Source organism: Streptomyces sp. NPDC040545 (assembly GCF_055595065.1).
In genome coordinates, this window is sequence record NZ_JBVIWA010000030.1 from 19224 (window position 1) to 76389 (window position 57166).

The window sequence follows — 57166 nt, forward strand, 5'->3', positions numbered from 1 at the left end:
TCCCCTCCCCCCCCCCCTCCCCCCCACCCCCCCCCCCCCCCCCCCCCCCCCCCCCCCCCCCCCCCCCCCCCCCCCCCCCCCGGGCCCGCGAGAGGCCCCCGGTCGTCGGCGGGGGCTCCGGTTTCCCGCCCCCTCACCGACCCTCCGGCGCCCACTCTGCCAAGCGCCGGAGCGCCGCGCATTGGCCTGGCGTGCACAGTGTCTTGACGGAGAGTCGCCCCGCCGCCCGTGCCCCGGGGCCGGCTCTTGTTGCGCGGGCCGCCACGGCCGGTGTAAACCCGTGATCATGCTGCCCGAGAGAACGTTCCGCAGCGCGGAACTGGCGCCCGCCGACCGTTTCGAGAGCTGGCGGGCGCTGATGTCGGAGACGCATGCGCCCATGGAGATGCGCAGTGAGCACGCCGCCGACTTCTGGGTGAACCAGCGCGTCATCTCGCTCGGCGGGATCACGGTCTATCCGATGGAATGCAATCCCCTGACCTTCCAGCGCACACCGAAGCTGATAGCGAGGTCGGACCCCGAGGCGTTCCACCTCTCGCTGATCAAACGCGGGGCGGGAGCGGTAACGCTGGGCAAGGACACCGTGGTGCACGGTGTGTTCGACATCCACACCAGTGACACGTCACGGCCGTTCGAGATCAGTTCCGGCCCGCATTCCGTCGAGATCATCGGGGTCGAGGTGCCCAAGGCGCTGCTGCCGCTGCCCCCGCACACCGCTGGCCGGGTCATCGGCAAGCGCATCTCGGCCCGGGAGGGAATGGGGGCCCTGCTGGCCACCTTCCTCGGCCAGGTGACCAAGGACAGCCGGTCCTACCGGCCGGCCGAGGGCCCGCGCCTGAGCGGCGTACTGGCCGATCTCGTCGCCTCGCTCTTTGCCGGCGTCCTCGAAGCGGACCGGTCCTTGACCCCGGAGACGCACCGGCGCGCCCTGGCGCTCCGCGTGATGGCCTTCATCCGGGACAACGCCGACGATCCGCTGCTGGACGTCCCCGCGATCGCCGCCGCCCACCACATCTCCGTCAGCTATCTCCACCGGGTGTTCCAGCAGGAGGGGGACGGGACGACCGTCGCGGCCTTCCTTCAGGGCCAGCGGCTCGCGCGGGCACGCCAGGACCTGGCTGACCCGCTGCACCAGGAGGTGCCCGTGCACGTCATCGGCGCCCGGCGGGGCTTCCGGCACGCGTCCGCGTTCAGCCGGGCGTTCCGCGAGGCCTACGGCCTGCCGCCCGCGGCCTTCCGCGGGCAGGCCCGGGCGGAAGAGACGGCCTAGCCCCGACGGGGTCGGGTGGGTGCCGGGGTGTCCCCGCAGGGTGCCGAACGCAACGACACCGCACGGCGCGCCACCCCGCCACGTTCGGCGACCGAGGAGGCACCCCGGCGCGCGGCCGGCCCCGTCGGCCCCCGGCCGACCGGCCCCGCCCGCAGGCCGCCTACCGCCCCGCCCCGGAGGGGCGACACGCAGCGACACGCCCGGCCCCGCCCGAACGGCACCGGTAGGGTCCGGCGCGTGCCGAACCACGCCTCGCGCCGGAACCTGCTCGCCGCAGCCGCCATGGTCGCCGTCACGGCCGCCGGGGCGGCTTCCGCCGTGGGGGGCTCCCGCCACACCCCCGACGACTCACGGCCGCCGGGCCGCCGCCCCGGCCGGGCGCGGCTGCGCGCCCTCGTGGGCCGGATGAGCCTCGACGAGAAGGTCGGGCAGCTCTTCGTCTCACGGGCCTACGGGCATTCGGCGACCGACCCCGACCCGGCGGACGCCGAGCAGAACCTGGCGGCGTTCGGGGTGCGCACCGCCGCCGAGCTGGTCGCCCGCTACCACCTCGGCGGGATCATCTACTTCGCCTGGGCCCACAACACCCGCGCCCCGCAGCAGATCGCCGCGCTCTCGGTCGGCCTCCAGCAGTCCGCCCTCACCACCGGTGCCCGGATCCCCCTGCTGCTCTCCACCGACCAGGAGCACGGCGCCGTCGCCCGGATCGGCAAGCCCGCGACCCTGCTCCCGGGGGCGATGGCGCTCGGTGCGGCCGGCTCCACCGCCCACGCCCTGCGGGCGGCGCGCGTCGCGGGCTCCGAGCTGGCCGCCATGGGCATCCGGCAGGACTACGCGCCGGTGGCCGACGTGAACGTCAACCCGGCCAATCCGGTGATCGGCGTACGGTCCTTCGGCTCCGACCCGCACGCCGTGGCGGAGCTGGTCGCCGCCCAGGTCCGCGGCTACCAGGGGGCCGGGGTCGCCGCCACCGCCAAGCACTTCCCGGGCCACGGGGACACCGAGACCGACAGTCATGTCGGGCTGCCGGTGATGCGGCACACCCGGGCCGTGTGGGAGGAGCTGGACGAGCCGCCCTTCCGGGCCGCGGTGGAGGCGGGCGTGGACGCCATCATGACGGCGCACATCGTCTTCCCCGCGCTCGATCCCTCGGGGGACCCGGCGACCCTCTCCCGGCCGATCGTCACCGGTCTGCTGCGCGAACGCCTCGGCTTCGAGGGGGCGGTGGTCACCGACGCACTGGACATGGCCGGGGTCCGCCAGAAGTACGGGAACGACCGCGTCCCGGTCCTGGCCCTGCTGGCGGGCTGCGACCAGCTGCTGAACCCGCCGGACCTGGCCCTCGCGCACCGCAGCGTGAAGGCCGCCGTGGAGTCGGGCGAGCTGACGGAGGCGCGCGTCGAGGAATCGGTCCTGCGGATCCTGGAACTGAAGGCCCGCCGGGGGCTGTTCGACGAGGCCTACACCACGGGCCGCGAGGTGGACGCCGCCGTGGGCGTGCAGCGGCATCTCGACGCCGCCGACGCGATCGCGGCCGCCACGACGACCCTGCTGGCCGATCCCGGCGGGCTGGTGCCGTTCGATGCGACGGCCGGACCACGCCTGCTGGTCACCGGGGCGGACCCGGTCTCCCCCACGGGTACGACCGGACCCCCTACGGCCGTACTGGCCCGGGAGCTGACCGCCCTGGGCTGCCGGGCCACGGCGGTGCCGCCGGCCCGCGCCGTGGCCGCCGCGGCCGGTCACGCGGCGGTGCTGGTGTGCACGTACAACGTCCCGGAGGGCGAGAGTCCGCAGCGCACGCTGGTGGCGGACCTGATCGCCACCGGGGTCCCGGTCGTCTCGCTGGCGGTCCGCAACCCGTACGACCCGGCCCGGTTGCCGGCCTGCGCGGTGGAGCTGGCGACGTACTCCTGGACGGACGTGGAGATGCGGGCGGCGGCCCGGGTGCTCACCGGGGCGCTGCGGCCCGCCGGCCGCCTCCCCGTCCCGGTCCCGGGCCGCTACCCGCTGGGCCACGGGCTGACGCGCTGATCGCTCAGGCGCCGGCCCGCGGCCCGCGTGTCCGGGCTCCCGGTCGGGGCTCCCGGTCAGGGCTTCCGGTCGGGGCTCCCGGCTACGGCCGCAGCTGCGGCTCACGCTCCAGGTCACGCTGGTCGAGCTGGGCGTCGGGCGCCGCCAGCGGCGCCGCCTTCCCCGCGTCGGCGAGCGCGGCGGCCGGGGCCACCCCGGCCCACTGCAGGATCTTCGAGGTGGCGAGCGCCTTCTCGCCGTCCATCAGCTTGGCGACGTTCGCCCCGTGGTTGGCCCCCGGCGCGATCATCACGTAGCTGTCGCGCACGTTGTAGCCGAGGTGGAACGGCTCGGCGCCCCACGGGTCGTTCTGCCCGTAGACGAAGAGCATCTGGTGGGCGTTGTCGCGCACCCAGCGGTCCACGTCCGCCATCACCCCCGGCTGGAAGGTCATGGGGATGTCGCGGGGCACGAAGTTGCGCGGCGGCTGGTAGCCGTAGCGGCTCAGGCCCCTCAGGTGCGGCTGCTTGATGTCCGGGGAGCCGAGCTGCGTACCCGCCTGGTAGTAGTACGGCGTGTACGTCTCCAGTCCCTGGTCGGCGTAGGCCGAGAAGCCGGAGATCGCGTCGATGCTGTCCCAGATCTCCTGGTCGCTCGCGGTGGCGGCGGCCGGGACGGAGGCGCAGTCGGCGAGCAGGCTGTACTGCCAGAAGGCCCACACGTAGTCGAGCACGACGGCCTCGTAGGCCTTGTCGAGGTCGCCGACGGTGGTGAAGGTCCAGCCGTTCTCGGCGGCGGCGACCGCGTACTTGGCCTCCAGCGGCACGCGGCGCACCAGGGCCTCGCGCTGGACGGCGTTCAGCTTGTCGCGGCACTCCTTGGTGCCGACCTTGGCGAAGAACCGGTCGTAGGCCGAGTCCTCGTTGTTGACGACGTCGTTGGGCGCGACGTACGCGACGACACCGTCCATGTCGCGCGGGTAGAAGCGCTCGTAGTACGTCGCCGTCATGCCGCCCTTGCTGGCGCCCGTGGCCAGCCAGTTCTTCTTGTAGATCTTCTTCAGGGCGGTGAAGAGGCGGTGCTGGTCACTGGCGGCCTGCCAGATGTCCAGGTTGGACCAGTTGGCCGGGTCGGGCCGGGAGGGGGTGAAGAATCGATACTCCAGGGACACCTGGTTGCCGTCGACGATGGCCGTCGGCTCACTGCGGCGCGGGCTGGTGTTGACGTTGTAGCCGGAGGTGAAGAACACCGACGGCCGCGACACGTCCTTGTGCAGCAGGGTCAGGCGCTGCTTGAAGGTGCCCTTCCACGGCTGCCGGTGGTCCACCGGCTGCTCGTAGTTCAGTACGAAGAAGCGGTAGCCGGGGTACGGCTTCTCCTCGATCAGGCTCATCCCGGGAATGCCGAGGATCTGGTCCTTGATGTCCGTGGCGGCCGCGGGCTGCGCGGCTGTGGCCGCTTGAGCCGTGGAGCCCGCCGCGCCCATGGTGCCGATGAGCACCACGAGCGACAGCAGCCATCCGAGCGTCTTGCGCATTCACCCTCCCCTTGAGTTCACTTCGGTCGCCGTGAACCTAGCCGGGCCAACGCACTACTGACCAGACCTAGTTGGGCCTGTCCGTCAGCACAGGATCCAGCCGGAATCCGCGGATCCGGCCCCCACGCTCCCCTTTACATACACGCAGCGGTTGATCGCGCCCACGGTGACAGGTCCGGCATATCTGGTGAATCGCCCGGCATCGCGCACCGGGGCGCCGCCGCGCGGCTGAATGCTCACCGCCATCCGGCGCCGCTCGCCGGAGACCCGCGCCACGGTCATCGCGCAGGCCTGGTTGCGGCTCTTGTAGACGCGCACCTCGCCCGTCTCGAACGCCACCGTCCGGGCCAGCCGGCCCCCGCAGCCCTCGGTCGCCGCCTGCGCCGCCGGCGGCGTGCACAGCCCGCCCACCGAGAGCCACAGCGCCGCCGTGAACACCCCCGGGGAAACGGCCCTGCGGCCGCGCCTCCTCCACCCCTGCAACACCCTGTCCCCCGATCGGTTGCACGTACTGCGCGCGCACGCACGTACGACGCCCGAACCCCCCGGATGGTTGCCACGCGCAAGGGCCCGGCCCGCCGGAACCGGCCACCCTCCCTCGTACGGGTGCATCCGCCACCCCCCGGCGCAGCAGCGGGAGTTCGCACACAGGGCGGCAATTACGCTAGGTGATCCACGCCCCGCTCGCCGTGACCACAGCCGTGGCTGCAGCCGTGAAAGGCCATGAGATGACGAACGACCTGCTCGACCGCAAGCTGGCGCGCGCGTTCACACACCTGGACGCCGACAGGAGCGGCGTGATCGACGCCGACGACATCATTGCGCTCGGCTCCCGGCTGCTGACGGCCCTCGCGGAGCCGGCCGGCTCGCCCAGGGCGGAGCTGGTGATGGGCGGGCTGGCCGACTTCTGGCAGGACCTGTTCACCGAGCTGGACATCGACCGGGACGGCAAGGTCACGCCCGAGGAGTACAAGCAGGGCATGACCCGCCTGTACGCGCAGGGCGGTCCCGCCTACGACCGCTCGTTCCGCCCGATGATGAGCGCGATCCTGACGATCGTCGACACCGACGGCGACGGGCTCATCAGCCCGCAGGAGTTCCACCGGGCGCAGGAGGCCTTCGACACGCGGCTGAGCCCCGCCGACAGCGAGGCACTCTTCCGCCGCATCGACACCAACGGGGACGGCTGCCTCAGCGTCGACGAACTGCTCGCCGCGGTACGCGAGTACTACACCGGCACCGACGAGGACGCCCCGGGGAACCTGCTCTTCGGCGAGTTCTGATCCCGGGGCGTCCCCTGACAGGCGGTCCGCTCAGGCCGCGGCGCGCTCGTCCTCGCCGACGAAGGTGCGCCACAGTTCGGCGTACCGGCCGCCGCGCGCCAGGAGTTCGGTGTGGGTGCCGTCCTCCACGACCCGGCCGCGGTCCATGACCACGACCCGGTCGGCGCGCGCCGCGGTGGTCAGCCGGTGCGCGACCACCAGGGTGGTGCGCTTGCCCGCGAGCCGGTCCGTCGCCTGGTTGACCTGGGCCTCGGTGGCCAGGTCGAGGGCGGCGGTGGCCTCGTCGAGGAGCAGCACGTCCGGGTCGACGAGTTCGGCCCGGGCCAGTGCGATCAGCTGGCGCTGGCCCGCGGAGAGGTTGCGGCCGCGCTCGGCGACGGTGTGCAGATAGCCGCCGTCGAGGGTGGCGACCATGTCGTGGGCGCCGACCGCGCGGGCGGCGGCCTCCACCTCGGCATCGCTCGCGCCCGGCCGTCCGTAGGCGATGGCGTCGCGGACGGTCCCCGGGAAGAGGTAGGCCTCCTGGGGAACGACGCCCAGACGGTGGCGGTACGCCGTCAGGTCCAGATCGCGCAGGTCGGCGCCGTCGGCGGTGACCCGGCCGGAGGTCGGATCGTAGAACCGGGCCACCATCTTGACCAGCGTGGACTTCCCGGCTCCGGTCTCGCCGACGAAGGCGACGGTCTGCCCGGCGGGTATCCGCAGGCTGATCCCGGCCAGGGCCTCGCCCTTCTCACCCCGCTCCTCGGCCGTCCCGTACTGGAAGCGGACGTCCTCGAAGGCGATCTCCCCGCCCAGCGATTCCAGTGCGCGCGGCCGCTCGGGCAGCGGCGTGGTGGTGGGCTCGCGCAGCAGCCCCTGGATGCGGCCGAGGGCGACCGTGGCCTGCTGGTAGCCGTCGAAGACCTGGGAGAGCTGCTGGACGGGCGCGAAGAACAGGTCGATGTAGAGCAGGTACGCGACCAGCGCGCCGGTGGTGAGCGTCCCCGCCTCCACCCGGCCCGCGCCGACGATCAGCACGGCGGCCGAGGCGCCCGAGGACAGCAGCTGCACGAAGGGGAAGTAGACGGATATCAGCCACTGGCCGCGGACCCGGGCCTCGCGGTACGAGTGGCTGCGCTCGGCGAAGCGCTTGGCGCCCGAGCCCTCGCGGCGGAAGGCCTGGACGATGCGCAGGCCCGAGACGGACTCCTGGAGGTCGGCGTTGACCAGGCTGACCCGGTCGCGGGCGAGCTCGTAGGCGGCGACCGACCTGCGGCGGAACACGATCGTGCCGACGACCAGGACGGGCAGCGTCGCGAAGACGATCAGCGCGAGCTCGACGTCCAGGACGAGCAGCGCGATCAGGATGCCGAAGAAGGTGAAGACGGAGACCACGGCGGTGACGAGCCCGGTCTGCAGGAAGGAGCTCAGCGAGTCCACGTCGGTGGTCATCCGGGTCATGATCTTGCCGGTCAGCTCGCGCTCGTAGTAGTCGAGGCCGAGTCGCTGGAGCTGGGCGAAGATCTTGACGCGCAGGGCGTACAGCACGCGCTCGCCGGTACGGCCCGTCATGCGGGTCTCGGCGAACTGCGCGGCCCACTGGGCGACGACGACCGCGAGCGCGAGCCCGGCGGCCACCCAGACGGCGCCGAGCACGGCCTGCTCCACGCCCTGGTCGATGCCGTGCCGGATCAGGATCGGCAGCAGCAGTCCGGCCCCGGCGTCCGCGGCGACGAGGCCGAGGCTGATGGCGAGCGGCGCCCAGAACCCGCGGAGCAGGCGGCGCAGGCCGTAGCTCTCCTCGGCGGACGCGGCGCGCCTCTCGTCCACCTCGGGCAGATCGTCGGCCGGCGGCAGCGCGGCCACCTGCGCGAGCAGTTCGGGGGTGGCGGGCATGCCGGAGACGGACCCGGCCATGGAATGCCCGGCTCCGGGCGCGCCCCCAGCGGCGGCGGGGGCGGCGCCGGGAGCGGCGGCGGCCGTGCCCCCGGGCTCGTCCTGGCGGCGCCAGAGCTCGGGGGTGACCCCGCCCGCGACCCGGCGCTTGGCGTTGACGGGCTCCGAGTCGATCTCGGCCTCGAGCTCGATGCCGCGTTCGAGGTCCTGGTCGAGCTCGCGCTCGAACTCGGTCATCACCCGGGCGTCCGGGGTCCGCGGCGAGGCGGCGCCGAGCGCGTCCGGGTCGGTGAGCAGCCTGCGGTAGAGCGCGGACCGGCTCTCCAGCTGCTCGTGCGTCCCGATGTCGGCGAGCCGCCCGCGGTCGAGTACGGCGATCCGGTCGGCCAGCGCGAGCGTGGAGCGGCGGTGGGCGATCAGCAGGGTGGTCCGGCCCGCCATGACGGAGCGCAGGGCCTCGTGGATCTCGTGCTCGACGCGGGCGTCCACGGCGGAGGTGGCGTCGTCGAGGAGCAGCAGCCGGGGGTCGGTGAGGATGGCGCGGGCGAGGGCGATGCGCTGGCGCTGGCCGCCGGAGAGGGTGAGCCCCTGCTCGCCGACCTTGGTGTCGTACCCGGCGGGCAGCGCCTGGATGAACCCCTCGGCCTGGGCGGCGCGGGCGGCGGCCTCGATCTGTTCCCCGGTGGCGCCGGGGTGCCCGTAGGCGATGTTGGCGCGGATGGTGTCGGAGAAGAGGAAGGAGTCCTCGGGGACCAGGCCGATCGCGCCGCGCAGGGAGTCGTACGTCAGCTCGCGTACGTCGTGGCCGCCGACGCGGACGGCGCCGCCGTCGGCGTCGTAGAACCGGGGCAGCAGGAGCGCGACGGTGGACTTGCCGCTGCCCGAGGACCCGACGACGGCGACGGTCTCGCCCTGCGCCACGGAGAGCGAGAACCCGTCGAGGACGGGCCGCTCGGGGTCGTAGCCGAAGCGGACGTCGTCGAACTCGACGGTGGCGGGCGCGTCGGCGGGCAGCTCGTGGGTGCCCTCGTGGATCTCGGGCTCGGTGTCGATGAGCTCGAACACGCGCTCCACGCCGGCCCGGGCCTGCTGTCCGACGGTGAGGACCATGGCGAGCATGCGGACGGGTCCGACGAGCTGGGCGAGGTAGGTGGAGAAGGCGACGAAGGTGCCGAGGGTGACCTGGCCGTTGGTGGCCATCCAGCCGCCGAGGGCCAGCATGGCGACCTGGGCGAGCGCGGGGACGGCCTGGAGGGCCGGGGTGTAACGCGAGTTGAGCCGGATGGTCCGCATCCGCCCGGCGAACAGCCGGCGGCCGGCTTCGCGCAGCTTGCCGGTCTCCTGCTCCTCCTGGCCGAAGCCCTTGACGACGCGGACGCCGGTCACCGCCCCGTCGACGACGGTCGCCACGGCGGCGGCCTGGCCCTGGGCCCACCAGGTGGCGGGGAAGAGCTTCTTGCGGCTGCGCTTGGCTATGAACCACAGGGCGGGGGCCATGAGCAGGGCGACGAGGGTCAGCAGCGGCGAGAGCCAGAGCATGATCCCGAGGGACATCCCGAAGAGCAGGAAGTTCCCGATCGTCATGGGCAGCATGAAGAGCAGGCCCTGGATCAGCTGGAGGTCGCTGGTGGCGCGGCCGACGACCTGACCGGTGTTCAGCTCGTCCTGGCGCCGTCCGTCGAGGCGGGCGATCGTGTCGTACATGTCGGTGCGCAGGTCGTGCTGCACGTCGAGGGCGAGCCGCCCGCCGTAGTACCTGCGTATGTAGGTGAACACGTACACGAGCAGGGCCGCGGCTATGAGCATGCCGGCCCAGGGCGCCATGGGCTTGGTCCGGTCCCCGATGACGTCATCGATGATCACCTTGGTGACCAGCGGCACGACCGCCATGACGGCCATACCGGCCAGCGAGGAGCCGAGCGCGAGCAGCACATTGGTCCTGTACCGCCAGGTGTAGGCGGCCAGCCGCTTGCCCCAGCCCTGTTTCTCCCCAGCCGCTGTCTCTGCCGCCGCCACGTGAGGCCTCCCCGTTCGTCCTGTCCTGCCGGAAGCGCCAACGCTCCGACCGGCGGATTTCATCCCGCCGCAACAATCGCACTGCCGTACGGCCGGGGCGCGCGGACCGCGTCCGACCGGGGTGGGGAGGCGGTGGGAAGCCGGTGGGGAGCCGGTGGGGAGCTGGTGGGGAGCTGGTGGGCAAGCGGTGCGGAAGCGGCGGGGAGGCATGGCGGAATGCGGGACCGGCCCTTGTCAAGTCCCGATATTCCGGATCTGTGAGGGAGAGGGGGCGCTGCCGATGCTGGAAGTCGGGCGCCCGCCGATCGCGGTGGCGCAGCGAAGGGATCGAGGACCATGTCCACTCACCACGAACACCCGACCAGCGGCACCTTCGTGCAACGCACGGTCCGCACCGTCGTCCCGTACGTCACCGCGTTCCTGATCGCACTGCTCGCGGCGAAGATCGTCGGCCTGCTGACCGAGAACCCGTGGGCCCGGCTGGGGACGGCGCTGGGGGTGGCCGTGGTCAGCCTCCTCCTCCACACCTACGAGGACGAGGACGGCACGCATGGTGACTGACGGCTGAAGGCCCGGTCACCCTCAGCACCCGCAATCGTGGCGGCCCTGGCCGAGGTGCCGGTCAGGGGGTGGGGAGCGGCTTCACCACGGGAGGCTTCTCCAGCGGCTTGTTCTCGCAGCCGAGGGCTTCGGTGACGCGGCGGGTCATGAGGTAGGTGAGGGCCGTCTGCCGATCCTTGGCCGCCTGGTCGATGTCCGTCCGCCCGATATTGACCGTGTACGAGCCCCTCGCGTACAGCCATGCCGCTTTCGACGGCTCGGCGAGATCACCGGGCATGTCGCACTGGACGAACAGCTTCGTAAGGAAATAGTCGCTCTCGCCGAAGGCGCCGTTCACATCGAACCGGCCTCCGTCGGACATGGACGGTTCGACATCCTTCGAGGTGCGGGGCACCCACCCGACCTCGAACCGCGCGCGCTCGACTCCTGCCTGAGCCGTCGGCTTGTACGCGCACAAGGATGTCGACAACGTCTTCTCGCCCGAGCCGATCGCCCGCAGATCCCGCTCCAGCGCCTCCATCACACGGCTCGTGCGGTTGAAAATGTCGGTCTCCAAGCCATCTGCGCGGAGGATCCCGCGAAGGAGCACCTCCTCTTCTGAGGCAGCGCTGACAGTGCACAGGTGCTCGATCTTCGCCTCGGACCCGCCCGAGGTACACGAAGCCAGCATCATCACGGAGAGCAGGGCAGCCGTCGATCGCGCGAGGGCTTTGAGCACCTTACGGCCGGAGGTGAGCACGTGCAGCCTCCCGGCCCGTCGTGTACCCGTCGCCCGCCCCGTCCTTGGCATGCTCGAACGCGGGGTCTTGCCCCATGTGCCGCTCATCCCTCCATGCATCGAGCAACCTGTGGGTCCCCTCCAGTCCAGCCTTGTAATTGTTGCTGGACTCCTGTTTGCTCTGCTCCTCGGCCGCGTCCTTGACGCTTTCGACCCAGTCGTACTTGGCGACGTCGATCAAGGAGCCTCCGAGCGTGCTCACGACGGGGATTTCGCCGATGAGCGCGTTCCCGGCGGCAGCCGAGTACTCGGCGGTACCTTCCGCCCACTTGACCTGATCGTCCTCCTTGTCCTTGTAGACGTCGGCGCCGATGCCGTTGAGAGCGCCGTTGGCCACGCCGATGTCGTGCGCGCGGTTGTCCCAGTCGGCGCTCACCGAGTGCGGGGAGTCCGCCTTGAACGGGGCGGCGGTCGCGAGCTGTTCCGCCGAATACGCCTGCTCCGCCTCAACCAGCAGGGCGTAGGACGGGCCGTCGTCCGCGATGCCGCGCATCACGCGGATCAGGCTGCCCTGACCCACCGCGATCTGGGCCTTGTCACCCGAACCATGGATCGAGTCGCTGCCACCGATTCCACCCAGGTCGGAATTCTGACCGCCGAGGATCTCGTGTGTGTCACCGACGTAGTCGACCAGTGCCTTCGCCATCGGCTGTTGGAGGTTCTCCAGGTGCTCCGGGAACTCGTCCCCGCCCATCTCGTCGTCGAGGAGGCGGATGGCGTTGTGCATCACCCGCGCCTGGCCCTCGGTGTGCGGGCCGGGCGCGCCCAGGCTCTCGCCGTCCACGTGACCGGTGGCCGCGGCCTGGATCGCAGCACCCAGGCCGCCCGCCTTGTCCGGGTTCTCCATCTTCATGCTGCCGTATCCACCGGAGAGCCACTCGTCCTGCCACTCCCGATCGGTCAGCAGGTAGTCGAGGTGGTCGTTCTTGTTCCCGGGTGCGGCGGGGTCGAGGAAGTACTCGGCTGAACCCGGGTCCTTGGCCATGATGCCCAGCAGGCCGTCCAAGGGGTCGAAGACCAGGTTCGGGCGGGCCGCGTCGTAGGCGTGGTTGTACATGTACGGCTTCGACTTCTCGGCCTCGATGATGCCGTTGCCGATGTCGTTGAGGAACTGCTTGCCGTAGCCGTTGCCGTTCCCCATAAGGGTCACGAGGGCCTGGTACCCGTACGTCGGCCTCGCGCCCTTGGCGACGAGCTCGGGGCCCTGCTCCTTGAGCCCGTCGACGAACGGCTTGTAGGCGTAGCTGTTCGGGTCCTTGGTGCCCGAGGCTATGGTGCCCGCGAGGCCGGAGTTGATCGACTCGTAGAGCTTCTTGTCGGGCGCCGACGCACCGCGGTCGTTGGCCGCCAGGTTCATCTGGTCCGCCAGCAGCAGGGTGTCCTTCGCGCCCAGCGAGTTCAGGTACGCCTCGCCGAAGTGCGCGTCCCCGGAGTTCTGTTTGAGGACGTCGTTGTAGTGCCGCAGTTCCTCCGGCGAGGCCTTGCCGTCACGAATCTTCTGGGTGAGGGCCAGCGCCTCCACGGCCTCGACGTCGTTGACGGGCTTCGAGTTGAAGCCGAACATCGCCGTGCCGTCCGCGCCCGACGCGTTGAGCAGGGCGACCTTGACGTCCTCGTCGAACTCCGTGACCGCCTTGACCGTGTCCGAGATCTTGCTCGTCCAGGACCGCTCGATCTCCGGGAGGTCGGGATCGTGGCGGATCGCGTTCACGGAGGCCGGGTCGGCCTTGCTGAAGTCGTAGCTCGCGATGCCGGCGTCCGACACCTTCATGCCGGCGGTCTTGGCGTCCGCCACGGCCGACACCACCCGGCCCTTGAGGTCGGTCAGCCGGGAGTGCGCGTCACGGAGCAGGGACTCCATGGCCAGCGCTTCCTTCTGAGCCGCCGCGAACTCCTGGCGCGTCATGGAGGACTGGGTGGCGGCGGCCTGCTGGCTGGAGCCCAGCCAGCCGTTGCCCGAGGAGACGCTCTGCACCTCGTCCTTGTAGACGTCCTCCATCGTCTTGAACTGCGTCGCCATGGCCTTCCAGCCGTCGGCGGCGGTGGTGAGCGCGGAGAGGTCCGTCTGCATGACTTCGGTGTAGTTCGGCACGGCTCTCCCTAGATTCCGGTGACTTTGGACTGCACGGGCTGGAAGCTGCTGCCCGTCAGCTGATCGGTTCCGGAGAGCAGGTTCGAAGCCCCGCGCAGCCCCGTCTTCTCCGAGTTCAGGCGCCCCATCAGGCGCTTCACCTGGTCGTCCCAGTGCGTGTGCGCCTTCGACAGGCCTGCCGCCGTCGCCCAGCCGCTGAAGGCCTTGACCGCGTTCTTGGTGGGCTCGTCGGCCGCGTCCGCTGCCTTCGTGGTGCCGGGCTGCAGGACGTTCTCGATGGTGTTGGCCGCCTTCTTCTTCTCGGGCGGGGTGATCGCCAACACCCCGTACCCGGCACCGGCGCCCGGCGCCGGGGAGCCGCCCTGGTCGGCGGGGAGCTGGTTCAACCGCATCTGCGGCGACGGGTCGGCGGACCCGGCGGCCTGCTTGTGCCGGCCCCATTCTTCCTCGAACGACACTGCTCCCCCTCGCGCTCCGGCCACGTCCTGACCGCGACCACCCTAGGCGGCCCGCGGACAGTGCTAGACGTGCGTCGGAGCGAACATCCTCAGTTTGGCCGGAATGATCAGGACGGAGGGGCCCGAAGTCGCGAGTGCCTTCTTGAGGTCGGCGGTCAGGGACTCCGGGGTGGTGGTGGAGGCCGGGACGCCGAAGGACCGCGCCAGGGCCACGAAGTCGGGGCCGGCCAGCTGGGTTCCGGTGCCGCAGCCGTACTCGCGCAGGATGCCGTAGCCGCCGTCGTCCACGATCAGCCAGGTGACGTCGAGGTCGTGCTGCTCGGCCGTCGCCAGGTCCGCGACGGAGTACATCGCGCCGCCGTCGCCGGACACCGCCAGCACCGGGGTGCCCGGTTCCGCGACGCACGCGCCGAGGGCCGCCGGGAAGGCGTAGCCGAGGCCGCCCGCGCCCTGCGCCGAGTGCATGGTGTTGGGGTGCTTGGGGTCGAAGGCGGACCAGGCCCAGTAGGACAGGATCGTCATGTCCCAGAAGGACGGGGAGCGGGCCGGGAGGGCGGCCCGGATCGAGCCGAGGAGTTCCTGTTCGAGGGCCACGTCCTGGGTGGCGAGGCGGGCGGCGATGTCCGCGAGGAGCAGGCGGACGCGCTCCGGGGCGGTCGGGTCCGCGCGCTCGGACACCGTCTCCAGCAGGGCCTGCAGCGCCAGGCGGGCGTCCGCGTGGATGCCGAGGCCGGCGTGGTTCGACTCCAGCTTGCCGAGGTCCGCCTCGATCTGGACGACCCTGCCCGTCGGGAAGAACGTGTGGTAGTTCGACGAGAGCTCACCGAGCCCCGAGCCGACCACCAGCAGGACGTCCGCGTCCTCCAGGAAGTCCGTCATGTGGCGGTCCTCCAGCCAGGACTGGAGGGAGAGCGGATGGGTCCACGGGAAGGCGCCCTTGCCGCCGAAAGTGGTGACGACCGGTGCGTTCAGGCGCTCGGCGAGCTGCCTGAGCTTGCCGGCCGCGTCGGAGCGGACGACACCGCCGCCCGCGATGATCACCGGGCGGATGGCGTTCTCCAGCCAGTGGGCGGCGAGCGCCGTGAGCTCGGGCCTCGGGGCCAGCTCGTGCGGGGTCGCGTCCACGCCCGTGACCTGCGGGATGACGGTCTCGGCCCGCAGCACGTCCTCGGGGATCTCGACGAACACCGGGCCGTGCGGGGCGGTCAGGGCCGACTCCCAGGCCTCCGCGATCACGGAGGGGATCTGGGAGGGCGTGCGGACCGTGTGGACGGACTTCACCACGTCCCGGAAGGAAGCCGACTGCTCCCGCAGCTCGTGCAGGTGCCCGCGCCGCCCGCCGCCCAGGCCCGCCACCGGGACCTGGGAAGAGATCGCGAGGACCGGGGCGGAGGCGGCCGCCGCCTCCGCCAGGGCGGGCAGCGCCATCAGCGCGCCCGGGCCGGTGGAGAGCAGCAGCGGCACGGCCTCGCCCGTGATCCTGCCGTAGGCGTCGGCCGCGAAGGCCGCGTTGTTCTCCGTACGCAGCCCCACGAGGCGCAGGTCGGAGCGGCCGACCGCGTCGAAGAGGGCGAGCGCGTGCTGGCCGGGCAGGCCGAAGACGGTGTTCGCGCCGAGCGAGCGCAGCGTTTCCACGACCAGGTCCCCGCCCGTCCGCCCCGGCGGCGGCGCGAGCGCCGCGGCCTTCTGGGCTTCGGTGGGACGGAGTACCAGGTCGTGGTCGTGCGTCACTTCGCTTACTTGCCCTTCGCCTGCGCGATCTGTCGCGACATGATCGTGGTCAGCTCGTACGCGGTGTGCGAGGCCGCGACCGAGGTGATCTCGGCGTGATCGTACGCCGGGGCGACCTCGACGACGTCGGCGGAAACGAGGTTGCAGGAGGACAGGCCGCGGATGATCTCCAGCAGCTCGCGGGAGGTCATGCCGCCCGCCTCCGGGGTGCCGGTGCCGGGCGCGTGCGCCGGGTCGAGCACGTCGATGTCGATGGAGATGTACAGCGGGCGGTCGCCGATGCGCTGGCGCAGCTGGTCGGCGACCTCGTCGGCGCCGCGGCGGTAGACGTCGGCCGAGGTGACGATGCCGAAGCCCATCTTGGCGTCGTCGTCCAGGTCCTGCTTGCCGTACAGCGGGCCGCGGGTACCGACGTGGGAGAGCGCCTCGGTGTCGAGGATGCCCTCCTCGACGGCGCGGCGGAACGGGGTGCCGTGGGTGTACTCGGCGCCGAAGTAGGTGTCCCAGGTGTCCAGGTGCGCGTCGAAGTGGAGCAGTGCGACCGGGCCGTGCTTCTTCGCGACGGAGCGGAGCAGCGGCAGGGCGATGGTGTGGTCGCCGCCCAGGGTCATCAGGCGGGAGCCCGCGCCGAGCAGCTCGTCGGCGGCGGCCTCGACCGTCTCGACGGCCTCGTTGATGTTGAAGGGGTTCACGGCGATGTCACCGGCGTCGGCGACCTGGGCGAGCGCGAACGGGGAGGCGTCCTGGGCCGGGTTGTACGGGCGCAGCAGGCGCGAGGCCTCGCGGATGGCGTTGCCGCCGAAGCGGGCGCCGGGGCGGTAGGACACGCCGGAGTCGAAGGGCACGCCGACGACGGCGACGTCGGCGGAGCCGACCTCGTCGAGGCGGGGCAGACGGGCGAAGGTCGCCGGGCCCGCGTAGCGCGGGATGCGGGAGGAGTCGACGGGGCCGCGCGGCTGCGTGCTCATGGCTGTGCCTCTTTCTCTGGCCTGACGTGTGCGGTACTTCGAGCGTAAGCGGGCCACCCGGGGGTGGGGAGTGTACGTTTCATCCATCTGGTGGCATTACAAATGTACGGAGTATCCATGCCCGGGCCTTCTCGCGATCCCCGCGATCTCCGCGATCCGGAGTACGGCAGCGGCCCCGCCGGGGAGCCGCTCACCCCGCCGGTCCCCCTCGCCGCGCTGCTCGGCGACCGGGAGCTCGGCCTGCGCCACCTGGCCGGGCCGGCCACCGCCGGGGTGCACGGGGTGCACGCCTCCGAGATGCCCGACCCCTCCCCGTACCTGCTCGGCGGCGAGCTGCTGCTGACCGCCGGGGCCGGTCCCGCCGACGACCCCGACGGGTACGTGGCCCGGCTGGCCGGGGCGGGGGCGGCCGCGCTCGGCTTCGGCGTGGCCCCGGTGCACGAGGAGGTCCCGGCCGCACTGGCCGAGGCCTGCGCCCGGCACGGGCTGCCGCTGCTGGAGGTCCCGCCGCGGACCCCCTTCTCGGCGGTCGCCCGCGCGGTGGGGCGGCTGATGGCGGAGGCCCGCACCCGGGAGCTGCGCCGGGTCACCGAGGCCCAGCAGGCCCTGGCGGCGGCCGCGGCGCGCCCCGACCCGGTCCCGGCGGTGCTGGCCCGGCTCGCGGCGAGCCTGGGCGGGTCGGTCGCGCTGTGGCCGGCCGGCCGGGCGGCGGGCCCGGAGCTGCCGGCTCCGGCCCGGGAGGCCCTGTCGGCGCTGCTGGCCCGGGTCGGCCGCGAGGGCGGGCCCGCCACCGCCACCGACCGGGCGGGCGGACACCACCTGGCCGCCTACGCCCTGGCCGGGCGGGCCGCGCTGGGCACCGCGACCCCGGCCCGCGCACCCGGCGACCACACCGTGGCCTCGGTGGCCGCCGTCCTGCTGACCCTCCTCACCGCCGAGCGGCCCGCCGGGGCGGAGGCGGCGGCCCTGACCCGGCTGCTGCTCGACGGGAATCCGGCCGCGGCCCTGACGGCCGGGCCCTGGTACGCCGTCCACGCCCGCGGATCCGGGGCTCCGCAGGCCCTCGCGGCCGCGCTGGGCACCGTACTGCTGGACCCGTACGAGGGCGGCGTACGGCTGCTCACGGACCGGGAGCCCGCCGTGCAGCCCGGCTGGCGGCTCGGGGTGAGCGCCCCGGCCGCGCCTTCCGCCCTGGCCACGGCCGACGCCCAGGCCGCGCGGGCCCTCCAGCGCGCGGAGGCGGCCCGTACTCCGCTGGCCCGCCACACCGACCCCGGCTTCGCGGGCCTGGTCGGCGAGGCCGAGGCGCGCGCCCACGCCGAGGCCCTGCTGGGGCCGCTCTCCCCCGCCCTGCGGGAGACCCTGCGCGGCTGGCTGGCCCACCACGGCAACTGGGACCGCACGGCCGCGGCCCTGGGCGTCCACCGCAACACCGTCCGCCAGCGCGTCGGCCGCGCCGCCGAGCTGCTGGACCGGGACCTGGACGACCCGGACGTGCGGATGGAGCTGTGGTTCGCGCTGCGCGTCGCCGACGGCTGAGGGCTCCGCCGGGACCACCGCCGGGGTCGCCGCCTGAGGCCGGGGGTGAGCCACCCCACCCTTTCTTCCGCGTCTCCACTCTGGACAGCCAGTTTAACTGGCCGGTAACTTATCCTGAGCAAGCGCTTAGGCATGGCGGCGGACCGCCGCGACCGAAGGGAGCCGGCTGTGCGCCGTACCGTTTTCAACGAGGACCACGAGGCATTCCGCGAGACCATCCGCGCCTTCATCGAGGCCGAGGTCGTCCCGGTCTACGACGAGTGGTTCGCAGCCGGTCAGGCGCCGCGCGACTTCTACTACAAGCTCGGCGAGCTGGGCGTCTTTGGGATCAACGTGCCCGAGGAGTTCGGCGGCGCGGGCCTGGACACCCACAAGTTCGAGGCCGTCCTCTACGAAGAGACCTCCCGTGCGGGCGTCAACTTCGGCGGCTCCGGCGTGCATGTGCTGCTCGCCCTCCCCTACATCAAGATGCTGGCCGACACCGAGCAGAAGAAGCGCTTCCTGCCGAAGTTCGTCTCCGGCGAGGAGATGTGGGCCCTCGCGATGACCGAGCCGGGCACCGGCTCCGACGTCGCGGGCATGAAGACCACCGCCAAGCTCTCCGAGGACGGCACCCACTACGTCCTCAACGGCTCCAAGACCTTCATCACCGGTGGCGTCCACGCCGACCGTGTGATCGTCTGCGCCCGCACCTCCGCCCCGAGCGAGGACGACCGCCGCTTCGGCATCTCCCTCTTCGCCGTGGACACCAAGTCCGAGGGCTACTCCATCGGCCGCAAGCTCGACAAGCTGGGCCTGAAGACCTCCGACACCGCCGAGCTGGCGTTCGTCGACGTGAAGGTCCCGGTCGAGGACCTGCTCGGCGAGGAGGGCAAGGGCTTCTACTACCTCGGCCACAACCTGGCCTCCGAGCGCTGGGGCATCGCCTTCGGCGCGTACGCCCAGGCCGCCGCGGCCGTCCGGTTCGCCCAGCAGTACGTCACGGAGCGCACCGTCTTCGGCAAGCCCGTCGCGCACTTCCAGAACACCAAGTTCGAGCTGGCCGCCTGCCAGGCCGAGGTGGACGCCGCGCAGGCCGTCGCCGACCGCGCCCTGGAGGCCCTGGACGCCGGCGAGCTGACGCCCGCCGAGGCCGCCTCCGCGAAGCTGTTCTGCACCGAGGTCGCGCACCGCGTGATCGACCGCTGCCTCCAGCTGCACGGCGGCTACGGCTACATGAACGAGTACCCGATCGCCCGCCTGTACGCCGACAACCGCGTGAACCGCATCTACGGCGGCACCAGCGAGATCATGAAGTCAATCATCGCCAAGTCCATGGGCCTGTAAAGGGATTCGGGCACCTACCCTTCCCCCATGAACGACGCACTGACGACGCTCCTCGATCTGCTCGACCTGGAGCAGATCGAGGAGAACATCTTCCGCGGTACCAGCCGTCCTTCGCTGGTACCGCGCGTCTTCGGCGGTCAGGTCGCGGCCCAGGCTCTGGTCGCGGCCGGCCGGACCGTCCCCGCGGACCGCATCGCGCACTCGCTGCACTCCTACTTCCTGCGCACCGGGGACACCTCCGCGCCCATCGTCTACTCGGTGGACCGGATCCGCGACGGGCGCTCCTTCACCACGCGCCGGGTCGTCGCCGTCCAGCACGGCCAGCCGATCTTCCACCTCTCCGCGTCCTTCCAGACATACGAGGACGGCCTCGACCACCAGGTCGCCATGCCGTCCGCCCCGGACCCGGAGTCCCTGCCCACCGCGGCCGAGTCGCTGCCCGCGTACCGCGAGATCTTCCGCGACCCCGGCACCGTGGAGCGGCTGATCGAGACGCGGGAGGCGGTGGACCTGCGCTACGCGACGACCCCGCCCTGGGGCAGCGTCGGCGAGCCGGTGGAACCGCGCTCGCAGGTGTGGTTCCGTACGGCCGGCAAGCTGGACAGCGCCGATCCGCTGCTGCACACGTGCCTGGCCACCTACGTCTCCGACATGACCCTGCTGGACTCGGTACTGCTCGCGCACGGGCGGGGCGGCTGGGCGGTGGGTGACGTGGTCGGTGCCTCGCTGGACCACGCCATGTGGTTCCACCGGCCCTTCCGGGCGGACGAGTGGCTGCTGTACGACCAGGAGTCGCCCTCGGCGGCCGCGGGCCGGGGCCTCGGCCAGGCCCGCATCTGGACGCAGGACGGCCGGCTGGCCGTGACGGTCATCCAGGAGGGTGTCGTACGCGTCCCGCGTGCGTGAGGTCCGCCCAGCAGCTCAATCCCACCAGAATCCCCAGTGGTTGCTGCCGGTGACCGCCTCGTCGGCGTAGGCGCGGATGCTGCCGGAGCCCTGCCAGACGTTGTCGGGCGAGAAGGCGAAGTGCTCCGCGGCGACGGGGAGCGCGCGGGCGAGCGTACGCGGCGGGGCCGCCACGGACACGTGGAGCTCGTCGAAGCCGAGGGCGATGACGCGGGCGCCGAAACGGTCCTCCCAGGAGCGCAGGACCGCGCTGATGAGGGCGGTGTCGTTCTCGTGGTTGGTCGGTCCGCACCAGCCCATCGCGGCCGGTACGTCGGCCCCGCGGCCCGCGGGGACCAGCGCGAGCCGCGGGCTCGGCAGGAAACCGCTCGCGATCAGCGCGTCCGCGAGCCCACAGGCGACGGCGTCCGGATCCGGCCCGTCCTCCGGCTGGGCGAGCCCGGGCCAGTCCCGGCCGAAGGGAGCGATGAGCTCCTCCCCTTCCTCGCCCTCCTCGGGGTCGGGCACGACCGCGCCCCAGAACTCGCGCAGCACCGGCTCGACGTGATGGTCGTCGGGGTCGGACATCCGCTCCGGCGAGAACTCCCGCTCCTGCCACCACCGTTCCAGCCCGCGCCGCCCCTGGAACAGCACGGCCTGCAGCCCGGCGGCGGCGAGCGCGGGACTCCGGTGGGCGGCGAGCGCCCCGACCCCCACGGCCTCGTCGGACACCCACAGCAACGGCTGGGGCCCCTTCCACCACCCCCGCCGGCCGGGCCTGTCGATGAGCGCACCGGGCGGCAACTCCAGCCCGAGGGACCTCCCTTGGGGATCCTCGGCCAGGACGGACAGCGGGTTGTACGTCTTCGCGGGCTTCGACATACGGCGACCGTAACCACGGGCACTGACAACCGGTGCCGACAGGTTGAACAGGAGTTGCAGAGCTCCCCGTTGCGGGGCCCGGCTGGTCCGAAGCCTCTGTCCGTCGACATCACTCGTACGCACCGAGAGGGAATACGCGAGAAGCCCCCGGCCGGATGCTCCCGGCCGGGGCTTCTCCGCGTCCGGCGCGCTACGCGCCCAGCAGGCCCGCCGCGTCCAGTACGTACGCCACCATCGGGTCGTAGAAGCGCGGGTCGCGGACGTGGTCGTCCAGGGGGATCGTCACCTGGAGGGTGCCTTCCGCCTCGCCTATGAACAGGGCCGGGTCGTTGCAGTCCGCGTAGCCCACCGCGTCCAGGCCGCGCTGGGCCGCGCAGCCCGCCCAGCCGTGGTCGGCCACGACCAGGTCCGGCAGCGGGCGGTTCTCGGCCGCGAGGCCGTCCAGGATCGCGGCCATCGGCTCCGGCGAGTGGGTGTGCCACAGCGTCGCGCCCCGCTCCAGGACCGCGACGTCGGCGAACTGCCACACCGAGCCCTCGTCCGCCACCAGGCCCTGCGGGATCACGACGATCTCGCAGCCCGCCGCCCGCAGGGCCGCCGCCGTGGCGCGGTGGACGTCCAGGAGGCCGCCCGGGTGGCCGGTGGCGAAGAGCACGCTCTGCCGGTCCAGCGCCGCCTTGCGCAGCCGCGCCGCCAGCCGGTCGAGGCCGGCCACCGTCAGTTCGGGGTCGATGGTGTCCTGGCCGAAGCGGAACTCGGGGTCGTCCACGACGCCGCACCGCTCCGCCATCACCGCGAGCACGTCCTGCTCGTCGGTCCAGCGGTCACCCAGTTCCAGGCCCAGCCAGTAGTGCCGGTCGCCGTTGGCGAGCTTCCGGTAGTGGCTCAGGTTGTTGTCCCGCGGCGTGGCGACCTGCCCCGCGATCCGGGTCCGGACCAGGTGATCGATGAGTTCGGCGCGGGTGGGAACGGGCGTCTCTATCGGCTTCGGCATACGGGCCATTCTGCCGCCGCCGGGGCGGAGGCGGCGCGTCCATTCCGGTCGGCGGACGCCGCGGCTCATGCCGACAGCGCCCCGAACGCACCGTGCGCGAGGCGCCGCAGCAGCGATTCCACCGCCTCGCGCCCCAAGGCCGCCAGGTGCGGGGTGGAGTTGAGCAGGCCGAAGACCGCGTGCACGGCGACCCGTACCTCCGCCTCGACGACGTCCGGGTGCAGTTCCCGTACGACCTCCACCCACAGCTCCACGTACTGGCGCTGCAGCTGGCGTACGAGCTTGCGGTCGGCGTCCCGGAGCCGGTCGAGCTCGCGGTCGTGCAGGGTGATCAGCGCCCGGTCGTCGAGCGCGAAGTCGATGTGGCCGTCGATGAGGGAGGACAGCACCCGGGCCGGATCGCCCGCCGCCTGGGCCACGCGGTGCCGGCCGCCGGTCAGCAGCCGCTCGCTGATGCCGACGAGCAGTTCGGCGAGCATGGCGTCCTTGCCCGCGAAGTGCCGGTACAGGCCGGGGCCGCTGATCCCCACCGCGGCCCCTATCTCGTCGACGCCCACGCCGTGGAATCCACGCGCGGCGAAGAGGCGAGCGGCCTCACTGAGGATCTGCTCGCGACGGGTGGGTGCGGCCGCTCTGGTGCTCATGGGAAACCATTCTAGACAGGGCCGTTAGCGGTCGTTAACCTGAGTCCCACAAGCGTTAACGCTCATTAACCGCGTGGAACGAGCAAGGGAGCTCGACCGATGCAGCAGGCACCAGTGCTGACGAGCGCCGCGGACCCGGCGTCCGAGGCCTGGCGGACCAACGAGGCCGCCCACCGCGAGCTGACCGAGGGCCTTCGGGCCCGGCTCGACGCGGCCCGGCTCGGCGGCGGCGAGAAGGCCCGAGCCCGCCACACCGCCCGCGGGAAGCTCCTCCCCCGCGACCGCGTGGACACCCTCCTCGACCCGGGGTCACCCTTCCTGGAGCTGGCCCCGCTGGCCGCCGAGGGCATGTACGGGGGCGCGGCCCCCGCCGCCGGGGTCATCGCGGGCATCGGCCGGGTCAGCGGCCGCGAGTGCGTGATCGTCGCGAACGACGCCACCGTCAAGGGCGGCACGTACTACCCGATGACCGTCAAGAAGCACCTCCGTGCCCAGGAGGTGGCGCTGGAGAACCGTCTCCCCTGCCTCTACCTGGTCGACTCGGGCGGTGCCTTCCTCCCCATGCAGGACGAGGTCTTCCCCGACCGGGAGCACTTCGGCCGCATCTTCTACAACCAGGCCCGCATGTCCGGGGCCGGCATCCCGCAGATCGCCGCCGTCCTCGGCTCCTGCACGGCCGGCGGGGCGTACGTGCCGGCCATGAGTGACGAGGCCGTCATCGTCCGCAACCAGGGCACGATCTTCCTCGGCGGCCCGCCGCTGGTGAAGGCCGCCACCGGTGAGGTGGTCACGGCCGAGGAGCTCGGCGGCGGCGAGGTCCACTCCCGGATCTCCGGCGTGACCGACCACCTCGCGGAGGACGACGCGCACGCGCTGCGGATCGTACGGAACATCGTGGCGACCCTGCCCGAGCGCGGGGCCCTGCCCTGGTCGGTCGAGGCTCCGGAAGAGCCCAAGGTGGACCCGTACGGGCTGTACGGCGCGGTCCCGGTCGACTCGCGCACCCCGTACGACGCCCGCGAGATCATCGCGCGGATCGTGGACGGGTCCCGCTTCCAGGAGTTCAAGTCCGAGTTCGGGCAGACCCTGGTCACCGGCTTCGCCCGGATCCACGGGCACCCGGTCGGCATCATCGCCAACAACGGCATCCTGTTCGCCGAGTCCGCGCAGAAGGGCGCGCACTTCATCGAGCTGTGCGACCAGCGCGGCATCCCGCTCCTCTTCCTCCAGAACATCTCCGGCTTCATGGTCGGCAAGGACTACGAGGCCGGCGGCATCGCCAAGCACGGCGCCAAGATGGTGACGGCGGTGGCCTGCACCCGGGTGCCGAAGCTGACGGTGGTGGTCGGCGGCTCGTACGGCGCCGGCAACTACTCGATGTGCGGCCGGGCGTACTCGCCCCGCTTCCTGTGGATGTGGCCCAACGCCAAGATCTCCGTGATGGGCGGCGAGCAGGCGGCCTCGGTGCTCGCGACGGTCAAGCGCGACCAGATCGAGGGCGCGGGCCAGGAGTGGGCCGCCGAGGACGAGGAGGCCTTCAAGGCTCCGGTCCGCGCGCAGTACGAGGAGCAGGGCAACGCCTACTACGCCACCGCGCGGCTGTGGGACGACGGGGTCATCGACCCGATGGAAACCCGGCAGGTGCTGGGACTGGCCCTGACCGCGTGCGCGAACGCCCCGCTGGGCGACTCGGGCTTCGGCATCTTCCGTATGTGACGTGAGGACCTCACTGATGTTCAGCACTGTTCTGGTGGCGAACCGGGGCGAGATCGCGGTCCGGGTCATCCGCACCCTGCGGCAGCTCGGCATCCGCTCCGTGGCCGTCTTCAGCGACGCCGACGCGGACGCCCGCCATGTCCGGGAGGCCGACACGGCCGTCCGGATCGGCCCGGCCGCGGCCGCCGAGAGCTATCTGTCGGTGGAGCGGCTGCTGGATGCCGCGAAGCGGACGGGCGCCGAGGCCGTCCACCCCGGCTACGGCTTCCTCGCCGAGAACGCGGCCTTCGCGCAGGCCTGCGCCGACGCCGGCCTCGCCTTCATCGGGCCGCCGGCGAGCGCCATCAACCTGATGGGCGACAAGATCCGCGCCAAGGAGACCGTGAAGGCGGCGGGCGTGCCCGTGGTCCCCGGCTCCTCGGGCAGCGGCCTGACCGACGCCGAACTGGTCGCCGCCGCGGCGGAGATCGGTATGCCCGTGCTGCTCAAGCCCTCGGCGGGCGGCGGCGGCAAGGGCATGCGCCTGGTGCGTGACGAGGCGGTGCTGGCCGAGGAGATCGCGGCGGCCCGCCGCGAGGCGCGGTCCTCCTTCGGCGATGACACCCTGCTGGTCGAGCGGTGGGTGGACCGGCCGCGGCACATCGAGATCCAGGTGCTGGCGGACGCCCACGGGAACGTGGTGCACCTGGGCGAGCGCGAGTGCTCGCTGCAGCGCCGGCACCAGAAGGTGATCGAGGAGGCCCCCTCGGTCCTGCTCGACGAGAAGACCCGGGCGGCGATGGGTGCGGCGGCGGTCGACGCGGCCCGCTCCTGCGGGTACGTCGGCGCGGGCACGGTGGAGTTCATCGTCCCGGGCGGCGACCCCTCCTCCTACTACTTCATGGAGATGAACACCCGCCTCCAGGTCGAGCACCCGGTGACGGAGCTGATCACCGGGCTGGACCTGGTGGAGCAGCAGCTGCGCGTCGCCGCGGGCGCGCCCCTCGGCTTCACGCAGTCCGAGGTGACGCTGACCGGGCACGCCATCGAGGCCCGCGTCTGCGCGGAGGACCCGGCGCGCGGGTTCCTGCCGTCGGGCGGCACGGTGCTGGCCCTGTCCGAGCCCTCGGGCGGTGCGGTACGCACGGACTCCGGCCTGACGTCGGGCGTGCCGGTGGGTTCCACGTACGACCCGATGCTGTCGAAGGTCATCGTCCACGGCCCGGACCGGCCCACCGCCCTGCGCATGCTGCGGGCGGCGCTGGCCGACACCGTGATCCTGGGCGTCCAGACCAATGCCGGTTTCCTGCGGAGGCTGCTGGCCCACCCCGATGTGGTCTCGGGCGACCTGGACACGGGGCTGGTCGAGCGCGACCTGCCGTCCCTCCTGCCGGAGGGGGTTCCGGACGAGGTGTACGCCACTGCAGCCCTGCTGGCGCAGGGTCCCCGGGCTCTGCCCGGACCCGCGCCTCAAACGCCGGCGAGGCTGGATCGGTGGGTCGACCCCTTCGACGCCGGTGACGGCTGGCGCCTGGGCGGTACGCCCGCCTGGACGGTCCACCACTTCCGCTTCCCGGGCCAGGACCCTGTAACCATCGAAACGCGGCTCAGCGGGGCAAGTTCAGCCTCGCCGGCGATCGAGGCGCGGGGTCTGGGGCAGAGCCCCGGCGCACCGGCGCGAGCCCGGATCGTGGCCCGCACCACCGACACCGTCACCGTCGAACTCGACGGCGTCACCCACCGCTTCAGCCACGCCGTCTCCCCGGAGGGGACCTGGCTCGGCCGCGACGCCGACTCCTGGCACGTCCAGACGTACGACCCCGTCGTGGCCAACCTCAGTGGTGCCGGACACGGCGGCGCCGATACCCTCGCCGCCCCCATGCCCGGCACCGTCACCGTCGTCAAGGTGGCCGTCGGTGACAAGGTCGCGGCCGGGCAGAGCCTGCTCGTCGTCGAGGCCATGAAGATGGAGCACGTCATCTCCGCCCCGCACGCCGGCACCGTCACCGAGCTCGACGTGACCCCCGGCAGCACGGTCGCCATGGACCAGATCCTGGCCGTCGTCACCCCCGACGAGGACGAGGAGGGGGCCGCGTGAACAGGCTGCCCATGACCGTCCCGGCCCCCGGCCTCCCGGCCCGGGTCCGGATCCACGAGGTCGGCGCGCGTGACGGGCTGCAGAACGAGAAGGGCGCCGTCCCCACGGCCGTCAAGGCGGAGTTCATCCACCGCCTGGCCGCCGCCGGGCTGACGACCATCGAGGCCACCAGCTTCGTGCACCCCAAGTGGGTGCCCCAGCTGGCCGACGCGGAGGAGCTGTTCCCGCAGCTCGCCGGCATCGGCGCGCATCTGCCCGTCCTCGTCCCCAACGAGCGCGGCCTCGACCGCGCGCTCGCCCTCGGGGCCACCCGTATCGCGGTGTTCGGCTCGGCCACCGAGACCTTCGCGTCCCGCAACCTCAACCGCACCGTCGCCGAGTCCCTCGCCATGTTCGAGCCCGTCGTGGCCCGGGCCAAGGAAGGCGACGCGCACGTGCGCGGCTATCTCTCGATGTGCTTCGGCGACCCCTGGGAGGGCCCGGTCCCGGTCCACCAGGTCGTCTCCGTCGCCAAGGCCCTGCTGGACCTCGGCTGTGACGAGCTGAGCCTCGGAGACACGATCGGCGTGGCCACCCCGGGTCATGTCCAGGCCCTGCTCGCCGCGCTGAACGAGGCCGGAGTCACGACCGACCGGATCGGCGTGCACTTCCACGACACCTACGGCCAGGCCCTGTCCAACACCCTCGCCGCGCTCCAGCACGGCGTGACCACCGTCGACGCCTCCGCGGGCGGCCTCGGCGGATGCCCGTACGCGAAGAGCGCCACCGGCAACCTCGCGACCGAGGACCTGGTGTGGATGCTCGACGGCCTCGGCATCGAAACCGGGGTCGATCTGGCCGCCCTCACCGCCACGAGCGTGTGGATGGCCGAACAGCTGGGACGCCCCAGCCCCTCCCGTACCGTCCGCGCCCTCTCCCACAAGGAGTAGTCACACCATGTCCCTCGACCACCGGCTCACCCCTGAGCACGAGGAACTCCGCCGCACCGTCGAGGCGTTCGCGCACGACGTCGTCGCCCCGAAGATCGGCGACCTGTACGAGCGGCACGAGTTCCCGTACGAGATCGTCGCCGAGATGGGCCGTATGGGCCTGTTCGGTCTGCCCTTCCCGGAGGAGTACGGCGGCATGGGCGGGGACTACCTCGCCCTCGGCATCGCCCTGGAGGAGCTGGCCCGCGTCGACTCCTCGGTCGCCATCACCCTGGAGGCCGGGGTCTCCCTCGGCGCCATGCCGATCTACCTCTTCGGCTCCGAGGAGCAGAAGCGGCAGTGGCTGCCGAAGATGTGCTCCGGCGAGATCCTCGGCGCGTTCGGTCTGACGGAGCCCGGTGCCGGCTCCGACGCGGGCGGGACCCGCACCACCGCCGTCAAGGACGGTGACGAGTGGGTCATCAACGGCTCGAAGTGCTTCATCACCAACTCCGGTACGGACATCACCGGTCTGGTCACCGTCACCGCCGTGACGGGCCGCAAGGCGGACGGCCGCCCGGAGATCTCCTCGATCATCGTCCCGTCCGGCACCCCGGGCTTCACGGTGGCCGCGCCGTACTCCAAGGTGGGCTGGAACTCCTCGGACACCCGTGAGCTGTCCTTCGACAACGTACGGGTGCCCCTGGCCAACCTGGTGGGCGCGGAGGGCCGCGGCTACGCGCAGTTCCTGCGGATCCTCGACGAGGGCCGGATCGCCATCTCCGCGCTCGCGACCGGTCTCGCGCAGGGCTGTGTGGACGAGTCGGTGAAGTACGCCAAGGAGCGGCACGCCTTCGGCAAGGCGATCGGCGACAACCAGGCCATCCAGTTCAAGCTGGCCGACATGGAGATGCGCGCGCACATGGCCCGCATCGGCTGGCGTGACGCGGCGTCGCGGCTGGTGGCCGGGGAGCCGTTCAAGAAGGAGGCGGCGATCGCGAAGCTGTACTCCTCGACGGTCGCGGTCGACAACGCGCGCGAGGCGACCCAGATCCACGGCGGCTACGGCTTCATGAACGAGTACCCGGTGGCCCGCATGTGGCGGGACTCCAAGATCCTGGAGATCGGCGAGGGCACGAGCGAGGTGCAGCGCATGCTGATCGCGCGCGAGCTGGGCTTCGCCGGCTGAGGCACCCGATGACGACGTCCGGCGTGGGCCCCGTGCCCGCGCCGGACGTCCGCATGTCCGGGGGCTCGGTCACGCGAGGGCCATGAGCGCAACCGTGGGAACCAGGGTCACCAGGGCGCACATTGCCTTCTCATGCGCCCAGTATTCACGCCCGTGATCGGCGCAACCCGGTACGGGACGGCCGATGTGATCCGGTGAACGCCCGCTCCACCGGCGGGTGATGGGGATCGCGGCCGGTCGGGCCGCAGTTCGGTGCGGGTGATCCACTTCACGGTCGGATCTTGGTCCACCACTGGACAAACCCTTAGGTTAGGCTAACCTTCTCACCGAACGGCTCAGCTGCCGCCCCTGCACGCACGAAAGCGGACATCGACATGCCCAAGTCCCGAACCTCCTCCTTCACCCGGCGCGGTTTCGTCGCGGCCGGCGGCGCCCTCGGCCTCGTCGCGGTTCTCGCCGCGTGCGGTGGCACCGACTCGGCGAAGGGTGACGGCGGCAAGGACAACGGCGCCACGGCGTCCGCCTGGACCTTCAAGGACGACCTCGGCAAGGACGTCACCACCAAGGCCAAGCCGAAGAACATCGTCGCCTTCACCGGCACCGCCGCCGCGCTCTACGACTACGGCGTCCCGGTCAAGGGCGTGTTCGGCCCTACCAAGACCGCCGACGGCAAGGCCGACGTCCAGGCCGGCTCGATGGACATCTCCAAGGTCGAGATCCTCGGCAACGTCTACGACGAGTTCAACGTCGAGAAGTACGCCTCCCTCCAGCCCGACCTGCTGGTCACCAACAGCTGGGACGGCACCTACTGGTACCTGCCCGAGGCCTCCAAGGACAAGATCCTCGCGCTCGCCCCGGCCGCCGCGGTCAAGGTGGGCGGCGACGTCACCCTCGACAAGGCGCTGGAGCGCACCGCGGACCTCGCCAAGTCCCTCGGCGCGGACCTGAACTCCAAGAAGACCGTGGACTCCAAGGCCCGCTTCGAGGCCGCCACCGCGAAGGTGCGCGAGGCCACCAAGGCCAACCCGGGCGTCAAGGTGCTCGTGGGCTCCGGCGCCGACGCCCTGTTCTACGCGTCCACCCCGGACACCGCGGCCGACCTGAAGTACTTCAAGCAGCTCGGCGTCGAGTTCGTCACCCCCGAGAAGCTGGACGAGGGCGGCTTCTTCGAGAGCCTCAGCTGGGAGAACGCCGGCAAGTACAAGGCCGACGTCATCCTGCTCGACAACCGCACCGGCACCCTGCAGCCCGAGCAGCTGAAGGCCAAGCCGACCTGGAACGAGCTGCCCGCCGTCAAGGCCGGCCAGGTCGTCCCGCGCGTGACCGAGCCGATCTTCTCGTACGACAAGTGCGCGCAGATCCTGGAAGACCTCGCGAAGGCCATCCAGAACGCCAAGAAGGTCAGCTGACCCTCGGCGCCCGGTGACCCCGGGCGCCGGGCAGGCCGTACCGACTCCGAGGGGGGACCTCTCCGCATGACCGCCACCGCATCCGACGCCCCGGCCGTCGCACACTTCCGGTTCTTCGCGCTCGAAGTGCTCCGCACGCGCCGTCTGGGCCACTCGTTCCTGCGGGTCACGTTCGGCGGGGAGTCCCTCGCGGGCTTCCGCTCGGGCGGCTTCGACCAGAGCCTGTCGCTCTTCCTGCCCGCGTCCGGCCGGGAGCACACGGTGCTCCCGTCCACGGACGAGGACACCTGGTTCACCGCCTGGCGCGCAATGCCCGACGAGGAGCGGCCGGTGATGCGCTCCTACACGGTGCGCGAGCAGCGCCGTACGCCCGAGGGGGCGGACGAGGTCGACATCGACTTCGTCCTCCACGGGGACACGGGCCCGGCCTCGCGCTGGGCGGGGCAGGCCGTGGCCGGCCGCCGGATCCTGGCGATCGGACCGGCCGTCGCGGAGAACAAGTCCGTACGCTTCCAGCCGCCGGCCGGCGCCGACGCGATCTGGATGTACGCGGACGAGACCGCCCTGCCGGCCGCGGCCGCGATCCTGGAGCGGCTGCCCGCCGGGACCCGGGTCAGGGCCTGGTTCGAGATCCCGCACGAGGACGACCGGCTCGACCTGCGGGCGCCCGCCGACGCGGACATCACCTGGATCGTGCGCGAGAGCGACGGCCGGGAGCGGACGGAGCAGGTGCTGAGCGTGCTGCGCTCGGCCGAACCGGGTGCGGCCGAAACCCCGTACGCCTGGCTGGCGGGCGAGGCGGGCACGATCCGCGCGGTCCGCAGGCACTTCGTGCAGGAACGATCCGTCGACCGCCGCGCCGTGCGTTTCACCGGCTACTGGCGGCTCGGCGCGAGCGAGGAGCAGCTCCTCGCCGAGGCGTACGCGGGCAAGGCCCCGAGCGAGGACCCGGCGTCCGAGCTGTAGTCAGCCCCCTTACCCGATACGGCAGTTGAGATGGGCCCTGGCTTTCCAGCCAGGGCCCATCTGCGTTTGGCGAATTACTAAGGTTAGGCTAACCTAATTCTCATTCGTCACACCCCACCCCTCTCCACCCCCTGCCCGGAGGAAAGTTGATGCGCTCGCATCTGCTGAACGAGACGACCGCGGACCTCTACCGGCGCTCCGTCACCGAGGGCGTCGACCGCGTCGCCGCCAAACTCGCGACCACGCAGCGGCCCCACACCGGTATATCCGTCGACGAACTCGCCCCGGTCATCAACGGGATCGACCTGGACAAGCCGCTGGAAGACGCGGCCGCCGTCCTGGACGAGCTGGAGGACGTCTACCTGCGCGACGCGGTGTACTTCCACCACCCGCGCTACCTGGGCCACCTCAACTGCCCGGTCGTCATCCCCGCCGTGCTCGGCGAGGCGATCCTCTCGGCCGTCAACTCCTCGCTGGACACCTGGGACCAGTCCATCGGCGGCACGCTCATCGAGCGCCGCCTCATCGACTGGACCACCCGGCGCATCGGCCTGGGCCCCGCCGCGGACGGCATCTTCACCTCCGGCGGCAGCCAGTCCAACTTCCACGCGCTGCTCCTGGCCCGTGACGAGGCCTGCCGCCTCGTCATGAAGAAGGCCCTCGACGAGGGACGCGAGCTCACCAAGGCCGAACTCCTCCCGAAGCTGCGCATCTTCACCTCCGAGGCCAGCCACTTCAGCGTCCAGAAGTCCGCCGCCATGCTCGGACTCGGCTACGAGGCCGTCATCTGCGTCCCGGTCGACCGCAACCGCCGGATGGACACCGCGGTGCTCGCCCTGGAACTGGAGGAGTGCGCCTCCGAAGGCCTCTTCCCGATGGCCGTCGTCGCCACCGCCGGCACCACCGACTTCGGGTCCATCGACCCGCTCCCCGAGATCGCCCGCCTGGCCGACGAGCACTCCGCGTGGATGCACGTGGACGCCGCCTACGGCTGCGGACTGCTGGCGTCCCCGACCCGCCGTCACCTCCTCGACGGCATCGAGCACGCCGACTCGGTCACGGTCGACTACCACAAGTCGTTCTTCCAGCCGGTCAGCTCCAGCGCCATGCTGGTGCGCGACCGCGACACCCTCAAGCACGCCACGTACCACGCGGACTACCTCAACCCGCGCCGCATGGCCGAGGAGCGCATCCCCAACCAGGTCGACAAGTCCATCCAGACCACGCGCCGGTTCGACGCGCTCAAGCTCTGGGTGACCCTGCGCGTCATGGGCGCCGACGGCGTCGGCTCGCTCTTCGACGAGGTCATCGACCTGGCCGCGGCCGGCTGGGACATCATCGACGCCGACCCGCGCTTCGAGGTCGTCGTCAAGCCGCAGATCTCCACCCTCGTCTTCCGCTACGTCCCCGAGGGCGAGGACGTCCGCGGTGACCTGGTCGACGAGGCCAACCTGCACGCCCGCAAAGCCCTGTTCGCCTCCGGTGAGGCCGTCGTCGCCGGCACCAAGGTGGACGGGAAGCAGTACCTGAAGTTCACCCTCCTCAACCCGCAGACCACGACGGCCGACATCGCTGCCGTCCTCGACCTTCTCGCCGCACATGCCGAGCAGTTCCTGGGAGAATCCCTTGCCCTCCACCGCTGAGACCCACGACTTCATCGGCATCGGCGTCGGTCCGTTCAATCTGGGACTCGCCTGCCTGACCGCCCCGCTCGACGAGATCGACGGTCTCTTCATCGAGTCGAAGCCGCACTTCGAGTGGCACGCCGGGATGTTCCTGGACGGCGCCCACCTGCAGACGCCCTTCATGTCGGACCTGGTCACGCTCGCCGACCCGACCTCGCCCTTCTCCTTCCTGAACTACCTGAAGGACAAGGAGCGGCTGTACTCCTTCTACATCCGGGAGAACTTCTACCCGCTGCGCGCCGAGTACAACGACTACTGCCGCTGGGCCGCCGACCGCCTCGACAACGTCCAGTGGTCCACCTCGGTCACCGAGGTCACCTACGACGAGCAGGCCGGCCTGTACGAGGTCCACACGGACAAGGGCGAGACCCACCGGGCCCCCCGCCTGGTCCTGGGCACCGGCACCCCGCCGCACGTCCCGCAGTCCTGCGAGGGCCTGGGCGGCGACTTCCTGCACAACTCCGCCTACGTGCAGAACAAAGCGGAGCTGCAGAAGAAGAAGTCGATCACCCTCATCGGCTCCGGCCAGAGCGCGGCCGAGATCTACTACGACCTCCTCGCCGAGATCGACGTCCACGGCTACCAGCTCAACTGGGTCACCCGCTCGCCCCGGTTCTTCCCGCTGGAGTACACCAAGCTGACCCTGGAGATGACCTCCCCCGAGTACGTGGACTACTTCCACGCGCTCCCCGAGGACACCCGGTACCGGCTGGAGACCCAGCAGAAGAACCTCTTCAAGGGCATCGACGGCGACCTGATCAACGCCATCTTCGACCTGCTCTACCAGAAGAAGATCAGCATGCCGGGCCAGGTCCCGACCACCCTGCTGACCAACACCTCCCTGAACAGCACCGCGTACGACACCACCACGGGCACGTACACGCTGGGGCTGCGCCAGGAGGAGCAGGAGCGGGACTTCTCCCTCACCTCCGAGGGCCTGGTGCTGGCCACCGGCTACAAGTACACGTTCCCGGAGTTCCTGAACCCGGTGCGGGGCCGCCTGAACTTCGACGGGCACGGCCGTCTCGACGCCGCCCGCAACTACAGCATCGACACCACGGGCCGCGGGGTCTACCTGCAGAACGGCACCACCCACAACCACTCCCTCACCTCGCCCGACCTGGGCATGGCGGCGTACCGGAACGCGTACATCGTCGGTGAGCTCCTCGGCCGTGAGCACTACAAGGTCGAGAAGTCCATCGCGTTCCAGCAGTTCGCCGCCCCGGAAGGCACCCTCTGATGAGCACCACCGAACTCCTCTTCTCCCGCACCGACACGGAACTCGGCTCCTTCTCCGTGCGCCCCCTGGACCCCTTCGCCGACGCGGAGCTGCTCCACGGCTGGGTGACCCACCCGAAGGCCTCGTTCTGGATGATGCAGGACGCGTCGCTGCCGGACGTCGAGCGCGAGTACATGCGGATCGCCGCGCACGAGCACCACCAGGCCTTCATCGGCCTGCACGAGGGCCGTCCCGCCTTCCTCATGGAGACCTACGACCCGTCCGAGCTGGAGCTCGTCGGCCTCTACGACGCCCGGCCCGGCGATGTCGGCATGCACTTCCTCGTCGCCCCGAGCGACACCCCGCTGCACGGCTTCACCCGCGCCGTCATCACCACGGTGATGGCCGCGATCTTCGCCGACCCGGCCACCGAGCGCGTCGTCGTCGAGCCGGACGTCGCCAACACCGCCGTGCACGCCCTGAACGAGGCCGTCGGCTTCGTGCCGGAGCGCCGGGTCACCAAGCCGGAGAAGGAAGCCCTGCTCAGCTTCTGCACCCGCGACCGGTTCGAGGCCGCCACGGCCGCCCAGGGGGTCTCCATATGAGCCTCGCCGACGCCGTCGCCCACCTGACCCCCGAGCTGTGGGCCCGCGCCAACCGCGCCCTGGTCCGCAAGGGCCTCGCGGAGTTCTCCCACGAGCGCCTGCTGACCCCGGAGTCCCTCGGGGACTCCTGGTACTCGGTCCGCAGCGACGACTCCACCGTCGAGTACCGCTTCAAGGCCGTCCTGCACGCCCTCGACCACTGGTCGGTCGACGAGGCCTCCATCACCCGCCACCGGGACGGCGCCGAGCTGGAGCTGGACGCCCTCGACTTCCACATCGAACTGCGCGAGTCCCTGGGCCTGAGCCCGGAGGTGCTGCCCGTCTACCTGGAGGAGATCTCCTCCACCCTGGCCGGCACCGGCTACAAGTACACGAAGCCGCGGGTCTCCTCCGGCGTCCTCGCGAAGTCCTCCTTCCAGGACATCGAGACGGGCATGACCGAGGGCCACCCCTGCTTCGTCGCGAACAACGGCCGGCTCGGCTTCGGCGTCCACGACTACCTCTCGTACGCCCCGGAGACCGCCAGCCCCGTCCACCTCGTATGGGTCGCCGCCCGCAAGGACGTCTCCACCTTCACGGCGGGCGCCGGCCTGGACCACGACTCCTTCATGCGCGAGGAGCTCGGCGACGAGACCATCGGCGTCTTCGCCGAACGGATGACCGCGCTGGGCCTGGACCTGGCCGACTTCCACCTCTTCCCCGTGCACCCCTGGCAGTGGTGGAACAAGACCACGGTCACCTTCGCGGCCGAGATCGCCAATCGCCGCCTGGTACTGCTGGGCGAGGGCCCTGACGCGTACCTCGCGCAGCAGTCGATCCGCACGTTCTTCAACCGGAGCGCGCCGCACAAGCACTACGTCAAGACCGCCATCTCGGTCCTGAACATGGGCTTCATGCGAGGCCTGTCGGCCGCGTACATGGAGGCCACTCCGGCCATCAACGACTGGCTGCACCAGCTGATCGAGGGCGACGAAGTCCTGAAGTCCGTGAACTTCTCGATCATCCGCGAGCGCGCGGCGATCGGCTACCACCACCGCCAGTACGAGCGCGCCACCGACCGGTACTCCCCGTACCGCAAGATGCTGGCCGCGCTGTGGCGCGAGTCCCCGGTCAACCGGATCGAGGGCGACGAGCGCCTCGCCACGATGGCCTCGCTCCTGCACGTGGACGCCGAGGGCAGGTCCTTCGCCGGTGCGCTGATCGCCGAGTCGGGTCTGACCCCGGCCGAGTGGCTGCGCCACTACCTGCGCGCCTACCTGGTGCCGCTGCTGCACTGCTTCTACCAGTACGACCTCGCGTACATGCCGCACGGCGAGAACACCATCCTCGTCATCGAGGGCGGCCTGGTGAAGCGGGCGATCTTCAAGGACATCGCCGAGGAGATCGTCATCATGGACGCGGACGCGGTGCTGCCGCCCGCGGTCGAGCGGGTCCGGGCGGACATCCCCGAGGACATGAAGCTCCTGTCGATCTTCACCGACGTCTTCGACTGCTTCTTCCGCTTCCTCGGCGCGATCCTGGCGGACGAGGGCATCTGCGACGAGGACACCTTCTGGCGGGCGGTCGCGGACTGCGGCCACGAGTACCAGGAGTCGATGCCGCAGCTCGCGGAGCGCTTCGAGCGGTACGACCTGTTCGCGCAGGAGTTCCAGCTGTCCTGCCTGAACCGCCTCCAGCTGCGCAACAACAAGCAGATGGTCGACCTCGCCGACCCGGCGGCGGCCCTCCAGCTGATCGGCAACCTCAAGAACCCCGTCGCGGCCTTCGCCCGGCGGTGACACACGGGGCGGGGGCGGCATCGATACGGTCCCTCGACGCCTCCCCCGCCCCACCCCGAGATCCCGACGGCGTGACCGCGAAGCACAATGGCCCTCTTCGCGGTCACGCCTTCGTGTGTCCGCCCCCCGTGGCCGGAGCGCGACGCGGCCCGAATCCGTCTGGGAGCCCGCATGCCGTTCCGGATCCGCCCTGGCCGTGCGGCCGCCCTGCTCCTGTCGGCCGTGCTCATGGCCGGGGGGCTGTCCGGCTGTTCCTTCCTGACGCCGTTCAAGACCTGCGAGGGGACCGGGGCGCGGATGAAGGAGCTGGAGTCGCTGCCCCTGCTCGCCTCGCCGCCGCCTGGCGCGAGCCTCCCCCGCGCCTTCGACGGCGTCTCCTCCGAGTGCGCGGACGACAGCGGCGACGCCTGGCTGTCCGCCGGGCGCATCTACGTGTATCCCGGCACCCGTAAGGAGGTCCTGGACCACTACCGCAAGGCCGCCGAGGCCGACGGCTGGCGGTTCGAGCCCGAACCGGTGCGCGGTCAGGAAACGTGGGGATCGTGCTTCACGAAGGGCGAGGACGGGCAGGCCAAGGTGTTCGCCCTCTCCTTCCCGCCCGCCCGCTACATCACCGAGTTCTACGGTCCCGAGGCAGCCGCGGAGTTCGCCACGGGGTCCGGATTCGAGATAACGGTGGGCTCGGAGGCCGACGGGGCCACGACCTCCTGCTGGTCCTGACCGCGTCCGCCACCGGTCACTGCCAGGGGACGTCCGGCGCCCGGAAGAAGCCGATGCCCTGCGCTTCCAGCCGGGGTGCCTGCGCGGCCAGGCGGCGGCTGTAGGAGGTCCAGTCGAGCGCGGCCGCCGGCGACCAGCCGAGCTCTGCCAGGCCCAGCACCCGCGGGAAGGCCATAAGCTCCCAGTCGCCGCGCGTCGCGACGGTCTCCGTCCACAGCGGGGCCTCCACACCCAGCACCGCCGACTCGGGGACCCCGTCCAGGTACGCCCCCGGGTCCCAGGAATAGGCGCGCCGCACCGGGACGTACCCCGCCCAGGCCAGGCCAGGCTTCGTCGCCGGGTCGTACTTCATGTCCAGGTACAGCCGGTCCGCCGGCGACAGGATCAGCGGGTGCCCCGCCTTCGCCGCCGCCGCCACGGCCGCCTTGTCCGCGGCCGCGGTCTTGTCGTGGCCCCAGTACTGGAGCACCGCGCCCCGGGCCGGGCGGGCCGCCGCCAGCTGGTGCCAGGCCACCACCGTCTTGCCGTACCGCCCCACCACCGCCTGCGCCCGGTCCATGAAGGCCGCGTAGTCCGCCGCCGGCGTCGCGTGCGCCTCGTCGCCGCCGATGTGCAGGTAGCGGCCCGGGGTCAGCTCCGCCAGCTCGCCGAGGACCTCGTCGATGAACTCGTACGTCCGCTCCTTGGCCACGCACAGTGAGCTGAAGCCCACCTTGACGCCGGTGTACCGCTCCGGGGCCTTCCCGTCGCAGTTCAGCTCGGCGTAGGAGGCGAGCGCCGCGTTCACGTGCCCCGGCATGTCGATCTCGGGGACCACGTCCACGTACCGCTGCCCCGCGTAGGCCACCAGCTCCCGGTACTCGTCCTTCGTCCAGTGGCCGCCGGATCCGCCCCCGACCTCGCTGCCGCCCCCGTACTCCGCGAGCCGCGGCCAGGAGTCGATCGCGAGACGCCACCCCTGGTCGTCGGTCAGGTGCAGGTGCAGGGTGTTGACCTTGTACTGGGCGAGCTGGTCGACGTACCTCTTCACCTGGTCCACCGAGAAGTGGTGGCGCGCGATGTCGACCATGGCCCCCCGGTACGCGAAACGCGGCCGGTCGGTGACCGTCCCGCCCGGCACCGTGCCCGGACCCGCCGCCGGCAGCAGCTGGCGCAGCGTCTGCCCCGCGTGGAAGAGGCCGGCCGGTGTCCGCGCCGTGAGGGTGACCCCGGTCGGGCCGGACTCCAGCCGGTACCCCTCTTCGCCCACCCCCTGCGCGCCCTGGTCGATCATGAGCCGGATCCCGTCCCCCTGCGCCCCGTCGACCACCGGCAGCGGCAGCCCTCCCGGGCCGCGCAGCTGCTCGGCGAGGAGCTCGCCCACCCGGCGGACCTCCTCGTCGGGGCCCCGGCCGGTACGGATGACCGTGCCCGCGCCGAAGGTGTACCCGGGGCCTTCGGCGCGCGCGGAGACGGGCGCGGGCAGCAGCCGTTCGAAGGGGGCGAGGGCCACCGGCGGGTCGTCCCCGGGTCTGGCGTCGTCACCGTGGGCGGAGGTACAGGCCGTCACCAGGGCCGGGGCCGCGGCGAAGGCGAGGAGGGCGCCGAGCGTGCGTCGCAGGACTCTCATGCGCACAGGTATAGGCCAAGCGGGCCGTCCCGTCAGGTGGGTGAATCCAGGGCGGGCGGAAATCATCCGAAGGAGGGCACACCGAGCGCCCCACTGGTCCAGACCAGGGGGATCCTGCCCGGAATCGGGCAGGATCTTTGCGTTCATCGCCGTCAGCCGCCAATATCTACGAGTGCTCGATCGCCGCCCGTCGCATGACGACCTCGTCGACCACCTGGTGCGCAGCACCGCGCTGCAGCGCGGCGAGGCGGCCCGGGTGGTACTGGACGTGCTCGCCTACTTCGACGAGACGACCGAGGAATTCGTCCGCCGCCGCCATCGGGAACTGCAGTCCGGCGGAGCGGTGAACGCGGAGATCTTCGAGCGGATCGCGGCCGAGCTGCCGCACCGCGCCGTGGCGCCGCCGGAGCTCTCGCTCCGGCAGTTGCGCCGCATCGTCTACGGCTGAGCCGGCGGCCGCCGCACGCGGCCCCGGACGAGCACGGAACCGAACTTCAGGAGGGGCAGAACCGTATGTGTGGAATCGTCGGTTACATCGGCAAGCGTGACGTGGCACCGCTGCTGCTGGAAGGCCTGCAGCGGCTGGAGTACCGCGGATACGACTCCGCGGGCATCGTGGTCAACACCCCGAAGGCCCCGGCCCTGAAGGTCGTCAAGGCCAAGGGCCGCGTCCGCGAGCTGGAGTCCCGCGTTCCCAAGCGCTTCGCCGGCACCACCGGCATCGCCCACACCCGCTGGGCCACGCACGGCGCCCCGAGCGACATCAACTCCCACCCGCACCTGGACCCCGAGAACAAGGTCGCGGTCGTCCACAACGGCATCGTCGACAACTGCTCCGAGCTGCGCGCCAAGCTCGAGGCCGAAGGCGCCGTCTTCGTCTCGGAGACCGACACCGAGGTCATCGTCCACCTGATCGCCCGCTCCGAGGCCGACTCCCTGGAGGAGAAGGTCCGCGAGGCGGTCAAGGTCATCGACGGCACCTACGGCATCGCCGTCATGCACGCCGACTTCCCCGACCGCATCGTCGTCGCCCGCAACGGCTCCCCCGTGGTCCTCGGCATCGGCGAGAAGGAGATGTTCGTCGCCTCGGACGTCGCCGCGCTGGTCGCCCACACCCGCCAGGTCGTCACCCTCGGCGACGGCGAGATGGCCACCATCAAGGCCGACGACTTCCGCACCTACACGACCTCCGGCACGACGACCAACGCCACCCCGGAGACCGTGGAGTGGGAGGCCGCCTCGTACGACATGGGCGGTCACGACACCTACATGCACAAGGAGATCTCCGAGCAGCCCGACGCGGTCGACCGCGTGCTGCGCGGCCGGATCGACGACCGCTTCAACACCGTGCACCTGGGCGGCCTGAACCTGGACCCGCGCGAGGCGCGCGGCATCCGCCGGGTCAAGATCCTGGGCTGCGGCACCTCGTACCACGCGGGCCTCATCGGCGCCGGCCTCATCGAGGGCATGGCCCGCATCCCCGCCGACGCCGAGCCGGCCTCCGAGTTCCGCTACCGCAACCCGGTCGTGGACCCCGACACCCTCTACATCGCGGTCTCCCAGTCCGGTGAGACGTACGACGTCCTCGCGGCGGTGCAGGAGCTCAAGCGCAAGGGCGCCCGCGTCCTCGGCGTGGTCAACGTGGTCGGCTCCGCCATCGCCCGCGAGGCCGACGGCGGCGTGTACGTGCACGCCGGCCCCGAGGTCTGCGTCGTCTCCACCAAGTGCTTCACCAACACGGTCGTGGCCTTCGCGCTGCTCGCCGTGCACCTGGGCCGCATCCGGGACCTCTCGGTCACCGACGGCAAGCGGATCATCGAGGGCCTGCGCAAGCTGCCCGCGCAGATCCAGGAGATCCTCGAGGGCGAAGAGGACATCAAGAAGCTGGCGGCCGAGTTCGCCGAGGCCAAGTCGATGATGTTCATCGGCCGGGTGCGCGGCTACCCGGTGGCGCTGGAGGCCTCCCTCAAGCTGAAGGAGATCTCCTACATCCACGCCGAGGCCTACCCGGCCTCCGAGCTCAAGCACGGTCCGCTGGCGCTGATCGAGCCCTCGCTGCCGACGGTCGCGATCGTCCCGGACGACGACCTGCTGGAGAAGAACCGCGCCGCGCTGGAGGAGATCAAGGCCCGCAGCGGCCGGATCCTCGCGGTCGCCCACCGCGAGCAGGAGAAGGCGGACCACACCATCGTGGTCCCGAAGAACGAGGACGAGCTGGACCCGATCCTCATGGGCATCCCGCTCCAGCTCCTGGCGTACCACACGGCCCTGGCCATGGGCCGGGACATCGACAAGCCGCGCAACCTGGCGAAGTCGGTCACCGTCGAATAGTCGTCCGTCCCCGGACCGGCACCGGACACCAGAGAACCCCCGTGCGCGGTGCGCACGGGGGTTCTCTGCCGTGGTGCCCGGACCGGCCGGCCCGGCCGATCCGCCGGCCGGATCAGCTCGCGGCGACCGCGCCGCCGCTGCGGGCCTTGCCGACGGCCATCGGCCAGTGCGCCAGCGCCGCGGTGGCGCCGTACCAGGCCAGCAGTCCGGAGACGGCGGCGACCCAGCCGCCCGCCTTCGCGAGCGTGCCGTTGTCCACGAACGCGCCTATCGCGAGCAGGAGCAGCGACAGGGTCAGCAGGGCGTAGACGCCCTGGCTGAACAGACCGCTCGCGGCGGCGACCGTGAGGGTCAGCGCGAGCATCGCGAACAGGACGAGAAACGTTCCGGCGGCTTCGTCGGAGACCGAACCGCCCGCGCCCTTGGCCCACGTGAACCAGAAGATGCCGAGGCCCGCGAACGCGGTGCCGTTGAACCCGTTGCCGCCGCGGTACTCCAGGAGACCGAGAAGGAACAGGGCCGCGCCGCCGACGTACATGGCGAGCGACACGGAGTTGGCAGCGGACACACCGTCGATGACACCGGTGTGGCCGATACCGAATGCGAGAAGGGTGAGACCCAGGGCGATGTTCCCGAGGGTCGAAGTCGAGGCCGTGCTTCCCGCAGAGACACCATTGTCCACGGCGGGCTCCCTTCGATCTGCAGTTTTTTGCTGCGTCCCAGCAGCATTTATCTACCCTTTACACGAGGGCACAACCGCACAAGCGACTTAACAAGCGGTCACAGAATGACAACGGCGAGCGACCGGATCGATAGCTCGTCCGAGGAAGGGAGGAAGGGGAGCACTCAAGCACTCAAGGAATGACGACGACCGGTCGCTGTGCGCGCTTGGCCAGCCGGCCGGCGACCGAGCCGAAGATCCGGCCCACGATTCCGTGCGTGGAGCCGACCACGATGGCGTCGGCCGAATACTCCCGGCCGACCTCCTCCAGCTCATGGCAGATGTCACCACCGCGCTCGACCAGGATCCACGGCACTTCGGCCAGATAGTCCGCGCAGGCCAGCTCCAGCCCGAGCACCTCGGTGCGGTGGTCCGGCACGTCGACGAAGACGGGCGGCTCGCAGCCGGCCCACACCGTGGTGGGCAGCCGGTTGGCGACATGGACGATGATCAGACCGGCTCCGGAGCGACGGGCCATGCCGATCGCATAGGCGAGCGCACGCTCACTGGAGGTGGATCCGTCGAATCCCACAACGACCCCGTGCCGGAAGGCCGGATCGCAGTGCACGCGTGTCTGTTCCACCGCGCGCAGATCGGCGGCCGACGCGGGGTCGACGACGCGTTTGCGCTTGCGGTCCGCGGGTTCGGAGAATTCGTGACCGGCCATGGGTGTCTCGGCGAAGAGGTCCTTGGAGGAAGCAACAGGGGCGAAATCGGCGACGCAGTGTGACGGAGCTCTGTCCGGGAAGCATCTTCCCAAGCCCATACCCACCAGGGTACGGCGACACTCCTGTCCTGCACAGGGCATGCCGCCCTTGGAGAGCGTCCCAGGGAGCATGCCGGAGCGAGCGCGCCTTGGCAATGGCCGCTGTCCCCTACAGCCAGTGACGAGCCGGGCCACCGCCACCCGTTGGCACAGTGACCGAGCCCCGCCGCCGGGCGTTGGGACATGCGTCCGACCAACAGGTAAGAGCCCGCAGGGAGCACGCCGTGCCCGGTCATCCGGTTCACCCCGTCCAGCCAGCTCAGCCGACGCGGTCCGCCCGGTCCCGCCAGAACGCCGACCCCGCCCCGCGCTTCACCCCGTCCCCCCGCTCCGCCCTTCACCCGTCCGTGCGTTCCGCCGGACACCCCCACGACGACCCCGCGGGTGACGTCGTGCGCTGGGCCGCCTTCAGCTGCCTGCTCGTCCCCGTGGTCCTCGTCGTCTACGGAACCTCCTTCGGCGGGGCAGCCGTCGCGACCCTCGGCCTGCTCGCCGTCACGGCCGCGTGCCGGGTCCTGCTGCGGCACTCGGAGAAGACCCGGCGGGCCGCGGCCCGGGTGCCCGTGGAGCAGGGCCTTCCGCCCGCCCACCGCGGCCGGCACTCACGCGCCGGTGCCGGGATGCGCCGCGGCTGCCGGGGCTCCGCCCCGGTCTCCCCGCACGACTGACTCATTCGCACACCCACACACGCATGTTTTCAGCCAACTTCCCGGCAGGGTGCCCTCCTTGCCGGAATGTCCCCCCGTCCCCCTCACCACCAGCGACGACAGACCACGGGGGGCGTTCTGGCCCTACAGGTACTGGCCATGGCCGGGGAGCGTGCTTCCTGTTCGGGTAGCGGAGTGGAACGCTTACTGATCGAATGCTTTTCGCCAAGTTGAGAAGTCGACATAGCGCTGCGTGCTGAACTTGTCACGCCGACACCACGGGACGCAGTAGATTCGATCATGTATTTACGGCGGGGGATCCACGTGCAAGGCCGAGGGGAAACGTGCAGGTGCGACCAGACCAAGGAGTCGCGACACCCAAGGGGGGCTTAGCGCCATGAGCCAGGATTCCACCGCCGTCGTCACCACAGACGCCGGCCGGAAGCTCGCGGGGCGTCGCCGCAGGGAGATCGTCGCGGTGCTGCTCTTCAGCGGCGGACCGATCTTCGAGAGCTCCATTCCACTTTCCGTGTTCGGCATTGACCGGCAGGACGCGGGAGTTCCACGCTATCGATTGCTCGTGTGCGCCGGTGAGGACGGTCCGCTCAGGACCACCGGCGGGCTCGAACTGACCGCGCCGTACGGGTTGGAGGCGATCGCCCGGGCAGGAACGGTCGTCGTTCCCGCCTGGCGCTCCATCACTTCACCGCCGCCGCCGGAGGCGCTCGACGCACTGCGTCTGGCGCACGAGGAGGGGGCCCGGATCGTCGGACTGTGCACGGGAGCCTTCGTGCTCGCCGCCGCCGGTCTGCTGGACGGCCGGCCCGCGACGACGCACTGGATGTACGCGCCGACGCTGGCCAAGCGGTACCCGTCCGTCCATGTCGATCCGCGCGAACTGTTCGTCGACGACGGCGACGTGCTCACGTCCGCCGGCACGGCGGCCGGAATCGACCTGTGCCTGCACATCGTGCGCACGGACCACGGCAGCGAGGCGGCCGGGGCCCTGGCCCGCAGGCTCGTCGTGCCGCCGCGCCGCACGGGTGGCCAGGAACGCTATCTCGACCGGTCGCTGCCGGAGGAGATCGGCGCCGACCCGCTGGCCGAGGTCGTCGCCTGGGCACTGGAACACCTCCACGAGCAGTTCGACGTGGAGACGCTGGCCGCCCGCGCCTACATGAGCAGGCGCACCTTCGACCGGCGGTTCCGCTCGCTCACCGGCAGCGCTCCGCTGCAGTGGCTGATCACCCAGCGGGTGCTCCAGGCACAGCGGCTGCTGGAGACCTCCGACTACTCGGTCGACGAGGTCGCCGGGCGCTGCGGGTTCCGCTCGCCGGTCGCCCTGCGGGGTCACTTCCGGCGGCAGCTGGGGTCCTCCCCGGCCGCCTACCGCTCCGCCTACCGGGCACGCCGGCCGCAGGCCGACGTGGCACAGGTGGCCGAGATCAACGCGGGTCCGGTTCCGCACCAGCGCACTCCGCAGCCCCACCGGGCGGCGGCGGCCCTGGCCGCGTCGGGTCCCACTGTGACGGAGCTGTACGCCCCGGGCCGGGTCATGCGGGAACACGCCTGACCGCGGGCTGAGTACGAAGCACGAGGGTCCTCCATCGGCCACCGCCGATGGGGGACCTTCCGCATATGCGGTCCGCGCCCCGGGCGACCGCATAAGGTGGGACACATGAACGATCGCATGGTGTGGATCGACTGCGAGATGACCGGGCTCTCGTTGACGGACGACGCACTTATCGAGGTGGCCGCACTGGTCACCGACTCGGAGCTCAACGTGCTCGGCGAAGGCGTGGACATCGTGATCCGCCCGCCGGACGCCGCGCTGGAGACCATGCCCGACGTGGTGCGCGAGATGCACACCGCCTCCGGCCTGCTCGACGAGCTGGCCGGCGGGACCACCCTCGCGGACGCCGAGGCGCAGGTCCTGGCCTACGTGCGGGAGCACGTGAAGGAACCCCGCAAGGCGCCGCTGTGCGGAAACTCGGTCGGCACCGACCGCGGCTTCCTGCTGCGCGACATGGCCGCGCTGGAGAGCTACCTGCACTACCGGATCGTGGACGTGTCCTCGGTCAAGGAGCTGGCGCGCCGCTGGTACCCGCGGGCGTACTTCAACAGCCCGCCGAAGAACGGCAACCACCGGGCGCTGGCGGACATCAAGGACTCCATCACCGAGCTGCGCTACTACCGGGAGGCGGTCTTCGTACCGCAGCCCGGGCCGGACTCGGACACGGCCCGCAGCATCGCCGCCAAGCACGCCGTGCCGGGCGCGTAGCTCCGGCCGGGCCCCTCCGGAGGGGGGCGCCGGGAAAGGAGGGAGCGAGCACCCTCCCGGACCCTGTACCCTTTTCTTCGGCCGGTCGGTTTTCCGACCGGACATGGTGGGTGTAGCTCAGTTGGTAGAGCACCTGGTTGTGGTCCAGGTGGCCGCGGGTTCAAGTCCCGTCACTCACCCTGCGGGAAGGCCCCGGTTCGCGAAAGCGGACCGGGGCCTTCTGCATGACCAGGGCCTTCTGTACGACCAGGGGCTTCCGCCCGGCCGGGGCCGTCAGGACGACTCCCGGACCACCAGCCGGTTCGGCAGCACGGCTGCCGCCTCACCCGGCTCCCCCGCGATCCTCCCCAGCAGCATCCGCGTCATGGTCCGGCCCATCTCCTCGATCGGCTGCCGGACGCTGGTCAGCGGCGGGTCCATGTGCCGGGCCACCACGGAGTCGTCGAAGCCGACCAGCGCCACGTCCCGCGGGATCCGGCGGCCGGCCGCGCGCAGCTCCCGCCGGGCGCCCGCCGCCATGACGTCCGAGGCGGCGAAGACCGCGTCGAGCCCGGGCCGGCGCTCCAGCAGGGCGCGCATGGCCCGCCGGCCGCCCTCCTCGGTGAAGTCGCCGACCGCGATCAGCGGCTCGTCGACGGGATGTCCGGCGGCGGCCAGGGCCTGCCGGTAGCCGTCGAGGCGGCACTGGGCCCCGTACACGTCCAGCGGGCCGGTGATCGTGGCGATCGTGCGGCGGCCCCGGTCGAGGAGGTGGCGTACGGCCTCGGCCGCGCCCGCCAGGTTGTCGGAGTCCACGCAGGGCAGGGTCTCGGCGGCGGAACGGCGGCCGCTGATCACCGTCGGGATGCCGAGCTCGGCCAGCAGCTCCGGCAGCGGGTCCCCGGCGTGGACGGAGACGAGCAGCACCCCGTCGACGCGGTGCCCGGACAGGTACTGGGCGAGCCGGCGGCGCTCGCGGTCGCTGCCCGCCAGGGTGAGGACGAGCTGGACCTCGGTGTCGGCGAGCTCGGCGCCGACCCCGCGGACCACTTCGGAGAAGTAGGGCTCGGCGAAGAAGCGGGCCTCGGGCTCGGGGATCACGAGGGCTATGGCGTCGGTGCGGTTGGCCGCGAGGGCGCGCGCGGCGCGGTTCGGTACGTATCCCAGCTCGGCCACGGCCGCCTCGACGGCGACCCTGGTGTGCTCGCTGACCTTGGAGGATCCGTTGATCACCCGGGAGGCCGTGCCGCGCCCGACTCCGGCGCGCGCCGCGACCTCCTCCAGGGTCGGTCGTCCCCCGCTGCGCCCGTGCCCGTTCATGACTTCCTCCCGGTTGTGAATCTACCTCTTGACGACTGTGGGAGCGCTCCCACACTGTGTCACACGACACCAGGCACGTTTCGTCCTTCTGGGAGGAAGCACATGCGCGTCCGAGCCCGAGCCCGCGTCCGAAGAACCCTCGCCACGACCGTCGCCGCGGCCGGAGCCACGGCCCTGCTGCTCGCGGGATGCGCGCAGGACCCCGCCGAGAGCCCCGACCAGGGCGCCCCCGCCACCGGCTCGTCCGGCGGCGCCGCACAGACCACCCTCACCGTCGGGGTCTTCGGGGCCTTCGGACTCCAGGAGGCCGGGCTCTACGACGAGTACATGGCGCAGAATCCCGGGATCCGCATCGAGCAGACCTCCATCGAGCGGAACGAGAACTACTACCCCCAGCTCCTCACCCACCTGGGCACGGGCAGCGGGCTCGCCGACATCCAGGCCGTCGAGGTCAACAACATCGCCGAGATCACCGCCACCCAGGCCGACAAGCTGGTGGACCTGGCCAAGGCCCCGGGCGTGGACAAGGCCGCGTACCTGCCCTGGAAGTGGGCCCAGGGCACGGCGAGCGCGGCCAGGGGCGGGGCCACGGTCGGCCTCGGCACGGACATCGGCCCGCAGGGCATCTGCTACCGCAAGGACCTCTTCGAGGCGGCCGGGCTGCCCACCGACCGGACGGCGGTCGGGGCGCTGTGGGCGGGCGACTGGAACAAGTACCTGGAGGCGGGCCGGACGTACAAGGCGAAGGCCGGCGAGGGGAAGGCCTTCGTCGACTCGGCGTCGGGTGTGATGGCGGCGGTGACCGGGAGCAGCGCCCAGCGCTTCTACGACGACCAGGGCAAGGTCGTCTACAAGACCAACCCGGCGGTGCGCGGCGCCTTCGACCTGGCGGCGTCCTTCGCCACCGACGGGCTGAGCGCCAAGCTGCAGCAGTTCACCCCGGCCTGGGACCAGGGCTTCTCCAACGGCTCCTTCGCCACGGTCTCCTGCCCGGCCTGGATGCTCGGCTACATCCAGGACAAGGCGGGCCCGGCGGGCAAGGACAAGTGGGACGTGGCGCAGGCGCCGAAGCCCAGCAACTGGGGCGGGTCCTTCCTGGTGGTGCCGAAGGCGGGCAAGCACGCCGAGGAGGCGGCGAAGCTGGCGGCCTGGCTGACGGCCCCGGCCCAGCAGGCGAAGCTCTTCGAGAAGCGGGGCAGTTTCCCGAGCGCGAGCGCCGCGTACAAGCTGCCGGCGGTGTCGGGCGCGCAGCACGCGTACTTCGGCGGCGCCCCGATCGGCGAGATCTTCTCGAAGGCGGCCGAGGGCGTGCCGGTGACGGTGGTCGGCCCGAAGGACCTGGTGATCGCGCAGAACCTGGCGGACATCGGGATGCTCCAGGTCGACCAGAAGGGCCGCAGCCCGCAGGAGGGCTGGGAGGCCGCGGTGAAGGCGATCGACAACGCCCTGGACCAGTGAGGTACCGGTGACGGACGAGACGGCCGTGCTGTCCCCCTCCGCCGTCGGCCCGGAGCGGCCGGCGGCGGAGGGGGGCGGCCGGAGCGGGCGGGGCAGCCGGAGCGGGCGGGCCCAGCTGTGGCGCTCGCGCCGCTACCGCTGGGACCTGCGCCTGAGCCCGTACGCCTTCGTGGCGCCCTTCTTCCTCTTCTTCGCCGCCTTCGGGCTGTTCCCGCTGCTCTACACGGGCTGGGCGGCGCTGCACCAGGTGGAGCTGACCGATCCCAACAGCATGACGTGGGTGGGGCTGCGGAACTTCACCCGGCTGTGGGACGACGAGTTCTTCTGGAACGCACTGCGCAACACGGTGACCATCGGGCTGCTGTCCACGGTGCCGCAGCTGGCGATCGCCCTGGGACTGGCCCACCTCCTCAACTACCGGCTGCGGGGCTCGGCGTTCTTCCGCGTCGCGGTGCTCACCCCGTACGCGACCTCGGTGGCGGCGGCCACCCTCGTCTTCGTCCTGCTCTTCGGCCGGGACTACGGGATGGTCAACTGGGCGCTGTCGGCGGTGGGTTTCGACGCGGTCGACTGGCAGAACGGCACCTTCGCCTCCCAGCTCGCCGTCTCCACGATCGTGATCTGGCGCTGGACCGGCTACAACGCGCTGATCTACCTGGCGGCCATGCAGGCCGTGCCGGGCGAGCTGTACGAGTCCGCCGCGCTGGACGGGGCCTCGCGCTTCCAGCAGTTCCTGCACGTCACGGTGCCCTCGCTGCGGCCGACGATCTTCTTCACCTGTGTGGTGTCGACGATCGGGGCGACCCAGCTGTTCGGCGAGCCGCTGCTGTTCAACGGCGGGGCGGGCGCGACGGGCGGCTCGGACCACCAGTTCCAGACGCTCGGGCTGTACCTGTACGAGCAGGGCTGGGTGAACCTGCACCTCGGGCGGGCCTCGGCGATCGCGTGGGCGATGTTCCTGATCCTGCTGCTGATCGCCGGGGCGGCGCGGCTGCTGCGCGGCCGGAAGGAGGGCTCCCGATGAGGTCACTGCGCGCGGGCCGGCTCACGTACGTGGTGCTCGCCCTGTTCACGGCCGGCTCGCTCTTCCCGCTCGTGTGGACGGCGATCGCGGCGTCCCGGAGCAATACGCGCCTGGCCCAGACCCCGCCGCCGTTCTGGTTCGGCGGGAACCTGGGGCGCAACCTCCAGGTCGCGTGGACCGACGCCAACATGGGGACGGCCCTGCTGAACACGGTGATCGTGGCGGGCACGGTCGCCGCGGGCACCGTGTTCTTCTCCACGCTCGCCGGCTTCGCCTTCGCCAAGCTCCGCTTCCGCGGCAGCCGGCCGCTGCTGGCGCTGGTGATCGGGACGATGCTGATCCCGCCGCAGCTGAGCGTGGTGCCGCTCTACATGCTGATCGCGAAGCTGTCGTGGACCGACCGGCTCCAGGCGGTGATCCTGCCGACCCTGGTGGGTGCCTTCGGGGTGTTCTTCATGCGCCAGTACCTGGTGCACGCGCTGCCGATGGAGCTGGTGGAGGCGGCGCGCACGGACGGGGCGAGTTCGCTGCGGGTCCTGTGGCACGTCGTGTTCCCCGCCGCCCGGCCCGCCATGGCGGTGCTGGGGATGCTGACCTTCGTCATGGCCTGGAACGACTTCTTCTGGCCGATCGTCGCGCTGACCCAGAACGGCAGCCCGACGGTGCAGGTGGCCCTGACCGGGCTGGGCCGGGGCTACATCCCCGACCAGTCGGTGATCATGGCGGGCGCGCTGCTGGGCACGCTCCCGCTGCTGCTGGTGTTCCTCGTCTTCGGCCGGCAGATCGTCGGCGGCATCATGCAAGGAGCGGTGAAGGGATGACCCAACTCCCGACGAACACGAACGCGGACCCGGACACCGGCGCGCGGGAACTGCGGTTCCCCGACGGGTTCCTGTGGGGTACGGCCACGGCGGCCTTCCAGATCGAGGGCGCCGCGACCCTGCGCGGACCGTCCATCTGGGACACCTTCTGCCGTACGCCGGGCAAGGTGCACGGCGGTGACACGGGCGACGTGGCCGTCGACCACCACCGGCTGTGGCGGGAGGACGTCCGGCTGATGGCCTCCCTCGGGCTCGGCGCCTACCGGTTCTCGGTGTCCTGGCCGCGGGTCCTCGCCGGCGGGATCGGCTTCTACGACGCCCTGGTCGACGAGCTGCTCTCGTACGGGATCCGGCCCTGCGTGACTCTGTACCACTGGGACCTGCCGCAGGAGCTGGAGAGCGCGGGCGGCTGGCCCGAGCGGGAGACGGCCTACGCCTTCGCCCGGTACGCCGAGCAGGTCACGGCGGCGCTCGCCGACCGGGTGGAGCTCTGGACCACCCTCAACGAGCCCTGGTGCAGCGCCTTCCTCGGCTACGCCTCGGGGGTCCACGCCCCCGGCCGCACCTCCCCCGCCGACTCGCTGCGCGCCGCCCACCACCTCAACCTGGCCCACGGCTTGGCCGCCGCGGCCCTGCCGGCCCGGGCCAGGGCCGGGATCGCGCTCAACCCCAGCGCGGTACGGCCGCTGACCGGCTCGGCGGCCGACCTGGACGCGGCCCGCCGGATCGACGCCCTGGCGAACCGGGTCTTCACCGGCCCGCTGCTGCACGGGGCCTACCCGCAGGACCTGCTCGCGGACACCGCCGCGGTGACCGACTGGTCCTTCGTCCGCCACGGCGACGAGGCGCTGATCCACCAGCCGCTGGACTTCCTCGGGGTGAACTACTACACCCCCGCCCTGGTCTCGGCCGCTCCCGGCGGGACCGGCCCGCGCGCCGACGGGCACGGGGCGGCGGCGCACTCCCCCTGGCCCGCCGCGGAGTCGGTCGCCTTCCACCAACCCCCGGGCGAGCGGACCGACATGGGCTGGTCGATCGACCCCACCGGCCTGTACGACCTGCTGATGCGCTTCACCCGCGAGGCGCCCGGGCTGCCGCTGCTGGTCACCGAGAACGGTGCGGCGTACGCCCCCGACCTGCACGACCCGCAGCGCATCGGCTATCTGGAGGCCCACCTCTCGTCCGTCCACCGCGCCCTGGCGGACGGCGCCCCGGTGGAGGGCTATTTCCTCTGGTCGCTGATGGACAACTTCGAGTGGTCCTACGGGTACAGCAAGCGCTTCGGGATCGTGCAGGTCGACTACGAGACCCAGGCCCGCACCCCCCGCTCCAGCGCCCACTGGTACGCCCGCCTGGCCCGGAAGGGGAGCTTCCTCACCTACGGGGACGAGGTGTTCTAGACGAGGTGTTCTAGCGGAAGGCCGGGGCCGAGCGGGCCGCCCAGTCCGTGAACGGGCGGGGCGCCCGGCCGAGGATCTGCCGTACGGCGGGGCTCGGCTCCAGTTCGGCGGGCAGGGGTTCCCCGAGGATCCCGAGGGTGCCCTCCACGACCGGCTCGGGCATGAAGGTCAGCATCTGGGCGCGGGCCTCCTCCCGGGTCTGCTCGACGAAACGGACGGGCTCGCCCAGGGCCGCGCCGATCGCCTCGGCCCGCTGCCTCGGGGTGACCGGGGCGGGCCCGGTGAGCTCGTAGGTCCGGCCCGCGTGCCCCGGCTCGCGCAGGACCGCGGCCGCGACCTCGGCGATGTCCGCCGGGTCGACGGTCGGGAGCCCGACGTCGCCGAAGGGCGCGGCGGCCGTGCGCCGCGTACGGATGGTCTCGGCCCAGGCGTAGGCGTTGGAGTTGAGGCCGCCGGAGCGCAGGATCGTCCACTCCAGGCCGCTGCGGCGGACGGCGTCCTCGAACCGCGCGGGGTGGGCGTACACCTCGGGGCGGGTTCCGACTCCCTGGGACGAGAGCAGGACGACCCGGCGGATCCCGGCGGCCGCGGCCCGGTCCAGGATGCCGTGCGGGTCCTCGCCGGCGACGAGCAGGAACAGTGCGCCGGCCCCTTCGAACGCGGGGCCGAGGTCCTGCGGCTCGGCGAGGTCGCCCTGGTGGTGGCGGACCCCTTCGGGCATGTGCGCCGTCGGCCGCCGGGAGAGGGCGGTCACGCGCTCGCCGCCGTCCGCGAGGATCCGTACGAGTTCCTGCCCCACGTTCCCGGTCGCACCTGTCACTACGATCACGACGATCCTCCTGTGAGTTAGTCAGCTGACTTAATGACGACCATAGCCCCTCCCCGATCACTCGTCTAGAGTCAGTCAGGTGACTGACTCAAAGAAGGTCCGGCGGACGTCGGGCAAGCGGGAGCGGCTGGCGGCCGCCGCGGCGCAGGTCCTCCACGCGCAGGGCGTCGCCCAGACCACGCTCGCGGACATCGCCCAGGCGGCCGAGGTCCCGGTGGGCAACGTCTACTACTACTTCAAGACCAAGGACGAGCTCGTCGAGGCCGCGATCGACGCGCACGCCCAGACCCTCCGGGGCCTGATCACCGCCCTCGACGAACTCCCCACCCCTGAGGAGCGGTTGAAGGCCCTGCTGTCCGGCTGGGTCCAGGAGCGCGAGCTCACCGCCCGGTACGGCTGCCCCACCGGCACCCTCGCCTCGGAACTCGACAAGCGCGCCGACGGCCTCGACCGCTCGATCGCGGAGGTCATGCGGGTCCTGCTCGACTGGGCCGAGCGGCAGTTCGCGGAGATGGGCCGGGCCGACGCCCGCGAACTCGCCGTCGCCCTGATCGCCGCCTACCAGGGCATCTCCCTGCTCACCAACACCTTCCGCGACCCGGACCTCATGACCGCCGAGGCCCGGCGCCTGGAACGCTGGATCGACTCCCTCGCCTGAGGGCCCCGCCACCGGAGATGACGATGCATACAGGTGACGGACGGACCCGCACCACGCCCCCGCGCCCCCTGGACGTGGAGTCCCTCTTCCCGGGCCTGGCCGCCCACCGCCGTACCGCGACCCGGCTGCACCCGCGTCCGGGCAGGCCCGGCCCGCACGACAGCCACGTAGGGGGGCCGCTGCTGTGGCCCGCCGGCGAGCCGTGGCCGGTGTGCGCGAGCCCGCACCGGCGCGCCCCGGAACCGGGACCGCCGCCGCTGCTCGCCCTGGCCCAGCTCCACGCCCGGGACGTGCCGGACCTGCCGGCCGGGCCCGACGGCTGCGATCTGCTCCAGGTGTTCTGGTGCCCCTTCGACGCCCACGGACCCACCGGCTCCGGCATGTACACGCACCTGCGGTGGCGCCGGGCCGCGGAGGTCCGCACGGTGGCGGCGGAGCAGCCGGCACCGGCAGCCGTCGGCTTCTGCGGGTACGTGCCCGAGCCGTGCGTGCTGCACCCGGAGCGGGTCACCGAGTACCCGTACATCGAGCTGCTCACCGGGGAGCTGGGCGCGGCGGTCGAGGAGTGGGAGGACGCCCAGGAGGAGGCCGCGTACGAGACCCAGGAGGCGGCGGAGGAGGGCGGCGAGGAGGCCTGGCCGCCGACCTACCAGAGCGACCTGTCCCTCGCCCCGGGCTGGAAGGCCGGCGGGCACCCTGCCTGGAACCTCACCGGGCCCGGGCCCATGGACTGCGAGGCCTGCGGCTGCCCGATGGAGCTGCTGCTGACGGTCGCGACGAACGAATGGCACGCGGACACCCGGAGCTGGATCCCGCTGGAGGACGGGCCGCAGCACCCGACGGGGGTGGTCGTCGGCAACCACGGCAAGCTCAACGTATTCGCCTGCCCCCGGGACCCGTCCCACCCGCACGGCTTCAGCGTCCAGTGAGGCCGGTCAGGTCCCCATGGCCGCCAGGCCCCTCGCCAGCTCCTCGGCGTTCATCACCGGAGCGACCTCGACCTCGGCGTTGAACTGCAGGAACAGGTCCTCCATCAGCGGCGGCATCTGGGCGCTGTCCTGGAGGTCGAAGACCATCCAGCAGGAGCGCACGCCCTCGTGCAGGCCGAAGTAGGCGGCCTCCGGCTTCACCTTGTCCATCAGGGTCTTGATCGCCTGGGGCAGGGCGCCGGTCTTGATTCCCTCGTTGGTGGCGGCCGTGTCCATGTGCGCCCTGAGCATGACTCTCATGCGTGCTCCTTCCGTCACGCCCACCCTCCGCGCGGGCCGGGGGCGCGGCAACATATGCGCCCCCGTCCGGGCCGCCCGGTCAGCCCGATCAGTCCGATCAGCCCGATCAGTCCGATCAGTCCAGGAATCCGACATCGTAGAAGAACCGGTACCGGCTCGGGGTGTCCGGAAGGAACCAGTGGAAGCCCTCCTCCAGGAAGACCGCCAGCAGGTTCACGGCGATCACCATGCCCAGGAACCACAGCGCGCACATGCCCGCCGTGCGCAGTACCCCCGGACGGACCGCCGGCACGGCGCGGTCGGCCGTCACATGGGCGAAGGCCAGGACGACACCGATGGCGACCACCGACAGCTGGAAGAGGATCCACGCCCATACGTACAGGTGCAGGCCGAGCACCTCGCTCCCGTACCCCTTGGCCCCCGGCAGGATGTGCAGCATGGTCTGCCGCCAGGACGCGAAGGAGCCCCCGATCGCCGCGACCAGGGACAGCCCCCAGCCCGCCATGTAGGCGCGACCCGTCACGGTGCCGCTGATCAGCGCCGAGCGGATGACGTACGCCGCGCCCAGGGCGGCCAGCAGCATGAACATCCGCTGCGCGAGGCACAGCGGGCACGGGATCTCCCCCCGGCCGAGCTGGTGGTACAGGCCGGCGCAGACGACTGCCGACCAGCCGAGGGCGAAGAAGCAGGCGAACCAGTACTGGACCCGGCTCAGCAGGCCGTTCTCCGGCGGGGCGTCCGGCACGAGGCTGTGCATCGTCGCGGCCACGGTCAGTAGCTCAGCTTCAGGGCGAGGCCGCTGGTGATGTGGTGCGCCGTCAGCAGCGTGACGGCGATCAGCACCGCCCACCACGCGCCGAGCACGACCGTCCGGGACGCGCCCCGGTACAGGGCGATCAGCGTGGCGAGGAGCCCGCCGAAGATCAGGGTGTCCATGCCGCGGACCGTACCGAGACGGTGGCATCACGCCTGCGAGGCGCGCCCCCGGTTACGTCGGTTGCCGCGTCGGCCGCGCCCGGCCCGCCCCGTGCCAGGACCGCCGGTGCTCCGGCCGTCCAGGCCGATCCAGACCCGGACCTCGGTCCCGCCGAGCACCGAGCGCCCCAGCCGTACGTCGCCGCCGGTCGACTCCGCGACCCGCCGCACGATGTCCAGCCCGAGGCCGGTCGAGCCGTCGCGGCCGCCGTCGTTGCCGCGGCGCAGGGCCGCGTCCGGGTCGGAGATGCCGGGACCCGCGTCCGAGACCAGCACGATGACGGCGTCGCCCGCGTCGTGGACGTCCACCGAGAAGGGGGTGCCCTCGGGGGTGTGCCGGAAGACGTTGCCGAGCATGGCGTCGAGGGCGGCGGCGAGTTCGGGCCGCGCCACGGGGATCCGTACCGTACGGTCCACGCCCGCGAGCCGCACCTCGCGTCCCTCGTCCTCCGCGAGCGCCGACCAGAAGGCCATCCGGTCGCGGATCACCTCGGAGGCGTCGCAGCCCGCGCCCGCCCCGGCCCCCGGGCCGGTGGCCGGGCGCTGCTCCCGGGCGGTACGGATGATCGTGTCGACCTCGCGCTCCAGCTGCTCCACGGCGGCACGGGTCTGTTCGGCGGCCGGACCGTCGCCGAGCGAGGCCGTGTTGAGCCGCAGCACCGTCAGCGGGGTCCGCAGCCGGTGCGAGAGGTCGGCGGCCAGTTCCCGTTCGTTGGCGAGGAGTTCGACGACCTGGTCCGCCATCGCGTTGAACGCGGCGGCCGCCGAGCGGAGTTCCTTCGGCCCGTCCTCGGGCACCCGGGCGCCGAGCCTGCCCTCGCCGAGCTGGTGGGCGGCGTCCGCGAGCCGTTCGGCGGGCCGGACCAGCCGGGCGCCGAGCCGGTCGGCGACCGCGACCGAGCCGATGATCAGGGCCAGCCCGACGCCGGCGAGCACCAGCCAGGCGGTCGCGACCCCGTTGCTGACCTCGCTCTCCGGTACGAAGATCTCCACCACGGCGATGTCCCCGGAGCCCAGCGCGGTCGGCTGGAGCAGCGCCGAGCCGCCGCCCGCCACCGAGGCGGTCGTGCCCCGTCCCATCCGCCGGGTCTCCGCGACGGCGCGCTCCCCGGCCCGGCCCTGGCCGATGTCCACCGGAGGGCTGTCGCCGATCGCGGGCACGTGGACGGCCATCCGCCGGGCGGCGCCCATCTGGGTCGACTCCACCGCCTTGCGCAGCTGGACGGGGTCGGTGGTGATGGACAGCGTCGGCCCGATGCTGGCGGCCTGCCGCTCTGCGTTGGAGAAGGCCCGGTCGCTGGCCATCTCCTGGACGACGAGGCCCAGCGGCACGGCGAAGGCCACGACCACCATGGCCGTGACCGCGAGGCACACCTTGACGAGCGCCCATCTCATCGCGCGCTCACCGGGGCGGTTCCAGCTTGACCCCGACCCCCCGCAGCGTGTGCAGGTAGCGCGGCCGGGCGGCGGTCTCGCCGAGTTTGCGGCGCAGCCAGGACAGGTGGACGTCGATGGTCTGGTCGTCCCCGTACGACTGCTGCCAGACCTCGGCGAGCAGTTCGCGCCGGGCCACGACCACCCCGGGGCGGCCGGCGAGGAAGGCCAGCAGGTCGAACTCCCGGCGGGTGAGGTCCAGGACGGCCCCGTCCAGCTCGGCCTGGCGGCGCAGCGGGTCGATGGCGAGCCCGCCGACGCGCAGGACGCGCGAGGGCGGTTCGGCCCCGGCGGCGGCCCGGGCGCGGCGCAGGACGGCGGACATCCGGGCGGAGAGGTGCTCCACGGAGAAAGGTTTGGTCAGGTAGTCGTCGGCGCCGTCGTTGAGCAGCCGGACGATCTCCGCCTCGTCGTCGCGCGCGGTGGCGATGATCACGGGTACGTCGGTGATGCCGCGCAGCATCTTGAGCGCCTCGGACCCGTCCAGGTCGGGCAGCCCGAGGTCGAGGATGACCACGTCGAAGCGGTGGTGCGCGACCTCGCGCAGGGCCTCCAGG

General features: G+C 71.7%; 50 protein-coding genes and 1 tRNA gene (1 of these 51 running past the window's edge). 30 read left to right on the forward strand and 21 right to left on the reverse strand.

The genetic code is table 11. The features are described 5' to 3' along the window. The first annotated feature begins 286 nt into the window (after positions 1 to 286). Positions 287 to 1270, forward strand: a complete 984-nt coding sequence (locus ACZ573_RS35430) for an AraC family transcriptional regulator (protein WP_471312504.1) — start codon at positions 287 to 289, stop codon at positions 1268 to 1270. Positions 1271 to 1552: 282 nt separating this feature from the next. Next, positions 1553 to 3304, forward strand: coding sequence for a glycoside hydrolase family 3 protein (locus ACZ573_RS35435; RefSeq protein WP_471312604.1), 1752 nt, complete (start codon positions 1553 to 1555; stop codon positions 3302 to 3304). An 82-nt stretch (positions 3305 to 3386) separates the two neighbouring features. Here the strand turns inward: ACZ573_RS35435 and ACZ573_RS35440 are convergent, their stop codons facing one another. Next, positions 3387 to 4820, reverse strand: coding sequence for an aminopeptidase (locus ACZ573_RS35440; RefSeq protein WP_471312506.1), 1434 nt, complete (start codon positions 4818 to 4820; stop codon positions 3387 to 3389). An 84-nt stretch (positions 4821 to 4904) separates the two neighbouring features. Then, the gene (locus ACZ573_RS35445; protein ID WP_373037256.1) at positions 4905 to 5258 is read right to left on the reverse strand and encodes a hypothetical protein; all 354 of its coding nucleotides are present in this window, start codon (positions 5256 to 5258) and stop codon (positions 4905 to 4907) included. A 290-nt stretch (positions 5259 to 5548) separates the two neighbouring features. Here ACZ573_RS35445 and ACZ573_RS35450 point away from each other — a divergent pair, with 290 nt between their 5' ends. Then, entirely contained in the window at positions 5549 to 6103 is a 555-nt protein-coding gene (locus tag ACZ573_RS35450; protein WP_471312509.1) for an EF-hand domain-containing protein, read from the forward strand. Positions 6104 to 6133: 30 nt separating this feature from the next. On the opposite strand, the gene ACZ573_RS35455 is transcribed toward ACZ573_RS35450, so the two are convergent. Next, positions 6134 to 9997: an ABC transporter ATP-binding protein gene (locus ACZ573_RS35455; RefSeq protein WP_471312511.1), complete on the reverse strand. Its 3864-nt coding sequence runs from the start codon at positions 9995 to 9997 to the stop codon at positions 6134 to 6136. Positions 9998 to 10333: 336 nt separating this feature from the next. Between ACZ573_RS35455 and ACZ573_RS35460 the strand changes: the two genes are divergently transcribed. Beyond that, positions 10334 to 10558 (forward strand): hypothetical protein, encoded by a 225-nt coding sequence (locus tag ACZ573_RS35460; RefSeq protein WP_471312513.1) that lies wholly within the window; start codon positions 10334 to 10336, stop codon positions 10556 to 10558. A 61-nt stretch (positions 10559 to 10619) separates the two neighbouring features. On the opposite strand, the gene ACZ573_RS35465 is transcribed toward ACZ573_RS35460, so the two are convergent. The 5 genes from ACZ573_RS35465 to speB form a co-directional block, all read right to left on the reverse strand. After that, entirely contained in the window at positions 10620 to 11297 is a 678-nt protein-coding gene (locus ACZ573_RS35465) for a hypothetical protein (RefSeq protein ID WP_471312516.1), read from the reverse strand. After that, positions 11278 to 13428: a hypothetical protein gene (locus tag ACZ573_RS35470; RefSeq protein ID WP_471312518.1), complete on the reverse strand. Its 2151-nt coding sequence runs from the start codon at positions 13426 to 13428 to the stop codon at positions 11278 to 11280. The genes ACZ573_RS35465 and ACZ573_RS35470 overlap by 20 nt, the downstream gene beginning before the upstream one ends. Before the next feature lie 8 nt (positions 13429 to 13436). Beyond that, entirely contained in the window at positions 13437 to 13886 is a 450-nt protein-coding gene (locus tag ACZ573_RS35475; protein WP_471312520.1) for a hypothetical protein, read from the reverse strand. Between the two features lie 63 nt (positions 13887 to 13949). Beyond that, complete coding sequence (locus ACZ573_RS35480; RefSeq protein ID WP_471312522.1) at positions 13950 to 15617, reverse strand: thiamine pyrophosphate-binding protein; 1668 nt, start codon at positions 15615 to 15617, stop codon at positions 13950 to 13952. A gap of 5 nt (positions 15618 to 15622) precedes the next feature. After that, positions 15623 to 16585 carry an agmatinase gene (gene speB, locus ACZ573_RS35485; protein ID WP_030013156.1) on the reverse strand — a complete coding sequence of 321 codons (963 nt, stop codon included), beginning with the start codon at positions 16583 to 16585 and terminating at the stop codon, positions 15623 to 15625. 117 nt (positions 16586 to 16702) lie between these two features. Here speB and ACZ573_RS35490 point away from each other — a divergent pair, with 117 nt between their 5' ends. The 3 genes from ACZ573_RS35490 (at position 16703) to tesB (ending at position 20356) form a co-directional block, all read left to right on the forward strand. Then, a complete protein-coding gene (locus tag ACZ573_RS35490) occupies positions 16703 to 18124 on the forward strand; it encodes a PucR family transcriptional regulator (RefSeq protein ID WP_471312524.1) in 1422 nt (473 codons plus the stop codon). Positions 18125 to 18292: 168 nt separating this feature from the next. Next, positions 18293 to 19450, forward strand: coding sequence for an acyl-CoA dehydrogenase family protein (locus tag ACZ573_RS35495; RefSeq protein ID WP_301370989.1), 1158 nt, complete (start codon positions 18293 to 18295; stop codon positions 19448 to 19450). A gap of 27 nt (positions 19451 to 19477) precedes the next feature. Further along, positions 19478 to 20356 (forward strand): acyl-CoA thioesterase II, encoded by an 879-nt coding sequence (gene tesB, locus ACZ573_RS35500; protein ID WP_030716081.1) that lies wholly within the window; start codon positions 19478 to 19480, stop codon positions 20354 to 20356. 15 nt (positions 20357 to 20371) lie between these two features. Here the strand turns inward: tesB and ACZ573_RS35505 are convergent, their stop codons facing one another. The 3 genes from ACZ573_RS35505 to ACZ573_RS35515 form a co-directional block, all read right to left on the reverse strand. Next, positions 20372 to 21217, reverse strand: coding sequence for a DUF4253 domain-containing protein (locus tag ACZ573_RS35505; RefSeq protein ID WP_471312527.1), 846 nt, complete (start codon positions 21215 to 21217; stop codon positions 20372 to 20374). Between the two features lie 190 nt (positions 21218 to 21407). Further along, positions 21408 to 22220: a phosphatase gene (locus ACZ573_RS35510; protein ID WP_471312529.1), complete on the reverse strand. Its 813-nt coding sequence runs from the start codon at positions 22218 to 22220 to the stop codon at positions 21408 to 21410. A 56-nt stretch (positions 22221 to 22276) separates the two neighbouring features. Beyond that, complete coding sequence (locus tag ACZ573_RS35515) at positions 22277 to 22855, reverse strand: SACE_7040 family transcriptional regulator (RefSeq protein WP_471312531.1); 579 nt, start codon at positions 22853 to 22855, stop codon at positions 22277 to 22279. A gap of 99 nt (positions 22856 to 22954) precedes the next feature. On the opposite strand from ACZ573_RS35515, the gene ACZ573_RS35520 reads away from it, so the two are divergent. The 11 genes from ACZ573_RS35520 (at position 22955) to ACZ573_RS35570 (ending at position 37127) form a co-directional block, all read left to right on the forward strand. After that, complete coding sequence (locus ACZ573_RS35520; RefSeq protein ID WP_471312533.1) at positions 22955 to 24571, forward strand: carboxyl transferase domain-containing protein; 1617 nt, start codon at positions 22955 to 22957, stop codon at positions 24569 to 24571. Between the two features lie 16 nt (positions 24572 to 24587). Continuing rightward, a complete protein-coding gene (locus ACZ573_RS35525) occupies positions 24588 to 26648 on the forward strand; it encodes an acetyl/propionyl/methylcrotonyl-CoA carboxylase subunit alpha (protein WP_471312535.1) in 2061 nt (686 codons plus the stop codon). A gap of 11 nt (positions 26649 to 26659) precedes the next feature. Further along, positions 26660 to 27577: a hydroxymethylglutaryl-CoA lyase gene (locus tag ACZ573_RS35530; protein WP_471312606.1), complete on the forward strand. Its 918-nt coding sequence runs from the start codon at positions 26660 to 26662 to the stop codon at positions 27575 to 27577. A 7-nt stretch (positions 27578 to 27584) separates the two neighbouring features. After that, positions 27585 to 28745, forward strand: a complete 1161-nt coding sequence (locus ACZ573_RS35535; RefSeq protein ID WP_471312538.1) for an acyl-CoA dehydrogenase family protein — start codon at positions 27585 to 27587, stop codon at positions 28743 to 28745. A 374-nt stretch (positions 28746 to 29119) separates the two neighbouring features. After that, the gene (locus tag ACZ573_RS35540) at positions 29120 to 30154 is read left to right on the forward strand and encodes an ABC transporter substrate-binding protein (RefSeq protein ID WP_471312540.1); all 1035 of its coding nucleotides are present in this window, start codon (positions 29120 to 29122) and stop codon (positions 30152 to 30154) included. A gap of 66 nt (positions 30155 to 30220) precedes the next feature. Beyond that, positions 30221 to 31120 (forward strand): siderophore-interacting protein, encoded by a 900-nt coding sequence (locus ACZ573_RS35545; protein ID WP_471312542.1) that lies wholly within the window; start codon positions 30221 to 30223, stop codon positions 31118 to 31120. 149 nt (positions 31121 to 31269) lie between these two features. Further along, positions 31270 to 32763 (forward strand): pyridoxal phosphate-dependent decarboxylase family protein, encoded by a 1494-nt coding sequence (locus ACZ573_RS35550; RefSeq protein ID WP_471312544.1) that lies wholly within the window; start codon positions 31270 to 31272, stop codon positions 32761 to 32763. Continuing rightward, positions 32747 to 34045: a lysine N(6)-hydroxylase/L-ornithine N(5)-oxygenase family protein gene (locus ACZ573_RS35555; RefSeq protein ID WP_471312546.1), complete on the forward strand. Its 1299-nt coding sequence runs from the start codon at positions 32747 to 32749 to the stop codon at positions 34043 to 34045. The genes ACZ573_RS35550 and ACZ573_RS35555 overlap by 17 nt, the downstream gene beginning before the upstream one ends. Beyond that, positions 34045 to 34629, forward strand: a complete 585-nt coding sequence (locus ACZ573_RS35560; protein ID WP_471312548.1) for a GNAT family N-acetyltransferase — start codon at positions 34045 to 34047, stop codon at positions 34627 to 34629. Before ACZ573_RS35555 ends, ACZ573_RS35560 begins: the two co-directional genes overlap by 1 nt. After that, complete coding sequence (locus ACZ573_RS35565; protein WP_471312550.1) at positions 34626 to 36407, forward strand: IucA/IucC family protein; 1782 nt, start codon at positions 34626 to 34628, stop codon at positions 36405 to 36407. Before ACZ573_RS35560 ends, ACZ573_RS35565 begins: the two co-directional genes overlap by 4 nt. A gap of 171 nt (positions 36408 to 36578) precedes the next feature. After that, positions 36579 to 37127 (forward strand): hypothetical protein, encoded by a 549-nt coding sequence (locus ACZ573_RS35570; RefSeq protein ID WP_471312553.1) that lies wholly within the window; start codon positions 36579 to 36581, stop codon positions 37125 to 37127. Between the two features lie 16 nt (positions 37128 to 37143). Here the strand turns inward: ACZ573_RS35570 and ACZ573_RS35575 are convergent, their stop codons facing one another. Beyond that, positions 37144 to 38736 carry a beta-N-acetylhexosaminidase gene (locus ACZ573_RS35575; protein ID WP_471312555.1) on the reverse strand — a complete coding sequence of 531 codons (1593 nt, stop codon included), beginning with the start codon at positions 38734 to 38736 and terminating at the stop codon, positions 37144 to 37146. 172 nt (positions 38737 to 38908) lie between these two features. Between ACZ573_RS35575 and ACZ573_RS35580 the strand changes: the two genes are divergently transcribed. Together ACZ573_RS35580 and glmS are read left to right on the forward strand one after the other, a co-directional pair. After that, positions 38909 to 39184: a hypothetical protein gene (locus tag ACZ573_RS35580; protein ID WP_030008735.1), complete on the forward strand. Its 276-nt coding sequence runs from the start codon at positions 38909 to 38911 to the stop codon at positions 39182 to 39184. A 65-nt stretch (positions 39185 to 39249) separates the two neighbouring features. Further along, on the forward strand, positions 39250 to 41067 hold the full coding sequence (gene glmS, locus ACZ573_RS35585) for a glutamine--fructose-6-phosphate transaminase (isomerizing) (protein ID WP_301370954.1): 1818 nt from the start codon (positions 39250 to 39252) through the stop codon (positions 41065 to 41067). Positions 41068 to 41179: 112 nt separating this feature from the next. On the opposite strand, the gene ACZ573_RS35590 is transcribed toward glmS, so the two are convergent. Together ACZ573_RS35590 and ACZ573_RS35595 are read right to left on the reverse strand one after the other, a co-directional pair. Beyond that, positions 41180 to 41749 (reverse strand): acetate uptake transporter, encoded by a 570-nt coding sequence (locus ACZ573_RS35590; protein ID WP_471312558.1) that lies wholly within the window; start codon positions 41747 to 41749, stop codon positions 41180 to 41182. A gap of 172 nt (positions 41750 to 41921) precedes the next feature. After that, positions 41922 to 42455: a universal stress protein gene (locus tag ACZ573_RS35595; RefSeq protein WP_471312561.1), complete on the reverse strand. Its 534-nt coding sequence runs from the start codon at positions 42453 to 42455 to the stop codon at positions 41922 to 41924. A 323-nt stretch (positions 42456 to 42778) separates the two neighbouring features. Here ACZ573_RS35595 and ACZ573_RS35600 point away from each other — a divergent pair, with 323 nt between their 5' ends. The 4 genes from ACZ573_RS35600 (at position 42779) to ACZ573_RS35615 (ending at position 45661) form a co-directional block, all read left to right on the forward strand. After that, positions 42779 to 43222, forward strand: coding sequence for a hypothetical protein (locus tag ACZ573_RS35600; RefSeq protein ID WP_471312563.1), 444 nt, complete (start codon positions 42779 to 42781; stop codon positions 43220 to 43222). Between the two features lie 376 nt (positions 43223 to 43598). Then, complete coding sequence (locus ACZ573_RS35605; protein WP_301370950.1) at positions 43599 to 44774, forward strand: helix-turn-helix domain-containing protein; 1176 nt, start codon at positions 43599 to 43601, stop codon at positions 44772 to 44774. A gap of 105 nt (positions 44775 to 44879) precedes the next feature. Further along, positions 44880 to 45482 (forward strand): oligoribonuclease, encoded by a 603-nt coding sequence (orn, locus tag ACZ573_RS35610; protein ID WP_189737213.1) that lies wholly within the window; start codon positions 44880 to 44882, stop codon positions 45480 to 45482. A 106-nt stretch (positions 45483 to 45588) separates the two neighbouring features. After that, positions 45589 to 45661: transfer RNA gene (locus ACZ573_RS35615), tRNA-His, on the forward strand. A 94-nt stretch (positions 45662 to 45755) separates the two neighbouring features. Here ACZ573_RS35615 and ACZ573_RS35620 read toward each other — a convergent pair. After that, a complete protein-coding gene (locus ACZ573_RS35620; RefSeq protein ID WP_471312566.1) occupies positions 45756 to 46781 on the reverse strand; it encodes a LacI family DNA-binding transcriptional regulator in 1026 nt (341 codons plus the stop codon). Between the two features lie 102 nt (positions 46782 to 46883). On the opposite strand from ACZ573_RS35620, the gene ACZ573_RS35625 reads away from it, so the two are divergent. The 4 genes from ACZ573_RS35625 to ACZ573_RS35640 are packed head-to-tail and all read left to right on the forward strand — an operon-like array spanning position 46884 to position 51484. Further along, entirely contained in the window at positions 46884 to 48239 is a 1356-nt protein-coding gene (locus tag ACZ573_RS35625; protein WP_471312569.1) for an ABC transporter substrate-binding protein, read from the forward strand. Positions 48240 to 48246: 7 nt separating this feature from the next. Then, entirely contained in the window at positions 48247 to 49263 is a 1017-nt protein-coding gene (locus ACZ573_RS35630; RefSeq protein WP_471312571.1) for a carbohydrate ABC transporter permease, read from the forward strand. Next, entirely contained in the window at positions 49260 to 50084 is an 825-nt protein-coding gene (locus tag ACZ573_RS35635; protein ID WP_078851150.1) for a carbohydrate ABC transporter permease, read from the forward strand. Before ACZ573_RS35630 ends, ACZ573_RS35635 begins: the two co-directional genes overlap by 4 nt. Then, positions 50081 to 51484 carry a GH1 family beta-glucosidase gene (locus ACZ573_RS35640; RefSeq protein WP_471312574.1) on the forward strand — a complete coding sequence of 468 codons (1404 nt, stop codon included), beginning with the start codon at positions 50081 to 50083 and terminating at the stop codon, positions 51482 to 51484. The genes ACZ573_RS35635 and ACZ573_RS35640 overlap by 4 nt, the downstream gene beginning before the upstream one ends. A 10-nt stretch (positions 51485 to 51494) precedes the next feature. On the opposite strand, the gene ACZ573_RS35645 is transcribed toward ACZ573_RS35640, so the two are convergent. Continuing rightward, entirely contained in the window at positions 51495 to 52313 is an 819-nt protein-coding gene (locus tag ACZ573_RS35645) for an SDR family oxidoreductase (RefSeq protein ID WP_471312576.1), read from the reverse strand. Positions 52314 to 52392: 79 nt separating this feature from the next. On the opposite strand from ACZ573_RS35645, the gene ACZ573_RS35650 reads away from it, so the two are divergent. Both ACZ573_RS35650 and ACZ573_RS35655 read left to right on the forward strand, forming a co-directional pair. Continuing rightward, positions 52393 to 52971 carry a TetR/AcrR family transcriptional regulator gene (locus ACZ573_RS35650; protein ID WP_471312578.1) on the forward strand — a complete coding sequence of 193 codons (579 nt, stop codon included), beginning with the start codon at positions 52393 to 52395 and terminating at the stop codon, positions 52969 to 52971. A 23-nt stretch (positions 52972 to 52994) separates the two neighbouring features. Then, a complete protein-coding gene (locus tag ACZ573_RS35655; RefSeq protein ID WP_471312580.1) occupies positions 52995 to 53900 on the forward strand; it encodes a YwqG family protein in 906 nt (301 codons plus the stop codon). 6 nt (positions 53901 to 53906) lie between these two features. Here ACZ573_RS35655 and ACZ573_RS35660 read toward each other — a convergent pair whose 3' ends face one another. The 5 genes from ACZ573_RS35660 to ACZ573_RS35680 form a co-directional block, all read right to left on the reverse strand. Further along, positions 53907 to 54200 carry a hypothetical protein gene (locus ACZ573_RS35660; protein WP_471312582.1) on the reverse strand — a complete coding sequence of 98 codons (294 nt, stop codon included), beginning with the start codon at positions 54198 to 54200 and terminating at the stop codon, positions 53907 to 53909. A 115-nt stretch (positions 54201 to 54315) separates the two neighbouring features. Then, complete coding sequence (locus ACZ573_RS35665) at positions 54316 to 54969, reverse strand: disulfide bond formation protein B (protein ID WP_471312584.1); 654 nt, start codon at positions 54967 to 54969, stop codon at positions 54316 to 54318. A 2-nt stretch (positions 54970 to 54971) separates the two neighbouring features. Further along, positions 54972 to 55136, reverse strand: a complete 165-nt coding sequence (locus tag ACZ573_RS35670) for a DUF5993 family protein (RefSeq protein WP_189737231.1) — start codon at positions 55134 to 55136, stop codon at positions 54972 to 54974. Positions 55137 to 55163: 27 nt separating this feature from the next. Beyond that, on the reverse strand, positions 55164 to 56570 hold the full coding sequence (locus tag ACZ573_RS35675) for a sensor histidine kinase (RefSeq protein WP_471312587.1): 1407 nt from the start codon (positions 56568 to 56570) through the stop codon (positions 55164 to 55166). Positions 56571 to 56577: 7 nt separating this feature from the next. After that, positions 56578 to 57166 carry the 3' portion of a response regulator transcription factor gene (locus tag ACZ573_RS35680; protein ID WP_030010722.1) on the reverse strand. Its footprint extends 101 nt past the window's final position, so the window shows 589 of its 690 coding nt (coding positions 102-690); its start codon lies beyond the right edge, outside the window; its stop codon occupies positions 56578 to 56580.

Coding starts and splice junctions, on each gene's coding strand:
- ACZ573_RS35430 (WP_471312504.1), top strand. CDS start 287: ATGCTGCCCGAGAGAACGTTCCGCAGCGCGGAACTGGCGCCCGCCGAC.
- ACZ573_RS35435 (WP_471312604.1), top strand. CDS start 1,553: ATGGTCGCCGTCACGGCCGCCGGGGCGGCTTCCGCCGTGGGGGGCTCC.
- ACZ573_RS35440 (WP_471312506.1), bottom strand. CDS start 4,820: ATGCGCAAGACGCTCGGATGGCTGCTGTCGCTCGTGGTGCTCATCGGC.
- ACZ573_RS35450 (WP_471312509.1), top strand. CDS start 5,549: ATGACGAACGACCTGCTCGACCGCAAGCTGGCGCGCGCGTTCACACAC.
- ACZ573_RS35460 (WP_471312513.1), top strand. CDS start 10,334: ATGTCCACTCACCACGAACACCCGACCAGCGGCACCTTCGTGCAACGC.
- speB (WP_030013156.1), bottom strand. CDS start 16,585: ATGAGCACGCAGCCGCGCGGCCCCGTCGACTCCTCCCGCATCCCGCGC.
- ACZ573_RS35490 (WP_471312524.1), top strand. CDS start 16,703: ATGCCCGGGCCTTCTCGCGATCCCCGCGATCTCCGCGATCCGGAGTAC.
- tesB (WP_030716081.1), top strand. CDS start 19,478: ATGAACGACGCACTGACGACGCTCCTCGATCTGCTCGACCTGGAGCAG.
- ACZ573_RS35505 (WP_471312527.1), bottom strand. CDS start 21,217: ATGTCGAAGCCCGCGAAGACGTACAACCCGCTGTCCGTCCTGGCCGAG.
- ACZ573_RS35510 (WP_471312529.1), bottom strand. CDS start 22,220: ATGGCCCGTATGCCGAAGCCGATAGAGACGCCCGTTCCCACCCGCGCC.
- ACZ573_RS35515 (WP_471312531.1), bottom strand. CDS start 22,855: ATGAGCACCAGAGCGGCCGCACCCACCCGTCGCGAGCAGATCCTCAGT.
- ACZ573_RS35520 (WP_471312533.1), top strand. CDS start 22,955: ATGCAGCAGGCACCAGTGCTGACGAGCGCCGCGGACCCGGCGTCCGAG.
- ACZ573_RS35525 (WP_471312535.1), top strand. CDS start 24,588: ATGTTCAGCACTGTTCTGGTGGCGAACCGGGGCGAGATCGCGGTCCGG.
- ACZ573_RS35530 (WP_471312606.1), top strand. CDS start 26,660: ATGACCGTCCCGGCCCCCGGCCTCCCGGCCCGGGTCCGGATCCACGAG.
- ACZ573_RS35535 (WP_471312538.1), top strand. CDS start 27,585: ATGTCCCTCGACCACCGGCTCACCCCTGAGCACGAGGAACTCCGCCGC.
- ACZ573_RS35540 (WP_471312540.1), top strand. CDS start 29,120: ATGCCCAAGTCCCGAACCTCCTCCTTCACCCGGCGCGGTTTCGTCGCG.
- ACZ573_RS35545 (WP_471312542.1), top strand. CDS start 30,221: ATGACCGCCACCGCATCCGACGCCCCGGCCGTCGCACACTTCCGGTTC.
- ACZ573_RS35550 (WP_471312544.1), top strand. CDS start 31,270: ATGCGCTCGCATCTGCTGAACGAGACGACCGCGGACCTCTACCGGCGC.
- ACZ573_RS35560 (WP_471312548.1), top strand. CDS start 34,045: ATGAGCACCACCGAACTCCTCTTCTCCCGCACCGACACGGAACTCGGC.
- ACZ573_RS35565 (WP_471312550.1), top strand. CDS start 34,626: ATGAGCCTCGCCGACGCCGTCGCCCACCTGACCCCCGAGCTGTGGGCC.
- ACZ573_RS35570 (WP_471312553.1), top strand. CDS start 36,579: ATGCCGTTCCGGATCCGCCCTGGCCGTGCGGCCGCCCTGCTCCTGTCG.
- ACZ573_RS35575 (WP_471312555.1), bottom strand. CDS start 38,736: ATGAGAGTCCTGCGACGCACGCTCGGCGCCCTCCTCGCCTTCGCCGCG.
- glmS (WP_301370954.1), top strand. CDS start 39,250: ATGTGTGGAATCGTCGGTTACATCGGCAAGCGTGACGTGGCACCGCTG.
- ACZ573_RS35595 (WP_471312561.1), bottom strand. CDS start 42,455: ATGGCCGGTCACGAATTCTCCGAACCCGCGGACCGCAAGCGCAAACGC.
- ACZ573_RS35605 (WP_301370950.1), top strand. CDS start 43,599: ATGAGCCAGGATTCCACCGCCGTCGTCACCACAGACGCCGGCCGGAAG.
- orn (WP_189737213.1), top strand. CDS start 44,880: ATGAACGATCGCATGGTGTGGATCGACTGCGAGATGACCGGGCTCTCG.
- ACZ573_RS35620 (WP_471312566.1), bottom strand. CDS start 46,781: ATGAACGGGCACGGGCGCAGCGGGGGACGACCGACCCTGGAGGAGGTC.
- ACZ573_RS35625 (WP_471312569.1), top strand. CDS start 46,884: ATGCGCGTCCGAGCCCGAGCCCGCGTCCGAAGAACCCTCGCCACGACC.
- ACZ573_RS35635 (WP_078851150.1), top strand. CDS start 49,260: ATGAGGTCACTGCGCGCGGGCCGGCTCACGTACGTGGTGCTCGCCCTG.
- ACZ573_RS35640 (WP_471312574.1), top strand. CDS start 50,081: ATGACCCAACTCCCGACGAACACGAACGCGGACCCGGACACCGGCGCG.
- ACZ573_RS35655 (WP_471312580.1), top strand. CDS start 52,995: ATGCATACAGGTGACGGACGGACCCGCACCACGCCCCCGCGCCCCCTG.
- ACZ573_RS35660 (WP_471312582.1), bottom strand. CDS start 54,200: ATGAGAGTCATGCTCAGGGCGCACATGGACACGGCCGCCACCAACGAG.
- ACZ573_RS35670 (WP_189737231.1), bottom strand. CDS start 55,136: ATGGACACCCTGATCTTCGGCGGGCTCCTCGCCACGCTGATCGCCCTG.
- ACZ573_RS35675 (WP_471312587.1), bottom strand. CDS start 56,570: ATGAGATGGGCGCTCGTCAAGGTGTGCCTCGCGGTCACGGCCATGGTG.